At 66.5% G+C, this 56934-nt stretch carries 51 protein-coding genes, 1 tRNA gene, 1 pseudogene and 1 riboswitch (1 of these 54 only partly in view); of the genes and pseudogenes, 26 read left to right on the top strand and 27 right to left on the bottom strand.

The annotated features are described in order from the left end of the window. The 4 genes from tldD to ACQR1E_RS27670 all read left to right on the top strand — a co-directional run. Positions 1-763, top strand: the 3' portion of a protein-coding gene (tldD, locus tag ACQR1E_RS27685; RefSeq protein WP_315717927.1) for a metalloprotease TldD. Its footprint begins 662 nt before the window's first position; only the last 763 of its 1425 coding nucleotides appear in the window; its start codon lies beyond the left edge, outside the window; the stop codon is at positions 761-763. Between the two features lie 11 nt (positions 764-774). Next, a complete protein-coding gene (gene lepB / locus ACQR1E_RS27680; RefSeq protein ID WP_316204550.1) occupies positions 775-1563 on the top strand; it encodes a signal peptidase I in 789 nt (262 codons plus the stop codon). Positions 1564-1573: 10 nt separating this feature from the next. Beyond that, positions 1574-1912 carry an MmcQ/YjbR family DNA-binding protein gene (locus ACQR1E_RS27675; RefSeq protein WP_315717929.1) on the top strand — a complete coding sequence of 113 codons (339 nt, stop codon included), beginning with the start codon at positions 1574-1576 and terminating at the stop codon, positions 1910-1912. A 76-nt stretch (positions 1913-1988) separates the two neighbouring features. After that, entirely contained in the window at positions 1989-2558 is a 570-nt protein-coding gene (locus tag ACQR1E_RS27670; protein ID WP_434845074.1) for a nucleotidyltransferase family protein, read from the top strand. A gap of 269 nt (positions 2559-2827) precedes the next feature. Here ACQR1E_RS27670 and ACQR1E_RS27665 read toward each other — a convergent pair whose 3' ends face one another. The 3 genes from ACQR1E_RS27665 to ACQR1E_RS27655 all read right to left on the bottom strand — a co-directional run bounded on the left by ACQR1E_RS27665 (position 2828) and on the right by ACQR1E_RS27655 (position 5668). Then, positions 2828-3478 (bottom strand): PAN domain-containing protein, encoded by a 651-nt coding sequence (locus tag ACQR1E_RS27665; protein ID WP_315828023.1) that lies wholly within the window; start codon positions 3476-3478, stop codon positions 2828-2830. Between the two features lie 234 nt (positions 3479-3712). Further along, positions 3713-5083, bottom strand: a complete 1371-nt coding sequence (locus ACQR1E_RS27660; RefSeq protein WP_315717930.1) for a glutamate--cysteine ligase — start codon at positions 5081-5083, stop codon at positions 3713-3715. A 96-nt stretch (positions 5084-5179) separates the two neighbouring features. Beyond that, the gene (locus ACQR1E_RS27655) at positions 5180-5668 is read right to left on the bottom strand and encodes a MarR family winged helix-turn-helix transcriptional regulator (RefSeq protein ID WP_315717931.1); all 489 of its coding nucleotides are present in this window, start codon (positions 5666-5668) and stop codon (positions 5180-5182) included. A 146-nt stretch (positions 5669-5814) separates the two neighbouring features. Here ACQR1E_RS27655 and gstA point away from each other — a divergent pair, with 146 nt between their 5' ends. After that, a complete protein-coding gene (gstA, locus tag ACQR1E_RS27650; RefSeq protein WP_316201992.1) occupies positions 5815-6429 on the top strand; it encodes a glutathione transferase GstA in 615 nt (204 codons plus the stop codon). Between the two features lie 188 nt (positions 6430-6617). Here the strand turns inward: gstA and ACQR1E_RS27645 are convergent, their stop codons facing one another. The 4 genes from ACQR1E_RS27645 to ACQR1E_RS27630 all read right to left on the bottom strand — a co-directional run bounded on the left by ACQR1E_RS27645 (position 6618) and on the right by ACQR1E_RS27630 (position 12610). After that, positions 6618-8831, bottom strand: coding sequence for a 3-hydroxyacyl-CoA dehydrogenase NAD-binding domain-containing protein (locus tag ACQR1E_RS27645; protein WP_434845076.1), 2214 nt, complete (start codon positions 8829-8831; stop codon positions 6618-6620). 168 nt (positions 8832-8999) lie between these two features. Next, entirely contained in the window at positions 9000-10208 is a 1209-nt protein-coding gene (locus ACQR1E_RS27640; RefSeq protein ID WP_315717934.1) for an acetyl-CoA C-acetyltransferase, read from the bottom strand. Between the two features lie 83 nt (positions 10209-10291). Beyond that, positions 10292-12082 (bottom strand): acyl-CoA dehydrogenase C-terminal domain-containing protein, encoded by a 1791-nt coding sequence (locus tag ACQR1E_RS27635; RefSeq protein ID WP_434897823.1) that lies wholly within the window; start codon positions 12080-12082, stop codon positions 10292-10294. A gap of 129 nt (positions 12083-12211) precedes the next feature. After that, a complete protein-coding gene (locus ACQR1E_RS27630; RefSeq protein WP_434897822.1) occupies positions 12212-12610 on the bottom strand; it encodes a nuclear transport factor 2 family protein in 399 nt (132 codons plus the stop codon). A gap of 137 nt (positions 12611-12747) precedes the next feature. Between ACQR1E_RS27630 and ACQR1E_RS27625 the strand changes: the two genes are divergently transcribed. From ACQR1E_RS27625 to ACQR1E_RS27605, 5 genes are all read left to right on the top strand, one after another. Continuing rightward, on the top strand, positions 12748-13335 hold the full coding sequence (locus ACQR1E_RS27625) for a PadR family transcriptional regulator (protein WP_315717938.1): 588 nt from the start codon (positions 12748-12750) through the stop codon (positions 13333-13335). Between the two features lie 188 nt (positions 13336-13523). Beyond that, positions 13524-17045, top strand: a complete 3522-nt coding sequence (locus ACQR1E_RS27620) for a hypothetical protein (RefSeq protein WP_434897821.1) — start codon at positions 13524-13526, stop codon at positions 17043-17045. A 156-nt stretch (positions 17046-17201) separates the two neighbouring features. Beyond that, a complete protein-coding gene (locus ACQR1E_RS27615; protein ID WP_315717940.1) occupies positions 17202-18035 on the top strand; it encodes a hypothetical protein in 834 nt (277 codons plus the stop codon). Between the two features lie 159 nt (positions 18036-18194). Beyond that, positions 18195-19121, top strand: a complete 927-nt coding sequence (locus tag ACQR1E_RS27610) for a sulfite exporter TauE/SafE family protein (protein ID WP_315717941.1) — start codon at positions 18195-18197, stop codon at positions 19119-19121. Then, positions 19118-19897: a TIGR02186 family protein gene (locus tag ACQR1E_RS27605; protein WP_316201988.1), complete on the top strand. Its 780-nt coding sequence runs from the start codon at positions 19118-19120 to the stop codon at positions 19895-19897. The genes ACQR1E_RS27610 and ACQR1E_RS27605 overlap by 4 nt, the downstream gene beginning before the upstream one ends. Before the next feature lie 11 nt (positions 19898-19908). Here ACQR1E_RS27605 and ACQR1E_RS27600 read toward each other — a convergent pair whose 3' ends face one another. Both ACQR1E_RS27600 and ACQR1E_RS27595 read right to left on the bottom strand, forming a co-directional pair. Then, entirely contained in the window at positions 19909-20688 is a 780-nt protein-coding gene (locus tag ACQR1E_RS27600; RefSeq protein WP_316201987.1) for an MBL fold metallo-hydrolase, read from the bottom strand. Beyond that, on the bottom strand, positions 20685-21605 hold the full coding sequence (locus tag ACQR1E_RS27595) for a DMT family transporter (RefSeq protein ID WP_316201986.1): 921 nt from the start codon (positions 21603-21605) through the stop codon (positions 20685-20687). The genes ACQR1E_RS27600 and ACQR1E_RS27595 overlap by 4 nt, the downstream gene beginning before the upstream one ends. Positions 21606-21702: 97 nt before the next feature. On the opposite strand from ACQR1E_RS27595, the gene ACQR1E_RS27590 reads away from it, so the two are divergent. Beyond that, on the top strand, positions 21703-22569 hold the full coding sequence (locus ACQR1E_RS27590) for a LysR family transcriptional regulator (RefSeq protein WP_434897820.1): 867 nt from the start codon (positions 21703-21705) through the stop codon (positions 22567-22569). 247 nt (positions 22570-22816) lie between these two features. Here the strand turns inward: ACQR1E_RS27590 and pdeM are convergent, their stop codons facing one another. From pdeM to ACQR1E_RS27570, 4 genes are all read right to left on the bottom strand, one after another. Beyond that, positions 22817-23470, bottom strand: coding sequence for a ligase-associated DNA damage response endonuclease PdeM (gene pdeM / locus ACQR1E_RS27585; RefSeq protein WP_434897870.1), 654 nt, complete (start codon positions 23468-23470; stop codon positions 22817-22819). A gap of 49 nt (positions 23471-23519) precedes the next feature. Then, positions 23520-26225: a ligase-associated DNA damage response DEXH box helicase gene (locus ACQR1E_RS27580; RefSeq protein ID WP_434897869.1), complete on the bottom strand. Its 2706-nt coding sequence runs from the start codon at positions 26223-26225 to the stop codon at positions 23520-23522. 292 nt (positions 26226-26517) lie between these two features. After that, the gene (locus ACQR1E_RS27575; protein WP_316165587.1) at positions 26518-27747 is read right to left on the bottom strand and encodes an ABC transporter substrate-binding protein; all 1230 of its coding nucleotides are present in this window, start codon (positions 27745-27747) and stop codon (positions 26518-26520) included. Positions 27748-27855: 108 nt separating this feature from the next. Continuing rightward, positions 27856-28782, bottom strand: a complete 927-nt coding sequence (locus ACQR1E_RS27570) for a class I SAM-dependent DNA methyltransferase (RefSeq protein ID WP_315827973.1) — start codon at positions 28780-28782, stop codon at positions 27856-27858. Positions 28783-28897: 115 nt separating this feature from the next. On the opposite strand from ACQR1E_RS27570, the gene ACQR1E_RS27565 reads away from it, so the two are divergent. From ACQR1E_RS27565 to ACQR1E_RS27545, 5 genes are all read left to right on the top strand, one after another. Beyond that, positions 28898-29944 carry a ligase-associated DNA damage response exonuclease gene (locus ACQR1E_RS27565; RefSeq protein WP_434897868.1) on the top strand — a complete coding sequence of 349 codons (1047 nt, stop codon included), beginning with the start codon at positions 28898-28900 and terminating at the stop codon, positions 29942-29944. After that, positions 29941-31815, top strand: coding sequence for an ATP-dependent DNA ligase (locus tag ACQR1E_RS27560; protein ID WP_315751266.1), 1875 nt, complete (start codon positions 29941-29943; stop codon positions 31813-31815). The genes ACQR1E_RS27565 and ACQR1E_RS27560 overlap by 4 nt, the downstream gene beginning before the upstream one ends. Before the next feature lie 121 nt (positions 31816-31936). Next, complete coding sequence (locus ACQR1E_RS27555) at positions 31937-32245, top strand: DUF6460 domain-containing protein (protein ID WP_315717950.1); 309 nt, start codon at positions 31937-31939, stop codon at positions 32243-32245. Between the two features lie 13 nt (positions 32246-32258). Beyond that, the gene (locus ACQR1E_RS27550; RefSeq protein WP_315751264.1) at positions 32259-32993 is read left to right on the top strand and encodes an MBL fold metallo-hydrolase; all 735 of its coding nucleotides are present in this window, start codon (positions 32259-32261) and stop codon (positions 32991-32993) included. A 107-nt stretch (positions 32994-33100) separates the two neighbouring features. After that, the gene (locus ACQR1E_RS27545) at positions 33101-34396 is read left to right on the top strand and encodes an MATE family efflux transporter (RefSeq protein ID WP_434841904.1); all 1296 of its coding nucleotides are present in this window, start codon (positions 33101-33103) and stop codon (positions 34394-34396) included. A gap of 71 nt (positions 34397-34467) precedes the next feature. On the opposite strand, the gene ACQR1E_RS27540 is transcribed toward ACQR1E_RS27545, so the two are convergent. Both ACQR1E_RS27540 and ACQR1E_RS27535 read right to left on the bottom strand, forming a co-directional pair. Then, positions 34468-35562: a quinone-dependent dihydroorotate dehydrogenase gene (locus ACQR1E_RS27540; RefSeq protein WP_315717952.1), complete on the bottom strand. Its 1095-nt coding sequence runs from the start codon at positions 35560-35562 to the stop codon at positions 34468-34470. Continuing rightward, positions 35559-35903: a DUF952 domain-containing protein gene (locus ACQR1E_RS27535; RefSeq protein WP_315717953.1), complete on the bottom strand. Its 345-nt coding sequence runs from the start codon at positions 35901-35903 to the stop codon at positions 35559-35561. Before ACQR1E_RS27535 ends, ACQR1E_RS27540 begins: the two co-directional genes overlap by 4 nt. A 253-nt stretch (positions 35904-36156) precedes the next feature. Between ACQR1E_RS27535 and ACQR1E_RS27530 the strand changes: the two genes are divergently transcribed. Beyond that, entirely contained in the window at positions 36157-36918 is a 762-nt protein-coding gene (locus ACQR1E_RS27530; protein WP_315751261.1) for a carbonic anhydrase, read from the top strand. Positions 36919-37116: 198 nt separating this feature from the next. On the opposite strand, the gene ACQR1E_RS27525 is transcribed toward ACQR1E_RS27530, so the two are convergent. The 6 genes from ACQR1E_RS27525 to ACQR1E_RS27500 form a co-directional block, all read right to left on the bottom strand. After that, positions 37117-38763 (bottom strand): lysine--tRNA ligase, encoded by a 1647-nt coding sequence (locus ACQR1E_RS27525; protein WP_434897819.1) that lies wholly within the window; start codon positions 38761-38763, stop codon positions 37117-37119. A 141-nt stretch (positions 38764-38904) separates the two neighbouring features. Continuing rightward, positions 38905-39813 carry a transporter substrate-binding domain-containing protein gene (locus ACQR1E_RS27520; protein ID WP_315751259.1) on the bottom strand — a complete coding sequence of 303 codons (909 nt, stop codon included), beginning with the start codon at positions 39811-39813 and terminating at the stop codon, positions 38905-38907. Positions 39814-39911: 98 nt separating this feature from the next. After that, the gene (locus tag ACQR1E_RS27515; protein WP_315717162.1) at positions 39912-40505 is read right to left on the bottom strand and encodes an SCO family protein; all 594 of its coding nucleotides are present in this window, start codon (positions 40503-40505) and stop codon (positions 39912-39914) included. 21 nt (positions 40506-40526) lie between these two features. Then, positions 40527-40715 carry a hypothetical protein gene (locus ACQR1E_RS27510; RefSeq protein WP_315751257.1) on the bottom strand — a complete coding sequence of 63 codons (189 nt, stop codon included), beginning with the start codon at positions 40713-40715 and terminating at the stop codon, positions 40527-40529. A gap of 130 nt (positions 40716-40845) precedes the next feature. Next, positions 40846-41370, bottom strand: coding sequence for a hypothetical protein (locus ACQR1E_RS27505; RefSeq protein ID WP_315751255.1), 525 nt, complete (start codon positions 41368-41370; stop codon positions 40846-40848). A 713-nt stretch (positions 41371-42083) separates the two neighbouring features. Beyond that, on the bottom strand, positions 42084-42443 hold the full coding sequence (locus ACQR1E_RS27500; protein ID WP_315717159.1) for a hypothetical protein: 360 nt from the start codon (positions 42441-42443) through the stop codon (positions 42084-42086). Between the two features lie 165 nt (positions 42444-42608). Here ACQR1E_RS27500 and ACQR1E_RS27495 point away from each other — a divergent pair. Beyond that, positions 42609-42973 (top strand): annotated as a pseudogene (locus tag ACQR1E_RS27495) (nuclear transport factor 2 family protein). Between the two features lie 176 nt (positions 42974-43149). Next, positions 43150-45015, top strand: a complete 1866-nt coding sequence (locus tag ACQR1E_RS27490) for an AMP-dependent synthetase/ligase (protein ID WP_316195061.1) — start codon at positions 43150-43152, stop codon at positions 45013-45015. A 34-nt stretch (positions 45016-45049) separates the two neighbouring features. Here ACQR1E_RS27490 and ACQR1E_RS27485 read toward each other — a convergent pair. Further along, positions 45050-45123 (bottom strand) — tRNA-Gly (locus tag ACQR1E_RS27485). Positions 45124-45353: 230 nt separating this feature from the next. On the opposite strand from ACQR1E_RS27485, the gene ACQR1E_RS27480 reads away from it, so the two are divergent. The 5 genes from ACQR1E_RS27480 (at position 45354) to ACQR1E_RS27460 (ending at position 48310) form a co-directional block, all read left to right on the top strand. Continuing rightward, positions 45354-45773, top strand: a complete 420-nt coding sequence (locus ACQR1E_RS27480; RefSeq protein ID WP_315827966.1) for an SPW repeat protein — start codon at positions 45354-45356, stop codon at positions 45771-45773. Between the two features lie 223 nt (positions 45774-45996). Next, on the top strand, positions 45997-46569 hold the full coding sequence (locus tag ACQR1E_RS27475) for a methylated-DNA--[protein]-cysteine S-methyltransferase (protein ID WP_316195063.1): 573 nt from the start codon (positions 45997-45999) through the stop codon (positions 46567-46569). A gap of 77 nt (positions 46570-46646) precedes the next feature. Then, the gene (locus ACQR1E_RS27470; protein ID WP_315751249.1) at positions 46647-47486 is read left to right on the top strand and encodes a helix-turn-helix transcriptional regulator; all 840 of its coding nucleotides are present in this window, start codon (positions 46647-46649) and stop codon (positions 47484-47486) included. 52 nt (positions 47487-47538) lie between these two features. After that, the gene (locus ACQR1E_RS27465; protein ID WP_315751247.1) at positions 47539-47898 is read left to right on the top strand and encodes a VOC family protein; all 360 of its coding nucleotides are present in this window, start codon (positions 47539-47541) and stop codon (positions 47896-47898) included. Positions 47899-47908: 10 nt separating this feature from the next. Next, positions 47909-48310 carry an SRPBCC family protein gene (locus ACQR1E_RS27460; RefSeq protein ID WP_316170710.1) on the top strand — a complete coding sequence of 134 codons (402 nt, stop codon included), beginning with the start codon at positions 47909-47911 and terminating at the stop codon, positions 48308-48310. 4 nt (positions 48311-48314) lie between these two features. Here ACQR1E_RS27460 and ACQR1E_RS27455 read toward each other — a convergent pair whose 3' ends face one another. Both ACQR1E_RS27455 and ACQR1E_RS27450 read right to left on the bottom strand, forming a co-directional pair. Then, a complete protein-coding gene (locus tag ACQR1E_RS27455) occupies positions 48315-49793 on the bottom strand; it encodes an MATE family efflux transporter (RefSeq protein WP_316170709.1) in 1479 nt (492 codons plus the stop codon). 130 nt (positions 49794-49923) lie between these two features. Continuing rightward, positions 49924-51030: a 2'-deoxycytidine 5'-triphosphate deaminase gene (locus ACQR1E_RS27450; RefSeq protein ID WP_434897818.1), complete on the bottom strand. Its 1107-nt coding sequence runs from the start codon at positions 51028-51030 to the stop codon at positions 49924-49926. 112 nt (positions 51031-51142) lie between these two features. Then, positions 51143-51222: riboswitch (SAM riboswitch) on the top strand. Between the two features lie 76 nt (positions 51223-51298). Between ACQR1E_RS27450 and ACQR1E_RS27445 the strand changes: the two genes are divergently transcribed. Next, the gene (locus ACQR1E_RS27445; protein ID WP_315751242.1) at positions 51299-52507 is read left to right on the top strand and encodes an O-succinylhomoserine sulfhydrylase; all 1209 of its coding nucleotides are present in this window, start codon (positions 51299-51301) and stop codon (positions 52505-52507) included. A 77-nt stretch (positions 52508-52584) separates the two neighbouring features. On the opposite strand, the gene ACQR1E_RS27440 is transcribed toward ACQR1E_RS27445, so the two are convergent. The 3 genes from ACQR1E_RS27440 to ACQR1E_RS27430 are packed head-to-tail and all read right to left on the bottom strand — an operon-like array spanning position 52585 to position 55893. After that, a complete protein-coding gene (locus tag ACQR1E_RS27440) occupies positions 52585-53745 on the bottom strand; it encodes a GDSL-type esterase/lipase family protein (RefSeq protein WP_434897817.1) in 1161 nt (386 codons plus the stop codon). 13 nt (positions 53746-53758) lie between these two features. Beyond that, positions 53759-54517 carry an SGNH/GDSL hydrolase family protein gene (locus tag ACQR1E_RS27435; RefSeq protein WP_316195067.1) on the bottom strand — a complete coding sequence of 253 codons (759 nt, stop codon included), beginning with the start codon at positions 54515-54517 and terminating at the stop codon, positions 53759-53761. Then, the gene (locus tag ACQR1E_RS27430; protein WP_316195068.1) at positions 54517-55893 is read right to left on the bottom strand and encodes an OpgC domain-containing protein; all 1377 of its coding nucleotides are present in this window, start codon (positions 55891-55893) and stop codon (positions 54517-54519) included. Before ACQR1E_RS27430 ends, ACQR1E_RS27435 begins: the two co-directional genes overlap by 1 nt. A 324-nt stretch (positions 55894-56217) precedes the next feature. Here ACQR1E_RS27430 and apaG point away from each other — a divergent pair, with 324 nt between their 5' ends. After that, the gene (gene apaG / locus ACQR1E_RS27425; RefSeq protein WP_315717145.1) at positions 56218-56610 is read left to right on the top strand and encodes a Co2+/Mg2+ efflux protein ApaG; all 393 of its coding nucleotides are present in this window, start codon (positions 56218-56220) and stop codon (positions 56608-56610) included. The last annotated feature ends 324 nt before the right edge of the window (positions 56611-56934 follow it).

The raw sequence follows: 56934 nt of genomic DNA, 5'->3' as shown, positions 1-56934 counted from the left end.
CGCGCTGCGCGAGGCCCTGGTCAATCTCGAATCCGTCCCCGCTCCCGCCGGCGAGATGGACGTCGTGCTCGGCGCCGGCTGGCCCGGCGTGATGCTGCACGAGGCCGTCGGTCACGGCCTCGAGGGTGACTTCAACCGCAAGAAGACCTCGGCCTTCGCCGGGCTGATGGGCAAGCCGGTCGCCGCCAAAGGCGTCACCGTGGTGGATGACGGCACCATGGCCTCGCGCCGCGGCTCGCTATCGATCGACGACGAGGGCACGCCGACCAGCCGGACCGTGCTGATCGAGGACGGCATCCTGGTCGGCTACATGCAGGACCGCCAGAACGCGCGGCTGATGAACATGGCGCCGACCGGCAACGGCCGCCGTCAGGGCTACGCGCACGTGCCGATGCCGCGCATGACCAACACCTACATGCTGGCCGGCGAGCGCGACCCGGCCGAGATCATCGCCTCGGTCAAGAACGGCATCTACGCCGTCAATTTCGGCGGCGGCCAGGTCGACATCACCTCGGGCAAATACGTCTTCCAGTGCACCGAGGCCTACAGGATCGAGAACGGCAAGGTCGGTGCGCCGGTGAAGGGCGCGATGCTGATCGGCAACGGCCCGACGGATTTGAACCGCATCAGCATGATCGGCAACGATCTGTCGCTCGATACCGGCATCGGCACCTGCGGCAAGAACGGCCAGGGCGTGCCGGTCGGCGTCGGTCAGCCGACGCTTCGCATGGATCGCATTACGGTGGGAGGCACGGGCCGATGAGCCTTGAGAAGATGTCCACGGACAAGACCACCAAGGCGACGCGCACGGGCAGCGTCCGCAAGGAAAGCACCTGGGGCGGCCAGCTCGCGCAGCTCGTCGCGGTCGTCATGGTGGTGTTCGTCGCCAAGGGCGCCATCGCCGAGCCGTTCTACGTGCCGTCGGGCTCGATGGAGCCGACCCTGATGATCGGCGACGCCCTGCTGGCGTCGAAATTCCCCTATGGCTACGGCACCTCGTCGCTGCCGATGCAGATCACGCTGCCGGAGACGGGACGCCTGTTCGGCGAGACGCCGAAGCGCGGCGACGTCGTCGTGTTCCGCTGGCCGGGCGACAACTCGCAGGCCTGGGTCAAGCGCGTCGTCGGCCTGCCCGGCGACCGCATCCAGATGCGCCAGGGCCAGCTCTACATCAATGGCCAGGCCGCGGCGCTCAAGCCCGACGGCATCGGCGATGCCGAGGACGACACTGGCCGCAACGAGCCGGCCTATCGCTACGTCGAGACGCTGCCGAATGGCGTGTCGCACCTGATCTTCAAGATGCGCGACAACGGCCGGCTCGACAACACGCCGGAGGTGACGGTGCCGCCCGGCAAGCTGTTCGTGCTCGGCGATAACAGAGACAACTCCGCCGACAGCCGCGTGGCCTTGCGCGACGGCGGCGTCGGCCTGCTGCCGATCGACAACCTCGTCGGCCGCGCCGATGCCGTGGTCGGCTCCTGGGACCTCGGCTTCAAGAACCAGCCGGTTTGGGCCTGGCTGTCCGGCTTCCGGCTCGATCGCTTCTTCACCGCGGTGCGCTGAGCGAACGCCGATGACCTTCGACGATGTCAGGGCGCTTGCGCTGGCATGGCCGGAGGTCGAGGCCGGCACGTCCTATGGGACACCCGCGCTGAAGGTGCGCAAGAAGATGCTGGCGCGCCTGAAGGAGGACGGGGACAGTCTCGTCCTTCCGGGCGTGCCGCCGGACGAGCGCGCGATGCTGGTGGAAAGCCGGCCGAAGCTGTTCTACGTCACCGATCACTACCGCGACTATCCGATCGTGCTGCTGCGCCTGTCGAAGGCGAGGCGCGCCGACGCAGAGCCGCTGTTGCGCCGGCAGTGGCGGGCATTGGCCTCGAAGAAGGCGCTCGCCGTGTTCGATCGCAGCTGAAACGGGCTGCACGCCGTCCTCCATCTCGTGTATTGAACGTGTCGACGGCACCCATGTTCTGATGCCTTCGACCATCATGACCAAAGACGATTTCATCGCAGCCGCGCTGCGCAACCCCGTCAACACCGCGATCATGCGCGTGCTGCGTGAAACGGCCGTGCCCGATGCCTGGGTCGTCGCCGGCTGCCTGACTCAGAGCGTCTGGAACGTGCGGACCGGCCGTCCGATCGATCACGGCATCAACGACTACGACATCTTCTATTTCGATCCGGATACGTCGTGGGATGCTGAGGACGCCGTCATCCGGCGCATCGCATCCTACCTCCATGACATCGAAGCCAAGGTGGAGGTGCGCAACCAGGCCCGCGTCCATCTCTGGTATCCCGCCAAGCACGGTCGTCCCTACCCCGCCGTGTCGCGATCAACCGATGGAATCGACCGGTTTCTCACCGTCAACACGCAGGTCGGGCTCCGCCCCGTTACCGATGGATATGAGCTCTATGCGCCCAGGGGCCTCGCTGACATCGCGCAGATGATCGTGCGGCCAAACTATACAGCCAACTTTTCGGCGACGAACTATGCGGCCAAGGCGACGCGCTGGAAGACGCTATGGCCGGAGATCACAGTGATAGCCGCGGCGGATTGAGCGCGACCAGACAGGATCGGGAGCCCCCTCTCTCATCCGTCATTCCGGGGCGCGCGCAGCGCGAGCCCGGAATCCATAACCACCATCGTGATTATGGATTCCGGGCCCGTGCCGCTGCGCGTCACGTCCCGGAATGACGACTGAGTTTGGCGCGCCACCGGTGCACGGTGCTTCTTCGACATCGCATCTTCAGTTGGCATCATTGCGAGAGCTCGCAATAACGGTGGCTCTGACGATCGACAAGAAGGAGCGAGACTCATCGTCGCGCACTATCGCACGACGCCCGACGTAAAGCCCGCCCGCCGGCGCGGCGGCTTGATTTCCTTCTTCAGAAAGCAATGCGCTTCCTTGCCGGCATAGCCGGGCCGCGCAAAGGTCCAGGCGCGGCATTTGTTGTCGCCGGTGCATGCGGCCTTGCAGATGTCCTCGGCGTCGGCGGCCTTCTCTTCCTTCTTGTCCGCCGCCTTGTCGCTGCCCTTGTCAGCGGCCTTCTCGGCCTTCTCGCCGCCCTTCAGATCGGTGGTCTTGATGTCGAAGCTGCGGTAGTCGCCGCCGGGACGGTCGATCGACGTCTCGACCGCATCGTTGCGGATTTCGACGACGCCCGCACCGCGCACGCCGGAAACGCAGCAATTGTCCGGCACGCGCGCCGGCACGCTGTTCTTCAGCCAGCACACCGCGCCCGCTTCCATCACGGTCGGATAGTTGAAGCTCCAGGCGCGGCAGCGCCGGTCGTGCTCGCACAGCAGCGCGCAATCGGCCGGGTCGCCGGAGGCGATCGGCGCGCTCATGTAGTCGCCGCCGGGACGATCGGAATAGGTCTGGGCTGAAGCCGGCGTCAGGCACGCAGCCGCGAACAGGCACGCCAGTACCCTCAGCCATGCCCCGATGAAGCGCCCCACGCGCCGCCGCTGAACCATCCGACCCATTGTTAATGTTCGAGTTTTCTTACGAGTTTTTAGGCAGTCATTTGATCGCCACGAACCTGTATGGCGGATGAACGGCCCGGACCGGTGGGAGCTGCGGAAGGCAAAGCAGCGGCGCCCAGGCGCTGAATCGAACCTGGGACACAAATAGCAACAAAAAACAGCGGACCCGTGCCGCCTCAACGCGGAACAGGCGACGCAGCGAACCTGCAGGCTCGGCCGTTCCGATCAGAACGCATATTCGTCGTAGGCCGGCTCCACCGAGCCGCCCCACGGGCCGTCGAACTTCTCCAGCATCTCCTCGGCCGGCGAGCGGCCGCAATCGATGATCTGATCGAGCGGCTCGAGAAAGCGGCTCTCGTCGCGGCCGAGATGGTCGATGCGACTGCGCCGGCGGAGGCCGAGATGCGCCAGGGTCAGGCATTCCTTGGCGATCTCGAACACGTAGCGGTTGCGAACACGCGCCTTAAAGCCGAGGCGCGGCACGTCGTCGCGCAGGTTCTGGCGCTCGAACGCGGTCCAGGTCTTGACCAGGTCCCACGCCGCGTCGAGGCTGACGTCGTCGTAGAGCAGGCCGACCCAGAACGCCGGCAGCGCCGGCAGCCGGCCCCATGGCACACCGTCGGCACCGCGCATTTCCAGGTAGCGCTTCAAGCGCACCTCCGGGAAGATCGTCGAGAGGTGATTGGCCCAGTCCGACAGCGTCGGACGCTCGCCCGGCATCGCCGGGTTCTTGCCTGCGAAGAAGTCGCGGAACGAGGTTCCGGAGACGTCGATATAGGTCTCCTCGCGTTTCACGAAATACATGGGAACATCGAGCGCGTAGTCCACCCAGCGCTCGAAACCCATGCCATCCTCGAACGCCCACGGGATCATGCCCGAGCGCTGATTGTCCGTGTCGCGCCAGATCTCGGATCGGAACGACAGGAAGCCGTTCGGCTTGCCTTCGGTGAACGGCGAATTGGCGAACAGTGCGGTCGCGATCGGCTGCAGCGCCACCGAGACCCTGAGCTTCTTGACCATGTCGGCTTCGGAAGAGAAGTCGAGATTGGTCTGCACGGTGCAGGTCCGGTACATCATGTCGAGGCCGTAGCGGCCGACCTTCGGCATGTAGCTGGTCATGATCTTGTAGCGGCCCTTGGGCATCACGGGAATTTCGGCGCGCGACCAGGACGGCGTCATGCCCAGGCCGAGAAAGCCGATGCCGAGCGGAGTCGCGATCTCGCGGACCTGCGCCAGATGCGCCATCAGTTCCGCATGCGTCTGGTGCACGGTCTCGACCGGCGCGCCGGACAGCTCGAACTGCCCGCCCGGCTCCAGCGAGATGGCGCCGCCGCCGGTCACGTCATAGAGCCCGATGATGTTGCCGCGCTCCATGATCGGCTCCCAGCCGAGCAGGAGCTTCATGCCTTCGAGCAGCGCGCCGATGCCGCGCGCGCCCTCGTAGGGCACGGGGCGGTGACCGTCGAGCGTGAACGGCGTCTTCTCGTGCTCGGTCCCGATGCGGAAGGCGGACGGCGGCTTCACGCCGGCCGCAATCCACGCCACCAGCTCGTCGCGCGACTGCAGCGGGGTCATATCGATCTGGTCACGCGCCATGGGAGTCTCGGTTCAGAAGCGCTTCGAGGGTCGCGCGGGGTGACAGGAAGGGCCGCGGACCCCAGGGGGCCGCGGATGTGAATGGGAACGGATGCTTCATCGGGTCGCCGCGCCCTCTCCGGCCGCCAACGGAGCGGCCTGACCACAGGAGCAGCCAAGGCGATCCAGCAGCATGCAAAGCTTGGCAGCGTCGGTATCCGACAGCTTGGAGCCGACATGCTTCTCGATCGCGGCCGAATAGGCCGACCACATTCGCTTCTGCAGCTCGCGTCCGGCCTCGGTGATCTCGACGAACTGGCCGCGCTTGTCCATCTTGCATTCGCGCCGGACGACCAGACCTTCGTCGACCAGCCGGTCGATCAGCCGGGAGGTGGAATATTGCGGGATCAGCATCTGCCGCTCCAGCTCGACCGGGCGCAGCTCGCCCGCGGGCGCCCGGGACAGCTCCAACAGCGCATCATACCAGGCGAGCGGCGGAAACCCGGCCTTCTTCAGCTCCTGCTCGACGCAGTCCAGCACCCGGCTCTGGACCCGCATCAGGCGGATCCAGGCGGCGGTCGCCTCGGTCGATGGTTTGCGTTTCATGGGCCGGCTCGTATCCTCGGATGCGCAGTCTAGCGCATTCGATGCAGCTGCATCAATCTTGACTATTCCATGCACCTGCATGTAAGGGCGGGTGTGACCGCTCGATAGGTTCCAAGGACAAAACGGTCTCACGGAGGGAATACAAGATGAAGCTTTATTATTCACCCGGCGCCTGCTCGCTCTCGCCCCATATCGCCCTGCTCGAGGCCGGCCTGCCCTACGACCTGGTCAAGGTCGATCTGCGCGCCAAGACCCTGGAAAATGGTGACGATTACCTGAAGGTCAATCCGAAGGGCCAGGTGCCGGCGCTGGGGTTGCCGAGCGGGGAGATCGTGACCGAAGGCCCGGTGATCGTCCAGATGATCGCCGACCAGGCGGCGACCAAGAACCTCGCCCCGGCGCGCGACAGCGGCGAGCGCTACAAGCTGCTGGAGTGGCTGAACTTCATCACCTCCGAGCTGCACAAGAATTTCGGCCCGATGTTCTCACCGGTGCTCGCCGACGACGCCAAGGCGTTCTTCAAGGACCGCGTGATGGGCAAGTTCAAATACATCGACAGCCAGCTCGCCGGCCGCGACTACCTGATGGGCCAGCAATTCACGGTGGCCGACGGCTATTTGTTCACCATCCTGACCTGGGCGGACCGGATGAAGTTCGACCTGTCGGCGATGCCGAATCTCGTGGCCTACAAGAACCGCGTCGCCGCACGGCCGAAGGTGCAGGAGGCGCTGACCAAGGAAGGGCTGATGAAGGCGGGATGAGCGAGATCTTGAAAGGACTCGCTGTTGCTTCTCGGGCAGTCTGTTCTCTCCCCCCTTGTGGGGGAGAGATAGAGAGGGGGGTAGCCACAAGCGCTGGTGCCTGTGGCTACCCCCCTCCCTAATCCTCCCCCACAAGGGGGGAGGGAATGGACAGCAAGCGCGGCTCGCTTCCATCCATCATTCCGGTCTCAAGCCGCCGCCTTCTTCGGCGGGAAGCGGCCGTAGAAGGTCTCGCCCTTGGCTGCCATCTCCTCCAGGAGCTTCGGCGGGGCGAAGCGCGAGCCGTACTTTGCCGTGAACTTGTGGCACAGCTCGACGAACTTCTTCGTCCCCATGAAGTCGATGTAGGACAGCGTGCCGCCGGTGAACGGCGCGAAGCCGAACCCTAAGATCGAGCCGACATCGGCCTCGCGCACGTCGGTGATGACGTGGTCCTCGACGGTGCGCGCGGCTTCCACCGCCTGCACCACCAGGAAGCGCTGCTTCAGCTCCTCGACATCGAGCGTGTCGGGATCGAGATGCTTCGGCTGCAACGACGGCAGCTCCGGCCACAGGCTCTTCTGGCCCTTGCCCTTCTCGGGATAGTCGTAGAAGCCCTTGGCGTTCTTGCGGCCGAAGCGGCCCTGCTTCTCGACCAGCTCGACCATCAGCTTCTTGTGGTCCTGGTTGATCGCGTTGGGGCCGAGATCATGCTCGGTCGCCTTCATGATCTTGAGGCCGAGATCGAGCGCGACTTCGTCCGACAGCGACAGCGGGCCGACCGGCATGCCGGCCATCTTGGCGGCGTTCTCGATCATCGCCGGCGGCACGCCTTCGAGGAACATCTCGTTGCCTTCCGCGATGTAGCGCATCACGCAGCGATTGGCGAAGAAGCCGCGGGAGTCGTTGACCACGATCGGCGTCTTGCCGATGGCGCGGACGTAGTCGAGCGCGGTCGCCAGCGCGACGTCGCCGGTGTTCTTGCCCATGATGATCTCGACCAGCATCATCTTCTCGACCGGCGAGAAGAAGTGGATGCCGATGAAGCGGCCCTGGTCCTTGAACTCTTCGGCCAGCGAGGTGATCGGCAGGGTCGAGGTGTTCGACGCGAAGATCGCGCCGTCCTTCAGATAGGCCTGCGCCTTGGCGTAGGTCTCGGCCTTGACCTTGCGGTCCTCGAACACGGCCTCGATGACGAGATCGCATTCCTTCAGCGCCGCGTAGTCCGCGGTCGCAGTGATGCGGCCCATGATCGCCTCGGCCTCGCCCGGCTTGGCGCGGCCCTTCTTGACCAGGCCGTCGATCACGCTCTGCGCATGCGCCTTGCCCTTGTCGGCGCTCTCCTGATCGCGGTCGATCAGCACGACCTCGAGGCCGCCGCGGGCCGAGACGTAGCCGACGCTGGCGCCCATGAAGCCGGCGCCGATCACGGCGATCTTCTTCAGCTTGGTCGCCGGCACGTTCGCGGGGCGACGCGCGCCCTTGTTCAATTCCTGCATCGACAGGAACAGGCTGCGGATCATCGCCGCCGCTTCCTTCGAGCGCAGGATCTTGGTGAAGTAGCGCGATTCGACGCGCAGCGCGGCATCGATCGGCAGCTGCAGGCCTTCATAGACGCAGCTCATGATCGCGCGCGCGGCCGGGTAGTTGTCGTAGGTCTCGCGGCGATAGATGGCGTTGCCGGCCGGGAACATCATCATGCCGTTCTTGGAGAACACCGGGCCGCCGGGCAGCTTGAAGCCCTTCTCGTCCCACGGTGCGACGGCCTTGCCACCGCCCTTGATCCAATCCTTCGCGGCCTTGATGAGGTCGGCCGCCGGCACGATCGCATCGACCAGCTTCATGGCCTTGGCCTTGTCGAGCGTCAGCGCCTCGCCCTTCAACAGCAGGTTCATCGCGTCCTGCGGCTGCACGATGCGCGGCACGCGCTGGGTGCCGCCGGCGCCCGGGAACAGGCCGACCTTGATCTCGGGCAGGCCGAGCCGGGTCTTCGGGTTCTCGGCCGCGACACGATGGTGGCAGGCCAGGGTCAGCTCGAAGCCGCCGCCGAGCGCGAGGCCATTGATCGCGGCGACCCACGGCTTGCCCGACGTTTCCATCGCCCGGTAGATCTGCGAGAAGCGCCGGCTGTTGTCGAACAGCATCTGGTTGGCGGCTTCCTCGCCCTTGCTCTTCAGCACGTCCAGATAGGTGCGGTTCATGCCTTCCAGCATGGACAGATCGGCGCCGGCGCAGAACGCCTCCTTGGCCGAGGTGATGACGACGCCCTTGATGGCAGCGTCGGCGGTCGTCTCCTTGACGATGGTCTCGAGCTCGATCGCCGAGGTCTCGTCGAGCACGTTCATCGAACGGCCCGGAATGTCCCAGGTGATCAGCGCAATGCCGTCGGCATCGGTTTCGAGTTTGAAGTTCTTGAAGGCCATGTGGTGCTCCCAGATTTGGCAGGGGCGCGTCTGTGCTGCGTCAGCCCCGATGTTTCGTCTCCCCTCCCCCTTGCGGGGAGGGGTCGGGGGTGGGGGTCCTCACGGGCAGTGGAGCGCGTGGCACCCCCCTCCCCGACCCTCCCCCGCAAGGGGGGAGGGAGCACACCGTCACACCCGCTCGATGATGGTCGCGGTGCCCATTCCGCCGCCGATGCACAGCGTCACCAGCGCGGTCGCCTTGCCGGTGCGCTCGAGCTCGTCGAGCACGGTGCCGAGGATCATCGCGCCGGTGGCGCCCAGCGGATGGCCGAGCGCGATCGCGCCGCCATTGACGTTGATCTTGTCCTTGTCGATCTCGAACGCCTGCATGTAGCGCAGCACGACCGAGGCGAACGCCTCGTTGAGCTCGAACAGATCGATGTCGGATTTCTTCATGCCCGAGCGCTCGAACAGCTTCTCGGTAACGTCAACCGGGCCCGTCAGCATCATCGCGGGCTCCGAGCCGATATTGGCGAAGGCGCGGATTTTCGCGCGCGGCTTCATGCCGTACTTCGCGCCTGCCTCCTTGCTGCCGAGCAGCACCGCACCGGCGCCGTCGACGATGCCCGAGGAGTTGCCGGCGTGATGCACGTAGTTGACGCGCTCGATCTCCGGATGCGACTGGATCGCCACCGCATCGAAGCCGCCCATCTGCGCCATCTGCACGAACGACGGCTGCAACTGCGCCAGCGACTGCATGGTCGTCGAGGGACGCATGTGCTCGTCCTTGGCGAGGATGGTCAGGCCGTTGATGTCCTTGACCGGCACCACCGACTTGTCGAAGCGGCCTTCCTCCCAGGACTTCGCCGCGCGCTGCTGGCTCTGCACCGCATAGGCGTCGACGTCGTCGCGGGAGAAGCCGTATTTGGTCGCGATCAGGTCCGCCGAGACGCCCTGCGGCATGAAGTAGGACGGCACCGCCATCGACGGATCCATCGGCCAGGCGCCGCCGGACGCACCGATGCCGACGCGGCTCATCGATTCCGCACCACCACCGATGACCAGCTCATGCTGGCCGCTCATGATCTGCGCCGCGGCGAAGTTCACGGCGTCGAGGCCGGAGGCGCAGAAGCGGCTGATCTGAATGCCCGGAACGGCATCGCCGAGACCCGCATTCAGCGCGGCGAAGCGCGCGATGTCGGAGCCGGCCTCGCCGACCGGATCGACCACGCCGAGCACGACGTCGTCGACCGCGTCCTCGGGGATGTTGTTGCGGTCCTTCAGCGCCTTCAAAGGCACGGTGGCGAGCGCGAGCGCGGTCACCTCATGCAGGCTGCCGTCGGCCTTGCCGCGGCCGCGGGGAGTCCGTACGTGGTCGTAGATAAAGGCCTCAGGCATCACGCCCTCCTCATCTGGTCAGATTTGTTGTTCGCATTGACGACGGAGCCGGCGCGCGGCGCGCACCGGCTCTCGTCTGATCCTCAGAAGGCTTCCGCCGGCAGTTCCATCACGGTCGCACAACCGGCCTGGAGGCGGGCGAGATGCGCCGCCGTTTCGGGCAGCACGCGCTCCATGAAGAAGCGGCCCGTCACCAGCTTGGTGGTGAGATAGGTCGAGCCGTCGCCGGCCGCAATCTTGTCCTGCGCCACCTTCGCCATCTTCGCCCACATGTAGCCGAAGGTGACCAGCGCAAAGAGATGCATGTAGTCGGTCGCGGCGGCGCCGGCATTGTCCGGCTTGGTCATCGCGTTCTGCATCAGCCACGTGGTGGCCTGCTGCAGATGGCCGAGCGCGGTCGACAACGGGGCTACGAACGGCTTCATCGCATCGTTGCCGCCCTGCTCCTTGGCGAACGAGCCGACCTCGTTGAAGAAGGCCATCACGGCGCGGCCGCCGTCGCGCGGCAGCTTGCGGCCGACGAGATCCAGCGCCTGGATGCCGTTGGCGCCTTCGTAGATCATGGCGATGCGGGCATCGCGCACGAACTGCTCCATGCCGTGCTCGGCGATGTAGCCGTGGCCGCCATACATCTGCTGCGCCTGGACGGCGTTGGCAAAGCCCATGTCGGTCATGTAGCCCTTCATGACCGGGGTCATCAGGCCCATGTGGTCGTCGGCGGCCTGGCGGTCCTTCGGGTCCTGCGAGCGGTGCGCGACGTCGCTCTTCAGCGAGGTCCACACCACCATCGCGCGCGCCGCCTCGTTGAAGGCGCGGATCGACAGCAGGGTGCGGCGCACGTCGGGATGCACGATGATTGGATCGGCGGCCTTGTCGGGCGCCTTGGGCCCAGTCAGCGAGCGGCCCTGGATGCGCTCGCGCGCATAGGCGACCGCGTTCTGATAGGCCACCTCGGACTGCGCGAGACCCTGCACGGCGACGCCGAGCCGAGCCTCGTTCATCATCACGAACATGCCCTGCATGCCCTTGTTCTCTTCGCCGATCAGCCAGCCGGTGGCGTTGTCGTAGTTCATCACACAGGTCGAATTGCCGTGGATGCCCATCTTGTGCTCGATCGAGCCACAGGTGACGCCGTTGCGCGCACCCACCGTGCCGTCGGGATTGACCATGAACTTGGGCACCACGAACAGCGACACGCCCTTGATGCCGGCCGGCGCGCCCTCGATGCGGGCGAGCACGAGATGGATGATGTTGGAGGCCAAGTCGTGCTCACCGGCGGAGATGAAGATCTTGGTGCCGGAGATTTTGAAGCTGCCGTCGGCCTGGCGCACCGCCTTGGTGCGGAGCAGGCCGAGGTCGGTGCCGCAATGCGGCTCGGTGAGGTTCATGGTGCCGGTCCACTCGCCGGCGACCATCTTCGGCACGTAGGTCTTCTTCTGCTCCTCGCTGCCATGCACGATCAGCGCGGCGGTGGCGCCCATGGTGAGGCCGCCATACATCGAGAACGCCATGTTGGCGGAGCACTGGAATTCGTTGACGGTCTGGCTGAGCGTCACCGGCAGGCCCTGCCCGCCATATTCGGTTGGCGCCGACAGGCCGAGCCAGCCGCCCTCGACGATCTGCTTGTAGGCGTCCTTGAAGCCTTTCGGCGTGGTCACGCTGCCGTCGTCATGGCGCTTGCAGCCTTCGAGATCACCCACGCGATTCAGCGGATGCAGCACCTCCTCGGCGAGCTTGGCGGCTTCGCCGAGGATCGCCTCGCGGACATCCGCCGAGGCATCGGAGAATCCCGGCAGATTGTCGTAGCGGTCGATCTGGAACACGTCGTTGAGCAGGAAGGTGACATCTTCCACGGGGGCTTTGTAGATCGGCATTGGCGTCTCCGGCAGGAAGGCTGAAGTTTCAGACGGGGAATTCCACGGACGCGGCAGGCAATGCAGGCCGCGGACTGTAGCGATTTCTCAAGGCTTGCGGCAGCCGTTAGTTTGCGACTGTCGGTCGCGTCACGACGGCTTGCTCATGGCGGCGAGCTGTTCGCCCATCAGGCGGTGCAGCAGATTGATCGCCTTGAGCGGGCGCACCATGACCTTGAAATGTGTGATCAGACCGGCGTCGTCGAAGCTGATGATATCGACGCCGTTGAGCTTGATCCCTTCGATTTCGTTCTCGAATTCGAGCACGGCGCCCGTGGCGTTACGCCACTCCCCGACATACTTGAATCCGGGACCGCCTAAGACTTTCTCAGCACTCGCGAGATATTTGAAGGTAATGTCGCGGCCGCGTTGCGGCGTGTGCACGACGGGACTTTCGAACACGGCGTTGGGATGCAGCAGCTCCCGCAAAGCGCCGAGATCGTGAGACCTCATGTAGCCGTACCATCCATCGAGGCCGGTCATTGTCATTGGGCGTCTCCTCGGGGCGGAACAGGCCAGCACCACAACCACCCCATATGCACATTGACGCATATGCGCTAGTGTGCATAATGTCAAGCGTGGAGCGGGGCAGAACACGATCAGAAAAACGGGAGCAGTTTCCGGCCATGGCCCTCGGCGACGCCATCCTCGCCTGCCTCACCGAACATCCGATGACGGGCTACGAGCTCGCCAAGACGTTCGACTCCTCGATCGGCTTCTTCTGGAAGACGGACCACCAGCAGATCTACCGCGAGCTGTCGCGGCTGCGCGACCGCGGCTACATCCAGGGTCGCGAGGTGGTGCAGACCGGCAAGCCCAACAAGCTGGTGTACACATTGACCGCGGAGGGCCGCGCGGCGTTTCGCAGCTGGGCGGCGCGGCCGAGCACGCCGGCCTCGACGAAGGACGATCTTCTCGTCCGGCTCTATGCACTGGGCGCCGCCGACATCGGGCCGATCCGAGCCGACCTGATGGCGCGGCTCGAGCATCATCGCGACCGCGCCGAGCGTTACGATCGCATCCTCAAGAAGCATTATGCGGACGGCAACGTGGCCCCGGCCGATATGGGCAAGCTCCTCAACCTGCGTCTCGGCCTGCGCCACGAACGCATGGTGGCGGAATGGTGCGAGGAAGCGATCACCGCGCTGTCGACGATATCCGGCGCGAGCAGCGTGCGGCCGCTCGACCCATCATCACGTGAAAATGCCGGCTGATACCCGCCGTTTGATAGGGCAAAACTTCTGGCCGCGCCGGCGGTAAACTTAACGCGTTATTTACCGTAAAAGTCAAAAGTCGGGACCTGGAGCAGACGATCTGCGCGGACCCGTTCATGTTCATGTCCGGGACGCGTGGGGAGGCTGGAGGCGCTTGGTGGAGCGCTGGAAGCGGAACCGGACGAGACATGAATTCGCGCGTACCGTGGAGTAATGAAGGCATCGACCCGTCCGTCCGTGAAAGGGCCGAGGCCGCGGCGCAACGCGCCGGCATGACGCTGAACGACTGGATCAACTCCACGCTCGGCGCATCGGCCCCGCCCGATTTCCGCGGCAGCCCCGCGCCACGCAGCACACCGACCGTCAGCCGCGATGCCCGCGAGGTGACCGACATCCATCAGCGGCTCGACTCCATCGCACGGCAGATCGAGCAAATGTCGCGGCCCGTCACGCGCAAGGATGGGCCACGCGACGAGCAGGGCGTCGCGCGTCAGCTGAACGACGCGATCTCGCGGCTCGACGCCCGCCTGTCACAGATCTCGACGCCGCTGCGCAAGCCGGACACCGAGGACCGCTATCGTGGTCCGGACGGCGTCGAGCGCGCCGCTGCGCAGCTCTACCGGCCCGCCCAGCCGCTCAGCGCGGGTTCGTTCGACGTGGCCGTGGCCGAGATCAGCGCCCGCCAGAGCGAGCTCGACAATGCGCGCCCGCTGCCGCCGCACCAGGCGCCGCCGACCGCGCCTGCCATGGCATCCGCAGCAGCGCCGCTGATGACACCGATCAGCGCGCCGCTGACGCCGCCGCAACCGGCAGCCCCCACTCCCGATTTCTCGCTGCTCGAACGCCATCTGCTGAAGATCACGAGCCAGATCGAGGCGCTGCATCGCCCCGACGACGGCATCGAGCAGTCGATCGCCGGCTTCCGCAACGAGCTCTCTGAAATTCGTCACGCCATCACCGAGGCGATGCCGCGGCGGGCGATCGAATCGATCGAGAACGAGATTCGCTCGCTGTCGCGCCGTATCGACGAGAACCGCAACACCGGCGTCGACGGCCACGCACTGGCCGGGATCGAGCGCGCGCTGACCGACATCCGCGAGGTCGTCGGCTCGCTGAAGCCTGCCGAGCAGCTCGCCGTCTATGACGAGGCGATCCGCAATCTCGGCGCCAAGCTCGACCTGATCCTGCGCGCCAATGACGACCCCGGCACCGTGCAGCAGCTCGAAAGCGCCATCGCGGCGCTGCGTGCGATCGTCGCCAATGTCGCCTCCAACGACGCGCTGGAACGGCTGTCGGACGATCTCCGCCAGCTGTCGTCGAAGGTCGACCAGGTCACGCAGGCGCGCGACAATCACGACTCGTTCCACGAGTCGTTTGCGGCGCTCGAACAGCGCATTGCCGCGCTGACCTCGACCCTGGAAAGCCGCGAGCCGCCGGCGGCCGCGCCCGACCACACTGCCCAGATCGAGGACGCGCTGCGCGGCCTGTCCGACCGCATCGACCGCCTGCAAGTCGGCAACGACGGCTCATCGGCGATCACCCATCTCGAACAGCGGATCAGCTATCTGCTGGAGCGGCTCGAGGCCGCCAACGACCCGCGCGGCGGCAACATGACCCGCGTCGAGGACGGCCTGCAGGACATCCTGCGCTATCTCGAACGGCAGCAGGCGACCTTCGCAGCGCTGGCGGAGAGCCGGTCGCAGCGCGAAACGTCGCAGGACGGCGGCCTGATCGACATGGTCAAGCGCGAGCTGTCCGACATCCGCTTCAGCCAGACCGAGACCGACCGCAACACCCAGGACTCGCTCGAGGCCGTCCACAACACGCTGGGGCACGTCGTCGACCGCCTCGCCATGATCGAAGGCGACCTGCGCAATGTGCGCGCCACCGCGAGCCCGCCGGCCGCGGTGCCGCCGCTGGCACCGCCAATCGAGTCGCCGATGCCGGCCGCACGCGCGCCGGCGCCCCAGGCCTCTGCCGAGCCGGCCAGGCCAGAGCCTGCCTACCGGCCGGAGCTGCCCAATCCGGCGGCCGAGCAGCCAGCGGGACAGATTGTCGCTCCGGCCGCGGGTCAACAGGCGTTCGCGGCCGCCTCGCGCGACTTCCACGCCGCGCAGGCGCCGGCGGCCGTCATGCCGCCGCCGATTCCGCCGAAGGCGATCGCCGACATCCTCGAGCCGCACGCGGCACAGGCGCCCCGCCCGGCCGTCATCGTCCCCGAGCTGCCGCCGGATCATCCGCTCGAACCGGGCACCCGTCCGCCTGGCCGGACCGCATCGCCCGCCGAGCGGATCGCCGCGTCCGAGGATGCGCTGAGCGAGCTTCCCGCCGGCAAGCGGGAGCCGGTGTCGACGTCGAGCTTCATCGCGGCTGCGCGACGCGCGGCGCAGGCCGCGGCGGCTGCACAGCCCGTGGACGCCAAGAAGGCGAAGAAGGACAAGCCGAAGGAGAAGGCCAAGGAACCGCCGAAAGACCTCCCCAAGGACGTCGCCAGCGACGCTGTCAAGCCCAAGGCCAAACCCAAGGACAAGCCGACGTTCGCTCTCACCGCCGAGGGTGACGAGGAAGTCTCGACCATTGGGTCGAAGATCCGCTCGCTCCTGGTCGGGGCCAGCGTCGTCGTGATCGTGCTCGGCACTTTCAAATTCGCGATGTCGCTGCTCGACAGCGGCAGCACGCCGCCACCGATCTCGCCAATGGAAACCCAGGGCGAGGCGCCGCGCGCGCAGATGCCGTCGGCCTCGCCGAGCCTGTCGCCGCGGCCGACGACGCCCGACCAGAGCGTGCCGTCGTTGACGTCGCCGACGCCGATCGACCGTCAGTCCTACAATCGGGCCATGCCGAGCGAAGCGGAGACGATCGCAATGCTCGCGATCCCGCAGGACGTCGAAAAGCCAGCCACATTACCTGCTGCCGTCCCCACTGATATCACCGGCACGATCCCAACCGCTGCCAACGGCCAGAAGCTCGGCTTGGTGCAGGTGCCCGCCTCCGAGAAGCTGCCCGATGCCATCGGCGGACTGGCGCTGCGCAATGCCGCCCTGAAGGGTGATCCGACCGCCGCCTACGAAGTCGGCGTGCGCTTTGCCGAGGGCAAGGGCGTCGCGGCGAACTATGAGGAAGCCGCGAAGTGGTATGACCGCGCCGCGCAGGCGGGGCTGATCCCGGCGGTCTTCCGTCTCGGCACCTTCTACGAGAAGGGTCTCGGCGTGAAGAAGGACGCCGACATCGCCCGCCGCTACTACGTGGTCGCCGCCGAGCGCGGCAACGCCAAGGCGATGCACAATCTCGCCGTGCTGGACGCCGACGGCGGCGGCAAGGGCGCGAACTACAAGAGCGCCTCGCAATGGTTCCGCAAGGCCGCCGAGCGCGGCGTCGCCGATAGCCAGTTCAACCTCGGCATCCTCTATGCCCGTGGCATCGGCGTCGAACAGAACCTCGCCGAATCCTACAAATGGTTCACCCTGGCCGCAGCGCAGGGTGACGTCGACGCGGGGCGCAAGCGCGACGATGTCGCCAAGCGGCTCGATGTCCAGTCGCTCGCCGCGGCCAAGCTCGCGATCCAGACCTTCACGGTCGAACCGCAGCCCGACGACGCCGTGAACGTGCCGGCGCCCGTCGGCGGCTGGGATGGCACGCAGGCGATCGCCAAGGCAGCCGCGGCCAAGGCGGCGCTGGCGAAGCGCGCGGCTGCGACGGCGCCGCGCTGACACGGGCATAGCGCCCCTCTTTCGACATGGACGAGCGTCCGCGCACAGCCTGAAAAATCCTCCCGGCTTGCGATCGCGCCGCCATAGTGTCGCGCGGTCGATCGATATAGGTTGTCGCGGCGGATCATCACGAGCGCCGCGAGGGAGCATCGACGGGTGTCAGCGGGGAACGACCAACAGGACGGCGCGCGCTTCCTGCAGTCGCCGACGGGCCCCCGCGTGCCGCCGCGGACTACGGCGAACGTCGCCGCTGCTCCGCCTCCTCGCCAACGAATGCAGCAAGTGACCGACGGCTATCCTGCGGCGTTCCGATGGCGCCGGCTGGCTTCCGTCATCTTCTTCGTTGCAATCGTGCTCGGCGGAGGCATTCGCGCCTACCGCGACCTGTCGCGACCCGACGCCTGGTCGTTCTGGAAGGATCAGTACATCTCGCCGAGTCTGTCGGCGGCGCTGGTCGCCGACCCCGCGCTTGCCGGGCTGGGCGGCAGGCGCACCGTGCTCGCCGTCAGCGGCCCCATCGGGCCAGCGGCGGCCGGCTGGCTGCGCGAGCGGATCAGCGAGGCCCGTCTCAAGCCGGGCGACGTGATCCTGCTGTCCTCGCCCGGCGGCAACCTCGACCAGGGGGTGCTGATGGGCGAGATCATCCGCGCCCATGGACTCGCTACCGCCGTCGGCGTGGCCGACAATGCCGGCCGCATCCGTCCGGGCTTCTGCGCCAGCGCCTGCGTGTTCGCCTTTGCCGGCGGGCAGACCCGCTACGGCCTCGATGGTTCGGCGCTCGGCGTGCACCGCTTCACGTCGGAGGCCCGTGGCGCCGACGCGGTCGCCGACACCCAGCGCGTCACCGGCGCCATCCTCGGCTACATGACGCGCATGGGCGTATCGTCGCAGGTCATCGAGGCGATGTCGCAGACCCGCGACATCCGCTGGCTCGATCCGGGCGATGCCGAGGCCATGAGGCTGGTGACCGCGCCGCTCAAGGCCCTTTGACGGAGCGCCCAGACCCCCACGTTCGGCGTCGGTGGATGTGACGTCGACTTCGGGCGGGAATGACTGATCCCTTCGCTGCCATTTTCGGTTATGCAGGAGCTTGGCATCCTGCGTCGCATGCGCGGGATGCTCGCTCGAAGGATCGCAGAGGCCGCGCGGATGCAGATTTATCTTCCGATCGCCGACATCCCGGTCAACATCTTCCTGTTGCTGGCGATGGGCGCGGCCGTCGGCTTCGTCTCCGGCATGTTCGGCATCGGCGGCGGGTTCCTGATGACGCCGCTCCTGATCTTCGTCGGCATCACCCCCGCGGTCGCGGTCGCCTCGGTCTCCAGCCACATCGCCGCCTCCTCGTTCTCCGGGGCGCTGTCCTATTGGCGACGGCGCGCCATCGATCCCTCGCTGGCCGCGGTGTTGATGATCGGCGGCGCGCTCGGCACCGGACTCGGCGTCGCCACCTTCACCCTGTTGCGGTCGCTCGGCCAGCTCGATCTGATGATCGCGCTGTCCTATGTCGTCCTGCTGACGAGCGTCGGCGGCACGATGTTCTGGGAGGGTCTGCGGGCGATGATGCGCGCGCGCCAGGGCGCGGTCGCGACCGTGCGGCGTCCGGGCAGCCATGTCTGGATCCATGGCCTGCCGCTGAAGATGCGCTTCAAGCGCTCGAAGATCTATGTCTCCGTCATTCCGGTGATCGCCATCGGCCTCATCATCGGCTTCCTCGGCGCCGTGATGGGCATCGGCGGCGGCTTCATTCTGGTGCCCCTGCTGATCTACCTGCTGCGCGTGCCGACCTCGACCGTCATCGGCACCTCGATGGTCCTGACGCTCGCGACCATGATGATCGCGACCATGCTGCACGCGATGAGCAATCATCTGGTCGACGCCGTGCTGGCGCTGATCCTGATGGTCGGCGGCGTCACCGGCGCGCAGTTCGGGGCCCGCGCCGGCCAGATGATCCGCGGCGAGCAGCTGCGGCTGCTGCTCGGCCTGCTGATCCTCGCCGTCGGCATCCGGTTCGCGATCGAGCTCGTGATCAAGCCCGACGACCTGTTCACGATCCGCGAGACCGAGATCAGCAGATGACGCCGCTCCGCCTCGCCAGCCTCACCTTCATGCTGCTGCTTGCCGGCGCCGCATCGGCGCGCGCCGAGCGGCTGATCGTCTCGGTCTCCAACCATCGCGTGACGGTGACGCCGAACTATTCCGGGGAGGAGCTGGTGCTGTTCGGCTCGGTCGAGAAGGACGTCCAGACCCCGCCGGGTCGCACCGCCTATGACCTCGTCGTCACCGTCCGGGGCCCGCGGGCCGACATGGTGACGCGGCGCAAGGAGCGCAAGTTCGGCATCTGGATCAACACCGACTCGCGCCAGTTCCTCAAGGTGCCCGGCTATCTGGCGCTGTTCGCCAACCGCCAGTTCGATGCGATGGCCGCGCCCGAGGTGCTGCGCCGGCAGCAGCTCGGACTCAACAACGTGCTGCTGACCCAGCGCGTCGGTCCCGACTATGCCGACGTGGTCCCGAACGACGCGTTCCGCAGCGCCTTCGTGCGGCTGCAATCGCAGCACGGTCTGTACCGCGAGGATACGTCCGCGGTGACCTTCCTCACGCCAACGCTGTTCCGCACCGGCATTCCGCTCCCCGCTGCGGTGCCGATCGGCACCTACGAGGTCGAGATCAAGCTGCTCGCCGACGGCGCGCTGGTCACCAAGACGGAGACCGCGTTCGAGATCGTCAAGGTCGGCTTCGAGCAGTTCGTCGCGAACTCGGCGCGGCAGAGCGGCTTCGTCTACGGCCTCGTCACCGCCGCGATGGCGCTGATGACGGGATGGATGGCGTCGATCGTGTTCCGCCGGGATTGATCTTTTTCGCGTCAGCGGGAGGAGCTGGGTGGCGAGGCGATCACCGTCCGCACACCGGGCTCCAGAAGCTTCAGCCGCGCACCGAACCCGAGCGCATCGAAGGTCTTGCGCAGGTCCTGTGCGCTCTGGCGGAAATGCGCCCAGCCATCCGTGTGAACCGGAACGATGGCGGCCTCGGCAAACACGCGCGCGGTCTCGATCGTGTCGTTGGTGTCCATGGTGAGGTGGAACGGCCCGCGTGTCTGCGCCGCTCCGGCAAAAGGCATCACGACGCCAGGCTTGAAACGCCGCGCCACCTCCGCCACGCCGTCATAGAACACCGTGTCGCCACTGACATAGACGGGCGCGCCGTGCTGCGGGATCAGGACGAAGCCGATCACATCGCCCGCGAGCGGCTCGATGCCGGCGGGACCATGGCGCGCCGGCGTCGCCGCGACCGTCAATGTCCTGCCGCCTTTGCTGAGCTGCGTCGTCTGCCACGGCGCCAATCCTTCCGCCAGCGCACCGAGCCTGCTTGCGCCGACTTCCGTCGTGAGCACGCGCGGTGCGCGCCTCAGGAAGGCGCGGCCGCCATGGTCGAGATTGTCGGAGTGCTGATCATGGCTCAGCAGCACCGCATCGACCTCCCCGATCGCCTCAGCGGTCATCGCTGGTCCAGTGAGCTTCTCCAGTACGACATGCGGCAATTCATAGCGGCCGGGAGCATCGAATGTGGGATCGGTCAGCAGGCGGAAGCCATCGATTTCGATAAGGGCGGTCGGGCCGCCGATCAGGGTGATCGCAACACTCATGACGATGCTCCAATGGTACGGGCCGGCGCCCGCGTGACCAGATAGATCCCGAGCGCGACGGGAACGACGCCGAGCAGGTCCTGCAGCGCCACGTGCTCGCCGAGCACCAGGAAGGCGAAGATCATCGCGAGCGGCGGCATCACGAAATGATAGGCGCTGGCCGCGGTCGCGCCGCATACTTTCAAGAGATGGAACCAGAGCACATAGGCCAGGATCGAGCCGCCGAGCACGAGGAAGGCGAACGCGCCGATCAGTTGCGCATTCGGCACGATCTCGCCCACGTGCGACACGCCGAGCGCGACCGGCCATAACACCAGCCCGGCTGAGAGGTTCTGGATGCCGTTGCCGACCCACAGGCTGCCCTGCGGGGCGAGCTGCTTGAACAGGATGGTGCCGGTGACGATCGAGGCCAGCGCCGCCAGCGTATAGAGAATGCCTTCGAGCTGGTCGGTGCCGACGGACATACGGTGCCAGACGATCATGGCGACGCCGATGGTGCCGAGCGCGAGGCCTGAGATTTTGCGCAGGGTCAGCGGCTCGCCCAGCAGCAGCGCTGCGAACACCGCGGTGAACACCGGATTGGCCGAGACGATCAGGCCGCCGAGCCCCGCCGACACGGTCTGCAGCCCGGTGTAGCCGAGACCGAGATACAGCGCGTTGTTGGCGATGCCGATGATCGCGAACACGGCCGCATCGCGCCAGCTCATGCGCAGCTCGCCCCGGACCGCCGGCACCACAAGAATGAGGACACCGGCGAGCGAGAAGCGCGCCGCGAGCAGCAGCAGCGGCGGACAATAGGTCACCCCGATCTTGCCGGCAACGAAGGCAAAGCTCCACAACAGGCAGAACAGGCCGATTTCGAGCGGCAGCAGGTTGGACTTCACGGCGCTCACGGCAACGGAGGATACGGACGACATCGGAGGTCTCCTTCGCCGCCGGTGTAGGGCTGTTCTTTCCCATTTGGAAATTAAATGATAGACTGACACTCAGTGGTTTTCCGAATGGAGGTCCCGCGTGCTCGATCTGGACCTGTTGCGCAGCTTCGTCTCGGTGGTCGAGGCCGGCGGCTTCACCCGCGCGGGCGAGCGCGTCCACCGCACGCAGTCGACGATCAGCCAGCAGATTCGGCGGCTGGAGGACGACCTCGGCCAGACGCTGCTCAACCGCGACGGCCGCGAGGTCACGCCGACCGAGGCCGGCGAACGGCTGTTGTCCTATGCCCGCCGCCTGCTCGCGCTCGCCGAGGAGGCCCGCGACGTCGTGGCGCGGCCCGGACCCGACGGCGCGGTGAAGCTCGGCATCCCCGAGGATTTCGCGGCCTACCGGCTCGCCAAGCTGCTCGCCGCGTTCTCGCGCGCCCACCCCGATCTGCGGCTCGACGTGCGCGCCGACCAGAGCCTCAACCTCAAGCGCGACATCGAGCGCGGCGATCTCGATCTGGCGCTGCTCAAGCGCGGTGCCGACGACGCACACGCAGCGATCGCGGCATGGCCGGAGCAGGTCTATTGGGTGACCAGCAAGAGCCATCCGGTCAACCTCGAGGCCCGCTCGCTGCCGCTGATCGGCTTCCCGCTCGGCTGCATCTATCGCACCCGCGCGATCCATGCGCTGGAGAGCGAGGGACGCGCCTGGCACATGGCCTACACCTCGTCGAGCCTCGCCGGCATCCAGGCCGCGGTCGCCGCCGGCATGGGGCTGAGCATTCTGTCCGACATGTCCGTGCAGTCGGAGCACCGCGTGCTGACGGCCCGCGAAGGTTTTGCGCCGATCGAGCGCACCGAGGTCGCGCTGGTCGCCTCGCCCGACGCCAGCCCGGCGACGCTGCGCCTGGCCGACCGGCTGGCCGAGTTCTGCGAGAAGGTGCAGGCGAAGGCGGCCTGACGGGCATTCGTCCGCGGCTCCGGCGACCATGACGCCACGAGGACGCTGCGTTCCCTCTCCCGCTTGCGGGGGAGGGCTAGGGAGGGGCCGTTCCGACGGCGGTGCGCTTGGCGCCCCCCTCTCCAACTCTCCCCCGCAAGCGGGGGAGAGGGCACAGCGGTGCGCGCGGCGGGCATGATCAGTCCAACTTCGAATGATCCGTTCGACCTCTGATCACTCATCCAACTAATGAATTTCCATCATCCAACTAATAGCACCGCGCCGCGGCGATGCTGTGCAGGCGCCTATCTCCCAGCACATGCGCGATGAAGGCGCGCTTCGGAAACAGCTTGGCGAAGGCCGCGTCGCGCACGCTCAGGCCCCCGGCATAGGCGCCGAACGCCGGCATCACGGCGCGCTCGCCATCGCAAACGAAGCAGCGCCGCTCCAGCGTGCGCGCTCGTGTCGCGACGCGCGCCTTCGGATGCAGATGGCCGGCGATCTCGCCGCGCGCGCCGGAGGGCTCGTGACGGAACGTCACCGCGCCGAGCGTGACCGCGTCGGCCAGTTCGCCGCCGATGCCGCGCGGGGCCGGATCGTGGTTGCCCGTGATCCAGACCCAGTCGCGGCCGACCTGCAGGTTGGCGATGCGGGCGCGGTCGTCGCCGGTGAGACGCGTATGCGCATCGCGATCGTGAAAGCTGTCGCCAAGCGCGATCACGATGCGCGGATTGTAGTGGGCGATCACGGCTGTGAGGCGATTGAGAGTCGCCACGGTATCGAACGGCGGCAGCAGGGTGCCGCGCGACGCGTAGCTCGAGCCCTTTTCCAGATGCAGATCGGAGACGACGAGCAGGCGCAGCTCGTCCCACACCAGCGCGCCGGAGAGATCGACGCGCAGCGCGGTGCCGGCGACGTCCATCATGCCCGATGCGCAGAAAGTCCCCCGCAAGTCCGCCTCGCTTCTCGATCTACCCCATCGCTTCCTTCACGAGTTCCTCGGCAGCCTCGGCCAGGAGCTCGTCGGCGGCCTCGCCATAGACGGATTCGCGGCCGATTTCCAGCATCACCGGCACCGCCAGCGGCGAGACGCGATCGAGTTCCCGATGGGTGATTCGCCCCTCGATGCGCTGGAGCATATCACCGAGCCGCTTCAGATCGAGCAGGCCGGTGGCGGCATCGGCGCGCGCCGCGCGCAACAGCATGTGATCGGGCTGATGCCGGCGCAGGACGTCATAGACCAGATCGGTCGAGAACAGCACCTGGCGGCGCGTCTTCTCCTCGGTCGTCGACCGCCGCGCGATCAGGCCGGAGATGATGGCGCACGAGCGGAACGTGCGCTTCATCAGCGCGGATTCGGCGAGCCACGCCTCGAGATCGTCGCCAAGCATATCCGGGTCGAACAACGCGGCGAGATCGAGCCGCCCCTGTTTGACCATCAGCGACATGTCGCCGAGCCCCCACACCGCAAGCGCATATTCGTTGGCGACGAAGCCGAGCGGCCGGGCGCGCGCCCGCTCGAGCCGGCGCGTCAGCAGCATGCCGAGCGTCTGATGCGCGAGCCGGCCCTCGAACGGATAGCAGACGATGTAGTGCTTGTTGGAGCGCGGGAAGGTCTCGACCAAAAGCTCGCGCCGGGCCGGGATGCGCGACACGTCCTTCTGCAAGGACAGCCAGTCGCGCACCTGCTCCGGCAACGCGCTCCAGGCGGTGCGGTCGTCGAGCAGGCCGCGCACGCGCTCGGCGAGATAGGTCGAGAGCGGAAACTTGCCGCCCATGTAGGACGGCACCTTCGGATCGGAATCATTGGCGCGCGACACATAGACCTGGTCCTCGGCCAGCGCCTCGTAGCGCACGATCTCGCCGCTGAACACGAACGTATCGCCGAGGGTGAGGCCTTCGATGAACGCCTCCTCGATCTCGCCGAGCAGCCGTCCGCCGCGCGCGATCGCGCCGGTCGTGCCCTTGGCCCCGCCGCGCGAGCGCACCAGCCGCACCTTCAGCATCGCCTCCTCGACAATGGTGCCGACGTTCAGGCGATAGCTCTGCCGCACCTTGGGATTGGCGACGCGCCAGCGTCCCCTCGCACCCTGCTTGATGCGGGCGAACCGCTCATAGGTCTTCAGCGCATAGCCGCCGGTGGCGACGAAGTCGACGACATCGTCGAAATCAGCGCGCGACAGCGACGCATAGGGGGCCGCCGTGATGACCTCCACATAGAGCTCGTCGCTGAGAAACGGCTCGGCGCAGGCGCAGCCGAGCACGTGCTGCGCCAGCACGTCGAGCGCGCCGGTACGCAAAGGCGGCGTGTCCTGCGCATTGTCGGCGATGGCATCGATCGCGACCGAGCATTCCAGCACCTCGAAGCGGTTGGCCGGCACCAGCACCGCCCGCGAAGCCTCGTCGAGCCGGTGATTGGCACGGCCGATGCGCTGCATCAGCCGCGAGCAGCCCTTGGGCGCGCCGACATTGATCACGAGATCGACGTCGCCCCAATCGACGCCGAGATCGAGCGAGGAGGTGCAGACGACGCCGCGCAGCCTGCCGGCCGACATCGCATCCTCGACCTTGCGGCGCTGCGCGACGTCGAGCGAGCCGTGATGCAGGGCGATGGCGAGATTGTCGTCGTTGATGCGCCAGAACTCCTGGAACAGCATCTCGGCCTGGCTGCGGGTGTTGACGAACACGAGCGTGGTCTTGTTTCGCTTGATCAGCTCGTACATCTCGGCCAGCGCATGGCGCGCGCTGTGGCCGGCCCACGGCAGCCGCTCCTGCGTATCGAGCATCTCGACCACCGGCGGCGCGGCGCCGCCGGCGACCACGACGTCGGCCGCGGATATGCCGCCGCACGGCTGCGGCACCAGGAAGCGCGCGAGCTGCTCCGGCTCGGCGACGGTCGCCGACAGGCCGATCATGCGCATGTCCGGCGCAAGCCGCCACAGCCGCGCCAGCGCGAGCGACAAGAGATCGCCGCGCTTGGAGGTGACCAGCGCATGCAGCTCGTCGAGCACGACGCGCTTCAGCGAGGAAAACAGGAACGGCGCATCGTCGGACGACAGCAACAGCGCCATCTGCTCGGGCGTGGTCAGCAAAATGTCCGGCGGATAGCGGCGCTGCCGCTGCCGCCGCGACACCGGCGTATCGCCGGTGCGAGTCTCGACCTTAATCGGCAGGCCCATCTCGGAGATCGGCGCCTCGAGATTGCGCGCGATGTCGACCGCGAGCGCCTTGAGCGGGGAGATGTAGAGCGTGTGCAGGCCGGCGGGTCGCGGGATGCGGTTCGCCGTCTGCTTGCTCTTTTCCGTGTTCGCGAGCTCGGCCAGTGCATTCGGCTTAGTGCCGGGTGCCACCATCGACACCGCCGCCGGAGGCCCCCCTCCCCGCCGCTCCCCCACAAGGGGGAAGGGAGTGGAGAGAGCGGATGTCTTGGCAAGAACAGAACGATGCTTCGGCGCGACGGCGGAGCCGAGCTCCACCAGGGTCGGCAGGAACCCGGCGAGCGTCTTGCCGGCGCCGGTCGGGGCGATCAGCAGCGCCGAGCGTTGCGCGCGAGCCTTCTCCAGCAGTGCCAGCTGATGCGCGCGCGGCGCCCAGCCGCGCGCCGCGAACCATTCGGTGAAATGGTCGGGCAGCGCGGCGCTGTCGTCGGGTGGGACTGGTGAGACGCGGGGCGGCACCGGGGGAAGGTAGGCAGTCACGCGCGGTTCGTCGAGGGTCGGGCGATAACACTCGACTGCCTCGACCACCTCCGCCGTCGGCCCAGCCCATGTTGGAGCGCACCGGCGCCTCAGCAAACTCCGTTGTCGTCCCTGCGAACGCAGGGACCCATAGCCACCGGCTTTTGTGGGACGATGACTTGCAGTGACGCCTCACCGATAGATTCCGCGGTATGGTTCCCTGCGTTCGCAGGGACGACACCGGAGAGTGCGGCCACAGCTCCGGTGTCATCATCCGATGGAGGGAAAATCCCTACTCCGTCATCGGCTTCTCGGAGATGCTCCAGTCCTTGCCGTCGAAGATCGAGATGTAGAGCGTCTTCATCGGCGTATAGTCGTCCGGCGTGTAGGCGTAATTGACGCCATCGAGGAAGAAGGGCGAGTGGAAGCCGGCGAGTGTCGTGGCGTGCTTGAGCACGTTCTCGCGGGTCAGCGTGTCGCCGCAGCGGCGCAGGATCTCACCCATCGACACCGCCTGGCCGTAGCCGGCATAGGCGATGGTGTTGTCGGGATCGATGTTGGGCAGGTACTTGGCGCGCAGCGCCTCGAAGCCCTTGACGTCGGGATCGTCCTTCCATTGCGGCACGCCGGCGTCCTTGGAATAGCGGATCGCGACGATGTCCTTGGCATTCTCGAGGCCGGCGGCAGACAGGATCGAACGGCCGGTCGAGCCCGCCGACAGCAGCTGCAGCGGCTTCCAGCCGAGCTCGGCCACCTTGCGGATCGACTGCGACGAGGCCTTGCCCGTGCTGATGTTGTAGAACACGTCGGCGCCCGACTTCGACAGGTTGATCAGCTGCGAGTCCACCGTCGGCTCGGTGAGATCGTAGGTCTGCTCCATGATCACCTGCGCCTTGCCGCCGGCGTCGGCCAGCACCTTCTTGAACGGCCCCAGGAAGTCACGGCCGAAATCGTCGTTCTGATAGAGGATGCCGATCTTGGCTTCCGGCTTCACGCTCAGCACATGCTTGGCGAGAATGCGCGCCTCCGTCGGATACAGCGGCAGGCCGGCCATGGTCCATTTGTAGTTCTTGGGGTCGTTCCACTTCGAGGCGCCGGTGTTGAGCAGGAGCTGCGGCACGCCCTTGGAGTTGAGGTATTTGTGCACGGCGGTCTGTGGCGCGGTGCCGAGCGAGCCGTACAGCGCCAGCACCTCGTCCTGCTCGACCAGCCGCCGCGTCGCCTCGACGCATTTCGGCGCGCTATAGGCATCGTCCATCGTCAGGAACTTGACCTTGCGCCCGTTGATGCCGCCCTGCTCGTTGAGCATCTGGAAATAGGCCTCGCCGACACGGCCGAGCACGCCATACAGCGAACCGGGGCCGGAATGCGGAATGGTCTGGCCGATCTTGATCTCGGTATCGCTGGCGCCGGCATCATATTTCTTCTCGGCGGCCCAGACATGGGGCGAAGCGATCGTCGAGGCGCCGATGGTCGCAAGCGCGGTGGCGCAGAAATCGCGCCGGGTCAGATGTTTTTTCACTTTTGTCTCTCCCTAGACTGCCGACATTTTTTGGCATCGGGAGAGCTGCGGCAAGAGCGAAGTTGCCGCATTGGACGCCGCGTGCAGCGCATTCAATAGCGTCTAGACTCAAGTCCTGGCCGCGACCACGGCCAGCCCGCGCACCGGCAACTGCTCCTCGGTCCGCGGCGACGCCGGCGCGAGATGGGCCAGCTTCAATCCCGCGGCTGCGATCACGCCACGGACATATTCCGCGCCATGGGCATAGCGCAGCCCCTTGCCCATGATGACACCGTCGCCGTCATGGGTCTCGACGGTCAAGGCCAGCAGTCCGCCCGGACTGAGCACACGTTGCGCCTCGCGCAACACCGGGCCAAGGTCGCCGACATAGACCATCGCATCGGCAGCAAGAATGAGATCCGCAGACGCATCGTCCTGGCGCTGCAGCCCTGCGGTCATGTCGTCGACCTCGAGCCCGGCATAGAGCCCGGTGGCGCGCGCTTCCGCGATCATGCCGGCCGACAGGTCGATGCCGATGATGCTGTCGACGTTCTTGGCGAACGCCGCCGCGCCCAGCCCGGTGCCGCAGCCGAGATCGATCGCGCGCTTGAAGTAGGCCGGCTTGCGCTCGGCCGCGCGCACCGCGAGCACCGCCTTGAACAGGATCGCCGGCGCGCGGTAGTTGAGCCGCTCGGTCAGCTCGGCCTCGAAGCGCGGCGCATACTGATCGAACAGCGACTGCACATAGGCCTTGGGCATGTCCGACAGCGGCGCGGCGCCGAGCTGCATCAGATGCACGGCGGCGCCGTGACGATCATCCGGATCGGCGGCACAGGCGTTCTGGAAGGCCGAGATCGCCTTGTCGGTTTCGCCCAGACCGAGACGGATCTTGCCGAGCTCGAACCAGGCCGAGGCGAAGTTGGGGGCGACCTCGATGGCCTGCTCCATCACCTCGGCGGCCGCGACCAGGTCGCCCTTCAATTGCAGGTCGCGGGCGAACTCGTAGCGGCGGTCGGCGATCAGATCGCCGGAGGACAGGAACAGGCGGTGGGGCATGGGAACCATCGTCGTCAATGCGAACTTCTCATCGAGGAGATGGATGCGCGGGTCAAGCCCGCGCATGACGACATGGAAACGGGCACGGCCTGAAAACGCGTCTTGCATGACCTATATGACCCACATGCGTCCGCAAGACATTCTGCTGCCCGTTCCGTCCGGCCTCTGCTGCAAGGCCGGCGGCTTTCACATCGATCCCGTGCGCCCGGTCGAGCGGGCGCTGATCACCCATGGCCATTCCGACCACGCCCGCGCTGGCCACGGCGCGGTGCTGGCGACCCAGGAAACGCTCGACATCATGCGGCTGCGCTATGGCGACAACTTTGCAGGCTCCACGCAGGCGATCGGCTATGGCGAACGGATCAGGCTGGGTGACGTCACCGTCAGTTTCCACCCTGCGGGCCATGTGCTGGGCTCGGCGCAGATCAAGGTGTCCTGCGGCGGCACCTGCATCGTCGCCTCCGGCGACTACAAGGATGCGCGCGATCCGACCTGCGCACCGTTCGAGCTGGTGCAATGCGACGTCTTCATCACCGAGGCAACGTTCGGCCTGCCCGTGTTCCGTCACGGCGACGCGGCGCTGGAGGTGAACAAGCTGCTGGCCTCGGTGGTGCTGTTTCCCGAGCGCGCGCACCTGGTCGGCGCGTACTCGCTCGGCAAGGCGCAGCGTGTCATCGCGCTGATCCGCGAGGCCGGCTATGATCGGCCGATCTACCTGCACGGCGCGATGGACAAGATCACGCGCTACTATCAAGACAAGGGAATCGCGCTCGGCGAGCTCCGGCCCGTGAAGGGCGTCAAGAAGGCCGAGCTTGCCGGCACCATCACCCTGGCGCCGCCGAGTGCGACCTCCGATCTGTGGACCCGCCGCTTTCCCGATCCCGTCACCGCCTTCGCCTCGGGCTGGATGCGGGTGCGCGCCCGGGCCCGGCAGCGCGGCATCGAGCTGCCGCTGGTGATCTCGGATCATGCCGACTGGGACGGGCTCACCACCACCATCGCCGCGACCGGCGCAGGCGAGGTGTGGGTCACCCATGGGCAGGAGGACGCGCTGGTGCATTGGTGCCAAGCCAAGGGACCCGCGGCCCGGCCGCTCGATCTGGTCGGCTACGGCGACGAGGAGGAAAGCGAGGTGGTGGCCACGGAGGACGCCGAGGCATGAACCGCTTCGCCGAGTTGCTCGACCGCCTCGCCTATGAGCCCGGCCGCAACAACAAGCTGCGGCTGCTGACGTCGTACTTCCGCGAGGTCGAGGATCCCGATCGCGGCTACGCGCTTGGTGCGCTCACCGGCGCGCTGTCGTTCAAGCACGCCAAGCCGGCGCTGATCCGCGACCTGATCGCCGCGCGCACCGATCCGGTGCTGTTCGCGCTGTCGTATGATTATGTGGGGGATCTCTCGGAGACCGTCGCGCTGATGTGGCCGAAGGACAGGGCGCATCATCAGCAGCTCGTTCCTGGGTACCCCCCTCCCCACCCCTCCCCCACAAGGGGGGAGGGAGCGCTGACGCGTTCGGAGTTGCTGTCTCGGTCTGCATCGAGCATCGCTCCCCCTTCACGTCTCTCGTCCCCCACAGCCGCTCTCTCCGTTCCCTCCCCCCTTGTGGGGGAGGGGCAGGGAGGGGGGCACCCCACGGGCGGTCTCACGAGGGACCCCACACCCGGCCACAACGACCCGCCACCGCCGACGCTGACCGAGGTTGTCACCACCTTGCGCACCCTCGGCAAGACCGAGATGCCGCGGCAACTCGCGCAATGGCTGGATGAGCTCGACGAGACCGGGCGCTGGGCACTGCTGAAGCTGGTCACCGGCGCTTTGCGCATCGGCATCTCCGCGCGCCTGGCCAAGACCGCAGCGGCCGCGCTCGGCGACAAGGACCCGCACGAGGTCGAGCTGATATGGCCGGGGCTGTCGCCGCCCTATCTCGACCTGTTCGCCTGGCTGGAAGGCCGCGGCGACAAGCCGGTCAATCGCGATCCCGCGCCGTTCCGGCCGGTGATGCTGGCGCATGCCGTCGAGGACGACGACTTCGCCGGCATGAACGCGGCCGACTACATCGCGGAATGGAAGTGGGACGGCATCCGCGTGCAGGCGGTGAGCGGCCGCGAGACCGATGGCCGCATCGTCACGCGGCTGTATTCGCGCAGCGGCGAGGACATCACCGCTGGTTTTCCCGACCTTTTGCCGTCGCTGCACCTGCCCGGCGCGCTCGACGGCGAGCTGCTGGTGGTGCGCGATCACCGCGTGCAGAGCTTCAACGTGCTGCAGCAGCGGCTGAACCGCAAGACGGTGTCACCGAAGCTGATGAAGGAGTACCCGATCCACCTGCGCGCCTACGACCTGCTCGGCGACGAGGAGAACGATCTGCGTGAGCTGCCGTTCGCCGAGCGGCGTGAACGGCTCGAGGCTTTCATCAAGCGACTCGACGAACCGCGTGTCGACTTGTCGCCGACCATCGCGTTTTCCACCTGGGACGAGCTGAAGGCCGCGCGCGCCAATCCCGCATCTGCCGGCGCAGGAGACGATGCCGACGCGGTGGAAGGCGTGATGCTGAAGCGGCGCGACGCGCTGTATCTGCCCGGCCGGCCCAAGGGACAATGGTGGAAGTGGAAGCACGATCCGCACATCATCGATGCCGTGCTGATGTATGCTCAGCGCGGCCACGGCAAGCGTTCCTCCTATTACTCCGACTACACGTTCGGTGTCTGGACGGCGGGAGACGGCGGAGATCAGCTCGTGCCGGTCGGCAAAGCCTATTTCGGCTTCACCGACGAGGAGCTCTTGCAGATCGACCGCTTCGTCCGCCGCAACACCACCGAGAAGTTCGGTCCCGTTCGGCATGTCGTGCACGAGCCCGAGCAGGGGCTCGTGCTCGAAGTGGCGTTCGAGGGCCTGCAGCGCTCGCCGCGGCACAAATCCGGCATCGCGATGCGCTTTCCGCGCATCAGCCGGCTGCGCTGGGACAAGCCGCCGCGCGAGGCCGACCGGCTGGAGACCCTGGAGCGGATGTTGAAGAGCGAGGCGCCGGCGTGACAGCGCCGGGAACATTAATTGCCGGTAACAGGCTTGCGGCGCTGAGCCGGGTTCCCCACCTGCCCTGCCGTGCCTTATAATCGGGATCGCGAATCCGACGAACCCGCCTGGAGACGATGCCATGTCGAACGACGTCAGGGACTATCCGGCCCGCGCCCGCAGCTCGGATGGCCTGTACCGTTTTCTCGGCGGCTCGCCGCTGTCGGTGGCGTTCCGGCTGGTACTGCTGTCGATCCTGGTCGGCGTCGTGCTGTCGGCGATCGGCTTCGATCCGCTGAACATCCTGCACAGCATCCGGCTGCTGTTCATCCGGCTCTACGAGCTCGGCTTCGACGCCTTCAACTGGCTGTGGCGCTACTTCCTGCTCGGCGCGGTGATCGTGATCCCGGTCTGGCTCCTGTCGCGGCTGTTCGCCCCGCGCGGCCGATAGAGAGCCACAGCCGATGCAGCTCCGCTTCGTCGGCTGCGGTGACGCGTTCGGCTCGGGCGGCAACTCCAACACCTGCTTCCATCTGACCGGCGCGCAGACGAACCTTCTGATCGACTGCGGCGCCTCGTCGCTGCCGGCGCTGAAGCGGCTCGGCATCGCCAGCAACGCCATCGAACTGATCCTGATCACGCATTTCCATGGCGATCATTTCGCCGGGCTTCCCTTCCTGCTGCTCGACGCGCAGTTTTCGAAGCGGACGCTGCCGCTGGTGATCGCCGGCCCCGCCGGCATCACGGCGCGGCTGACGCAGGTGATGGAAGCGCTGTTCGAGCATTCGTCGCGCACGCCGCGGAAATTCGAGCTGTCCGTGATCGAGCTTGAACCGGAGCAGACGACGCGCTTCGGCGAGGTCTGCGTGACGCCGTTTCCAGTCGTCCACGGCAGTTCGGGCGGGCCGTTTCTCGGCTACCGGATCGAGGCGGAGGGCAAGGTCGTCGCCTACACCGCGGACACCGAATGGACGGAGAGCCTGATCCCGCTCGGCCGCAACGCCGACCTGTTGATCGCCGAGGCCTACACCTACGACAAGGCGGTGAAGAACCACCTCAGCCTCGCGGTGCTGGAGGCGCATCTCGATGCTATCCGGCCGAAGCGGCTGGTGCTCACCCATATGAGCGACGACATGCTGGGCCGGCTGGACCGCATCGGCCATGTGGCCGCGCATGACGGCATGAGCATCGACCTCTAGCCGGGAGGCGCGAAAGGCCGCTAAGAACGGCAGGAACGCGCGTGCCGCGCGCTCCGCCAATCAACGGGCCATTCTTGACCGCTTCAGCCAAAGTCACGACCGCGCAGGTGTTCGACATCGCGGGTCCCGCGATGATCGCCAACCTGACGACGCCGCTGATCGGCATCGTCTCGACCACGGCGATCGGCCGGCTCGGCGAAGCGGCCATGCTCGGCGGCGTCGCCATGGCCTCGGTGATCTTCGACTGCCTGTTCTGGCTGTTCGCATTCCTGCGCGCCAGCACGCTCGCCTTCACCGCGCAATCGCTCGGCGCCGGCGAGACCGACGAGATCCTGATGGTCCTGATCCGCGGCCTGGCGCTGGCCGCGCTGATCGGCGTCAGCCTGATCGCGCTGCAACTGCCGCTGGGGGCAATCATCTTCGACCTCATGGGCGGCAGCGACGCCGTGCTCGGCGCGGCCCGCACCTACTTCATGGTCCGGATCTGGTCGGCGCCGCTGGCGCTCGCCAACTACGTGCTGCTCGGCTGGCTCGTCGGATTGGCGCGCGCACGGCTGGCGCTGGCCATTCAGGTCGCGATCAACCTGATCAACATGGCCGCGACCATCCTGTTCGTCCAGGTGCTGCAGGCCGGCATCGCCGGCGCGGCGATTGCCGCCGTCATCGCGGAGACGGTCGGTGTCGCGATCGGCCTCGTGCTGGCGCGCCGATTGGTCAAGGCCGACGCCCGGATGTCGCGCGCGGCGCTGCTCGACCGCGCCAAGCTAATGCACATGATGGCCGTCAACCGCGACATCATGATCCGCACTGCGGCGATGATCGTCGCCTTCCTGTTCTTCACCTCACAGGGCGCGCGCGCCGGCGACACGACGCTGGCCGCCAACGCGGTGCTGAACAATTTCCTGCTGGTGGCCGCGTTCTTCCTCGACGGCCTCGCCAACGCCGCCGAGCAGCTCTGCGGCTATGCGTTCGGCGCGCGCAACCGCGGCGCCTTTTCCGGCGCCACAAGGCTGGTGCTTGCCTGGGGCTTCGGCTTCGCGCTCGCGGTGGCCGCGATCTTCGCGCTGTTCGGGCCGGTGCTGATCGACGTGATGACGGCAAGCGATGCGGTGCGCCGCGCGGCGCGCGACTATCTGCCGTTCGTGGTGGCGTCGCCGCTGCTGTCGGTATTCGCCTTCGCATTCGACGGCGTCTATATCGGCGCCACCTGGGCGCGCGACATGCGCAACCTCATGGTGGCGGCGCTGGTCGTCTTCCTCGGCACCTGGCTGGCGCTGCGCGGCTTCGGCAATACGGGCCTGTGGATCGCGATGCTCAGCTTCTACGCGGCGCGCGGCGGCTTCCAGGCCGCACGCTATCCGGCGCTGCTGCGGGCGTCGTTCGGCAACAAAGAGAGTTTGTAGGGGGCGCTGTATCGCGCAGCGCGCTTTGCGACCCCGCTCGCCCTACACTCTTCGCCGAAGATCAAGCGCATCTAAACCGGCCAGTCCTCGGCGGTGATCGTCGCGGCGTCCGCACCAACGATCTCCGACAGCGAATCGCGTCCCGTGCGCAGCAGGGTCGAGGTCAGGTCGGCCTTGATGCTCTCGACCAGGCCGAGGCCCTTGTAGACCAGCGAGGAATACAGCTGGATCAGGCTGGCGCCGGCGCGGATCTTGGTGAGCGCGGCGCCGCCGGTGTCGATGCCGCCGACGCCGATCAGCGGGAACGCACCTTCGACGCGCACGAAGGTCTCGGCCACCATGCGGGTCGATAGCCGGAACAGCGGCCGCCCGGACAGGCCGCCCTGCTCCTTGGCGCGCAACTGCTCGCGCAGCGAGCTGGGCCGGGCGAGTGTCGTGTTCGACACGATCATGCCGTCGACTCCGCGCGAGCGGGCGACATGGACGACGTCGTCGAGCTCGGCGAGGCTGAGATCGGGTGCGATCTTGAGTAGGACCGGCGTATCGCCGGCTTTCCGCCGCACGCGGTCGCGCGCCTCGAGCACCTTGGACAGCAGCTCGTCGAGCTGAGACGCCTGCTGCAGGTTGCGCAGGCCCGGCGTGTTGGGCGAGGAGATGTTGACGGTGAAATAGCTCGCCACCGGCGCGAAGGTCTCGATCAGCCGGACGTAGTCGGCGACACGGTCGACCGAATCCTTGTTGGCCCCGACATTGACGCCGACGATGCCGCCCTGGTGGGCGCGCCCGGCCAGGCGCCGCAGCACGATCTCGGCGCCGTCATTGTTGAAACCCATGCGGTTGATGACCGCCTCGTCGCGCTCCAGCCGGAACAGCCGCGGGCGCGGATTGCCGCTCTGCGGCCGCGGGGTCACCGAACCGATCTCGACGAAGCCAAAGCCGAGCCGCAGCAGCGCGTCCGGCACCTCGGCGTTCTTGTCGAAGCCGGCGGCCATGCCGACCGGATTCGGGAAGTTCAGGCCGAAGGCGCGCACCGCGAGCTTGGCATCATCCGGTCGCGGCTTGATCGCCGGCAGCAGCTTCAGGCCCTGGATGGCAAGCCGGTGCGCATCCTCGGCGTCGAGCCAGCGGAGCAGCGGCAGCGAAAGCTGGTCGAAGGCGCGAATCACGGCTTGAGGTCCGGAATGTCGTGGCCGCCATCGGCACGGCTGTGCATCTGGTGAACGCCGGTCACGGCGCCGAGATCGAGCTCGCCATACAGATGCGGGAACAGCTCGTCATTGCGCGAACGCTCCCAACGCAGCGCATGGCCGAGCGCGTCCGCCTCGACCTCGACCAGGAACAGCGCGCTCTGTCCCGAAAAGTGCTTCCGCGCCGTCTCCGGCACCTGGGAGGCGGTCGAAAAATGGATGAACCCGTCGCGCAGATCGTCCGCGCTGCCACGGTAGACGCCCAGCCGCTCCGCCTCGCGCCAGGCCGAAGCTGAGCAGATTTTGTAGATTTTGGGCACCTTTGCGCGGTCCTGGCTTGAGCTTGAGTTTGCTGATGTTTTCGGGAGCGGCCGACCGTATCGGCAGGGGGCAGCGAACTCAAGCATCGTTTGCCCAGGACAGTCCGGCGGCCGACCCGCTCAGGTTGTATCCGAGTGATGCGAGGTCGCGGGGATGCAACCGGTTCCTCAGCAAGAGTTAACCTGATTCGGCTTTCCTGTTGCGCGCGATTCGCAACCGATCATGCCCACGCTTGAACCTTTGGAGATTGTCATGGACCGCCGCCACGTCTTGAAGGCCCTTGCGGGGCTCGCTCTCTGCCCCGTCTGCGCTACCCCGGGCTTTGCCGCCGAAGGCGCCCCGCATTGGAGCTATGAGGGCGCGACCGGGCCGGCCAAATGGGGCGATCTCGACGCGGCCAACAAGGTCTGCGGCGTCGGCACCCAGCAATCGCCCATCGACATCGAGCACTCGACCCGGGCCCAGCTGCCCGACTTCAGGCTGAACTGGGCCAGGACCGCCGACACCATCGTCAACAACGGCCACACCATCCAGCTCAACTTCGCCGATGGCAGCAGCACCATGAAGCTCGAGGGCACCACCTACAAGCTGCTGCAGGTGCATTTCCATCGTCCGAGCGAGCACCAGATCGGCGGCAAGAACTATCCGATGGAGGCGCATTTCGTGCACCGCGCCGCCTCCGGCGGCCTCGCCGTCGTCGGTGTGCTCATGACCACCGGGCGTCCCAACCCCGCCTTCGCGCAGATCGTCGCGACGATGCCGGACAAGGAGGGTCCCGCGGTCAAGGCCGATCCGCGCATCAACCCCAACATGATGCTGCCGGCACGCCGCTCCTATTATCGCTATGCCGGCTCGCTGACGACGCCGCCCTGCTCAGAGGTGGTCGAATGGCTGCTGTTGAGCGAGCCGGTCTCGGTCGCGGAAGCGGACGTGGCGAAATTCGCCAAGCTGTATCCGATGAACGCCCGCCCGGTGCAGAAGCTCGACCGCCGCTTCGTGCTGCAGGGGGTGTAGTTCATTCGGCTCCGGCGGCTTCGAGCTGAAGCGGCCGCCACAAACTCCGCTGTCGTCCCCGCGAAGGCGGGGACCCATACCGCGGAAGCTGGATTGTTTTGGAAGGTGGCGGAGACCCTCCGCCAAATTGTGTCCGGTGGCTATGGGTCCCGGCGCAAGGCCGGGACGACACCTTTGGTGGCGCGATGAGCTTGGCAATCACGCGCTGCGTGCCAATGCCCCGTCGATCATCGCCGCCGCATTGTTGACGCCGTAGACCGCGACGAAGGACCCAAAGCGCGGGCCCTTCTCCTGGCCGAGCAGCACCTGGTAGAGCATGTTGAACCAGTCGAGCGAGACACCGGGGCGGCCGTCCTTGCCCTTCTTGGCGTGGTCGAGGAACGGCTCGCGGCGGCCGATCTCGTAGACCACGTTCTGAATGTCCTCGGCCGTCGCGTCAGCCGGCAGGTTCGACAGCGCATCGCGCAGGTCCTGCAGCGCCACGCGCTCACCCTCGGTCGGCTCGCGGAAGGTCTTGGTCGGCGCCACGAAGTCGCGATAGTAGTTGATGGCGTAGCCGACCATCGCGTCGAGCTTGGGATGGGTCTGCGGCGTCACGCCCGGCCGGTAGCGGCCGATGAACCCCCACAGCGTCTCGGCATTCTCCGCGTTCGACGACGACACCAGGGTCAGCAGCAGCTGGAAGGTGACGGGCATGTCGGCCTTCGGCGGCTTGCCGGAATGGATGTGCCAGACCGGGTTGCCGAGCTGCTGCTTGGCGTCCTGCTTCGGAAAGCCTTCCAAGAACTGCTGGTAATCGTCGACGTTGCGGGGGATGACGTCGAAATACAGCCGCTTCGCCGCCTTGGGCTCGCGATACATGAACAGCGACAGCGATTCCGGCGAAGCGTAGCGCAGCCATTCGTCGATGGTCAGGCCGTTGCCCTTCGACTTCGATATCTTCTGGCCCTTCTCGTCCAGGAACAGCTCGTAGTTGAAGCCCTCCGGCGGCGTGCCACCGAGCGCCGCGCAGATCTTGCCCGACAGCTTCACCGAGTCGATCAGGTCCTTGCCGGCCATTTCATAGTCGACGCCCAGCGCATGCCAGCGCATCGCCCAGTCCGGCTTCCATTGCAGCTTGCAATGGCCGCCGGTGACCGGAACGGTCATGCGCTCCCTGGTTTCGGGATCGTCATAGGAGATGGTGCCGGCCTTGGCGTCGTGCTCGACGATCGGCACGTACAGCACGAGGCCGGTGCGCGGGCAGATCGGCAGGAACGGCGAGTAGCTCGCCGCGCGCTCCTCGCGCAAGGACGGCAGCATGATCGCCATCACCTTCTCGAGCCGCTCCAGCATCCGCAGCAGCGCCGCGTCGAACTTGCCGGAGGTGTAGTACTCGGTCGACGAGGCAAACTCGTAGTCGAAGCCGAACCTGTCGAGGAAGGCGCGCAGCCGCGCATTGTTGTGCGCGGCGAACGAGGGATATTCGTTGGAGAACGGGTCGGGGATTCGCGACAGCGGCTTGCCGAGGTGGGTGGCCAGCATCTCCTTGTTCGGCACATTGTCCGGCACCTTGCGCAGGCCGTCCATGTCGTCGGAGAAGGCGATCAGGCGGGTCTTGATCTTGTCCTCGGTCAGCACGCGGAAGGCGTGGCGCACCATGGTGGTGCGCGCGACCTCGCCGAAGGTGCCGATATGCGGCAGGCCGGACGGACCGTAGCCGGTCTCGAACAGCACCTCATCCTTCGGATTCTTCTTCAGCCGGTTGACGATCGCCTTCGCCTGCTCGAACGGCCAGGCGTTGGAGTTTTCGGCGAGCGCGCGCAGGTCGCTCGGGCTGGTTGGGACGAGATCGATCGTGGACATCGTGAAAAAGACTTCTCCGAAGACGTCAGTGCAAAACAGCGGTCATGATACCTGTCATTCCGGGGCGATGCGAAGCATCGAACCCGGAATCTCGAGGTTCCGGGTTCGCGTCTTCGACGCGCCCCGGAACGACGGCAAGCGCTAGAACGGGCTGATCGAGAAGTAGCGCAGCCACAGGTCGGTGTAGCGGCCTTTTTCCCAGACCCGGAACAGCGCCCAGTTCAGCGCCTGGCGCAAGAGGTCGTTGCCCTTGCGCACGGCGATGCCGACGCCCTCGCCGAAATAGCGGCTTTCGACGAAAGGTCCACCGGAAAAGGCGCAGCAATCGCCGGAATCGGTGCCATTGACCCAGAACGCCAGCGAAATGCCGTCGCCGAAGATCAGGTCGACCTCGGCCCGGCGCAGCGCCTGCCGCAGCGCCTCGTCGTTCGGATAGCTCTTGATCTCGGCGTCGGTAAACATCGCCTTGAGGTAAGCCTCGTGCGCGGTGCCGGCGACGGCGCCGATCTTCTTGCCCTCGAGAAATTCGGGGCGGATCTCGGTCATGACGGCGTCGCGGCGGGACACGAAACGCGCGGGCGCCCGGTAATACGGATCGGAGAAATCGGCCCGCGCCCGCATCTGCGGCGTCACCGCGATCGAGGCGATGATCGCATCGCCGCGGTTGGAGGACAGCGCGTCGAGCAGGGTTTCGAACCGGCGCATCTGGACGGTGCAGGTCACCTTGATCTCGTCGCAGATCGCCCTGGCAAGATCGACGTTGAAGCCGGCCGGATTGCCGTCCGGACCGGTGAAGTTGAACGGAGGATAGTCGGTCTCGGTCAGGAACCGAATCACCGTGAGGCGCGACAGATCGGGCCGCTCCGGCCGGCGTCGCGGGTCCCAGAACCCAGGGACGGCCTGCGGCGCCGCCTCGACGGCGGGCCTCACCGGCGCCTGGGCGCGCGCCTCCGAGCCGGCTGCCGCGAGGCCGAAGCACAGCAGCGCGCCGGCAATGGCGGCGCGGGCCGCAGGCGCGGATTTCACGGGCTTTGACAAGACGGTCGGCATCAGCGGTCCCGATGGTCAGCGCCTTATAGACCATCCATGCGCAAATTCGAGGCTGGATTCGGCCCGGAGGCGGCCGCCCGGCTGGAGCGTTAACGCGCTCAGAGGTATTTCTTGAGATCCGCCGCCGCTTCCTCGGGCGTCCGCTTCAGGTTGAACGGCGCGACGAACCGGCCGTTGCGGTCCATCAGATACACCAAAGCGGTGTGGTCCATGGTGTAATCGCCGTCCTTCAGCGGGACCTTCTTGGCATAGACCCGGTACTCGGTGAGAACCTTCGCCAGCACCTCGGGATCGCCGGTCAGGCCCTTGAGATGCGGGTCGAAGCTGGAGAGGTAGTCCTTCATCGCGGCCGGATTGTCGCGCTCGGGGTCGACCGAGACGAAATAGGCGTTGACGCTGTCGGCATCCTTGCCCATCGCCCGCAACACCTCGGAGATCTCGAACAGCGAGGTCGGACAGACGTCCGGGCAATGGGTAAAGCCGAAGAAGATCAGCGTCGGCCGCCCTTCCAGGCTCTTCTCGGTGACGACGGCACCGCTCTGGTCGGTCAACTGAAACGGGCCGCCGATCGCGGCCGGCGCCGCGATGTTGCGGCCGCCGCCCATGACAAGGAACATCAGCGACAACCCGACCACCAGGCTGGCGGCGAAGGCTCCGACGATCACCAGCGGACGGGTGACATTGGACGGCATTGCGCGCTCCTTCACTGTCTCTCAGAAGCAGGCCTGCCAGCCGGCCGCGATGGTCTCGAAGAACACCGCGGTCCCGTACTGCACCCACATCGTCACGGCGCCGACGACGAGCCCGATCGCCGCGATCCCCGCCGCGAGGGCCGGAGCAGAGGCCGGACGCCGGGCTCGCGATGCGGACGGTATCTCTTGGGGCGCTGAAAGAGGCTGCATGATGGCGTACTCATCGGCCGGAGCCGGCCAAGCGGCCCACCCCTCTCGCTCCAGATAAGCCCCGCAGCCGGTCCAGGCAAGCGCCGCAGTCGGGCCGCGATCACCCGAAGCGACTAGTGCCTCAGTGTGATCAATGGGAGGCAGAGGCCTTGGCGGCAGCCGGCGAGATGGTCGGTGCATTGGGCACGACGTGCGAGGAGGCCGGAGAGGACGCCTGGGCATCCATATAGCAGGGCTTGTACATTGCCTGCAGCTCCCTGCCCTTCAGGAAGATCATCCGGGGCGTCAGGCCGCCGCGCTGGGTGATCCAGCGGCGGATCGGCGAAGGGTACATCGAGTACAGCATCTGGGTCGCCTCGGGATTGGTGACGGCGCGGCCGTTGGCGCCGAAATCCCAGGCGGCGTGGAAGCCGAGATTGGCATGCGAGGTGACACAGATCTTCTCGTGCGGGATCGCCCCAAGCACGATGGTGCAGGCCGATGCGCAGAGCCCGTCGATGATCACATACTCACCGGAGGATCGCAGGCCCTGGTACTTGTCGACATAGGTTCCGATCCGGCCACCGCGGTCATCGGCGATCCGGACCACGGCCTGGCTGGCGCCGACCCCCGACAGCAACAGAACGACCGCAAGCAATCCCGTCCAGAATTTCATGTCGAGCCCCAGTGCAACCCGGCGAAAACCGATCTGACCGACTTTGGCACGCTTCGTGTGATGCGCTTCTTGTGATGCTTGGACTGCGGTGGACCTTGCAATCACGACCCCATCCGCAGAACCGGAACGCGAAAGCCAAATCCAAATCGCAAATGCAGCGTGTTTCGAGATCGTGTTTTTGTCCAGGAGAGCGCAGCTGCGAAAGCCAAATTCACCGCGAGTGTTGCAAGCCCGCTGCACCAATGAGTCGCTACCACCGAAAATGGACCAACGCTGGTTCCGGACATGGCGGTGGCGCCACGAGCAAGGCAGAGGCCCGGCATGATTCGCCCATCGGCGCGGCAGCGGCGTCACGGCGGCACAAACGACACTCCGGAGAAACCCGGGGCCGAGCTTCCGCGCGACACGCGCCCCGCTGCCCAGTGACGGCGGGACGCTCGCCCGCTCATCGCCGGCCCAGGGGTGCTCGTGCGATCACGATCGCGGGTGCGGGCTTCCGCCAGCCCCGACGGCATGGCCGAAATCCGGAGATGCGACGGATGCAATCACAAGGTTGGACCGTTCGGCCGAGCCCTCGCGCCGCAAGCGGGCGCGGCAGGGTCTCTCCTCGCACCGCGCCGTCTGGATCGGGAGATGGAGCGAGGTCGGGCCGATATCGCGCTGGCAGCCGGGGAGACGATCTGCCTCCCGATGCTTTCGCCGTCTGGACCGAACTAATTATCGGGCAGCCGAATCCGTGCACCAAAGGTGACGAGCGGCGCATCGGCGGCGCCGAGCTGGATCTGCCGCTCCGGCACCTCCTGATAGCTGCCGTCTTCAATCTTTCTTAATTCATATTGCCAGACCGTTAACGTCTCGCCGCGCGCGAGCGCATCGCGGATGCGGCTGGCGCCGCGTCCCGGCAGCTTGACGAGGTCGTCGCGCATCATGCCGATCATCGTCGGGCTCTCGCCGCGATGCAGCTCGAAGAACACCATGCGATTGGGCTTGTCCTGCGGCTTGAGCACGGTATCCGCCGTGAACAGCACAAGACAGATTGCGACGGCAATCCACTTCCAAGTGTCGGACATCATGAGACGCATTCCCCGCACCGCCTCTGCGCGTGGCGTAGCCCTCGCGCAAACGGGCGGCAACTTACAGTTCTGTCATTCCGGATGAGATGACGTTCGACGTAATCGATTCGCTGCGCGCCGGGCGCGATGATGGGCTCCTCATCGTTCACAACATGGAGAGCACCAATGACCAACCCGACCGAGATCGCCGAGAGCTACATCGCGCTGTGGAACGAACGCGATGCCGCGCAGCGCGGCGCATTGCTCGCACGTCACTGGACCGCGGATGCGTCTATGTCGACCCGCTGATGCGCGGCGAAGGACGCGATGCCGTGGACGGCCTGGTCGCGGGCGTGCAGCAGCGCTTTCCCGACTTCCGCTTTCGCCTGATCGGCTCCGCGGACGGCCACGGTCATCATCTCCGCTTTTCCTGGGAGCTCGGCCCCGAGAATGCGGAAGCCCCGATCCTGGGCACGGATTTCGTCGAGCTGGCCGACGGCCGCATCCGGCGCGTCACCGGGTTTCTCGACAAGGTCCCGCAGGGCGCCTGACGGACGCCCCGATCCGCCCGACCTCCCACAGCAGGGTCGGCCTGCCGCGATTGCCGGGCTCCCATGCGCAGACGCACGATCTGTCTCGTGGTGATTGCGCTACGTCAACGTCGGACCCGGTCCGCCGCTGCAGAGCTTCTGCTTCGCGACGGAGTTCAGGATCGCCGGAGACGGGCGTGCAACACTCAAATCCCATCGATGATCACGCCATGGCGGCCGACACGCTGGCCGGTATCACCACCTTGCCCGAACTCTGGCGCTGGCGCGTCGAACGGAGCCCGGACAAGCAGGCCTACCGACATTTCGACGCAGGAAGCGGCCGATGGGCGAGCTTCTGCTGGCGCGAGATCGATCTCGTCGTCGAGCGATGGCGGCGAGCGCTCGCGGCCGAGGGCTTCGCCCAGGGGGAGCGTGTCGCCATCCTGATGCCGAACGGGATCGCGCATCTCGCCATTGACCAGGCCGCGCTCTCGCTCGGCCTGGTGCCGGTGCCGATGCATGCCGTCGATAATGCCGACAGCATCGCCTACATCCTCGCCGATTCCGGTGCCCGGCTGCTGCTGGTCGATTCGGACACACGCTGGGATGAGATCGCAGCGGTCGGCGAGGCCCTGCCCGACCTGGGACGGATCGTCTGCGCCGACCGGCAAACGACCCCGCCGACCGGCGATCCGCGCCTCGTCGATCTGGAGGCGTGGTTGAAGGCGCCCGGCGATGCCACGCCTCCCGGCACCCGGATCGCCATCGCGCCGCACGACCTCGCCGCCATCGTCTACACCTCGGGCACGACGGGCCGGCCCAAGGGTGTGATGCTGTCGCACGACAACGTCGTTTCCAACCTCAAGGCCATTCATCAGCGGCTGGCGGCCGATACCGACGACGTATTCCTGTCGTTCCTGCCGCTGTCACACACGTTCGAGCGCACCGCGGGCTACTACTACCCGATCGCCATCGGCGCCTGCGTCGCCTATGCGCGCTCGGTGAAGCAGCTGTCCGAAGATCTGGTGGAGGTCCGTCCGACCATCCTGATCTCCGTGCCGCGCATCTATGAGCGCATCTATTCGGTCATCATGCATCACCGCGCGATCGCAAACCCGCTGGAACGGGTGCTGCTCGACCTGACCATCGCGATCGGCGGCCGTCGCTTCGATGCGCAGCATGGGCGCGGGACGAGACTCTCGGCGTTCGACCGTATCGCGTGGCCGCTGCTGCAACGCCTGGTCGCCGCCAAGGTACTGGCTCGATTCGGCGGACGGCTGCACGTCGCCGTCAGCGGCGGCGCCCCGATCGCCGAGCCGGTGGTGCGGCTGTTCCTGGCGCTCGGGCTCGAGGTGCTGCAGGGCTACGGCATGACCGAGACATCGCCCGTCGTCAGCGTCAACACGCCTGACGACAACGACCCGCGCACCGTCGGCCGCGCCCTGCCGGGCATCGAGGTGCGCATCGGCGACAATGACGAGTTGATGGTGCGCGGCCCAAACGTGATGCTCGGCTATTGGCGCCGGCCGGACGAGACCGCGCGCACCAGGGAAGCCGACGGCTGGCTGCACACCGGCGACCAGGCCCGCATCGACAGCGGACGCATCACCATCACCGGTCGGATCAAGGACATCCTCGTCACCTCGACCGGCGAGAAGATTGCGCCCGCCGATCTGGAAACCGCGATCCTGACCGATCCGCTGTTCGAGCAGGCCATCGTGATCGGCGAGAACCGGCCGTTCCTGACCGCGATCGTCGTGCTCAACGCCAACGGCTGGGCTGAGCAGCAGGCGAGGCTCGCGGCGCACGGCCAGCGCGGCACCGAGGCCGAAGCGGCCTCTCTGCTGCGCCACATTGCGCGAGCCGCGAAGGCCTATCCGTCCTACGCGACGCCGAAGGCGGTGCATTGGACCTTGGAGCCGTGGACCGTGCAGGAAGGCCTGATCACGCCGACGTTGAAGAACAAGCGTCCGGCGATCGAGCGGAGCTTTGCGAAGGAAATCGAGGCGATCTATGCAAAACGCCCGTCAGCTTCGCGGCCGTCGGCTATCGTACAAAGCTGATCTTGCAGGGCACCGCAGCAGGACATTGCGGCATTGGAGCGGGCGAAGGGAATCGAACCCTCGTATGCAGCTTGGGAAGCTGCCGTTCTACCATTGAACTACGCCCGCGCTCGCCAATGCTTAGCCGAGACCATGCGTTTCGCCAAGCGGCTTGTTGCCGCGAGACCGCCAAGGCCCCGGAGGGCAGACGCAAGAGTTCTACCACCGGCCTGATCTCCCGATCGTGATCGGCCGCAACCGCAGGCTCCGGAACGGATCGGGCCGATCGCGCTTTTGCCCGTTGGAAGCGGCGCCTCTCCCTGTTTCGCCACGCCGTGAAGGTCCTGGGAGCTCACATCATGCAAAGCCACAGCCCCGCGTCTCAGACCGCCCCCTCGAAAGCCCTCGCCGTGATGTCGGGTCCGTCGGCGCTCGACCTTTACACCCTCGGCTGCGGTCTGTTCCTAGCCGTCGCGCCCTGGCTGTTCGGCTTCGTCGGCAGCGTCGGCCGCATCAACGCTGAGTTGGCGGGGGCTGCCGTCATCGTGCTCTCGCTCGGCGGCCTTCTTGCGTTTGCCGATTGGGAGGAGTGGCTGAAGGTCGCGCTTGGCGTGTGGCTGATAGCAGCGCCCTGGCTGCTCGGGTTCGTGCATACGTCGGCGATGCATGTCAGCATCGCCATCGGGATCGCCGTGACCTTCCTGAGCCTGCTCGAACTGTGGCTCGCGCATGATCCTGATTTTGCTGGCGATGGCCCTGCATTGGTGAGCCGGCCGTAGCGGCTTGGCCGATCGCGCGTCGCCCGCGCGCAGCGCCTCCTCCCGCGATCGCGTTGCGATGACAGAGATCGCAGACGCGGGATCGCAACGCAACGCTTGACAACCATGACCCAAATCAGGGCAAACCCGCCCCGGTCACGCCGCGCTGTTAACACTTTGTAAACAAAGTTGATGCGGGCGATCGTGACGATGATATGATGTGGCGTGGGGTTGGGGTGGCGTCATGGGGCGTGGGTATACGATCTTTGATACGGCCCTCGGCCGTTGCGGCATTGCGTGGAGCGATGTCGGAATCACCGGCGTACAATTGCCGGAAGCACGGGAAATCGAGACGCGGCGGCGCCTGTTTCGCCAGTTTCCCGACGCACGGGAGCAGCGCCCGTGTTCGAATACTGAACTCGCCATCGAAGGCATCGCGGCCATGCTGCGCGGGCAGGACGTCGACTTCTCCGACGTTGCGCTCGACCTCGACGGCGTCACGCCCTTCAACCAGCGCGTCTATGATTGCATTCGCGCCATTCCGCGCGGCGAGACGCGCACCGCCGACGCGATCGCAGACCAACTGCACGTTCCCAAGGCGCTGAATTCGATCGCGCAGGCGCTGAGTAGGAATGCGCTCGTGCTGATCGTTCCCTGTCACCGCGTGCGTGACATCGGCAACGGACTCGACAAGCCGTCGCCCAACAGCGGCATCGTCTCCAAGCGTCGGCTGCTGTCGCTCGAAGGCGCAAAGCCTCATGCGGGCCTGACGTTGTTCGACGCGTTTCTCGCCATCGACAGGCCGCGCGCATTGTAAGCCCGCCTTCGCGCGTCGCGCGATATTATCTCGCACGACGCCCTCCTCTTTCCGCCGCAATGCGCTAGATTTACAGGATGACCACCACCATCCTGTTCGAAAGCCGCGACGTCACCGTGTCCGAGTTCCGCTGTGCAGCGGTCCCTGGCGAGCGTCCCTATGTCGAGCAGTATGCCGGCTACTCGCTGTCCTATGTGCGCAAGGGCAGCTTCGGCTGCCGGCACCGCGGCCGCTTCTTCGAGCTGGTCACCGGCTCGCTGCTGGTGGGCCATCCCGGCGATGAGTTCATGTGCACGCACGATCACGTCTGCGGCGACGAATGCCTGTCATTCTTCTTCGATGATGCGCTCATCGACGAGATCGGCTGCGACAGCCAGGCCTGGCGGGCTGGCGCGATGCCGCCGCTGCCGGAGCTCATGGTCCTCGGTGAGCTCGCGCAGGCCGTCGCCGCGCGCGAGCAGGACCTCGGTCTGGACGAGGTTGGACAGATCATCGCCAGCCGCTTCGTCGCGACCGCCACGGGCCGGCAGGAACGGGCGGCGACGCCGAGCCTGCGCGATCGCCGGCGCGCGGTGGAGAGCGCATTGTGGATCGACGACAATGCGGAGCGCGACATCGACCTGGCGGCTGCGGCGCACGAAGCCGGCGTCAGCCCGTTCCATTTCCTGCGGCTGTTCGCGGCGACGATCGGCGTGACGCCGCATCAATATCTGATCCGCTCCCGCTTGCGGCGCGCCGCGCGGCGTCTCAGCGAGGAGGACACGCCGGTCACCACCATCGCCTATGATTCGGGCTTTGCCGATCTGTCGAATTTCACCCGCACCTTCGCGCGCGCTGCCGGCGTGTCGCCGGCGAAGTTTCGCAAGGTCTCCCGCGGCGAGCGCAAGATTCTCCAAGACCATCTGAGCCGCCATTGATTGGATGATCCCAGCGCGTGCGGCAGCCGCATGCGAAGCATGGAGATCATCGATGTACGATCATATCGGCCTCAAGGTCGGCAATCTGGACGCCAGCGTCCGCTTCTACACATCGGCGCTGGCGCCGCTCGGCCACATCCTCTGCTCCAAGGACGAGGCGTCGGCGGGCATCGGCCCGAAGGGGGAGCCGGCGCTGTGGCTGTATGTCGACAAGGGCGCCAGCAAGGGCGCCGCCCATATCGCGTTCCGCGCCCAGGACCACGCGGCCGTCGCCAGATTCCACAGCGAGGGGCTGAAGGCCGGCGGCAGCGACAATGGCGGCGCCGGGCCGCGCGCGGACTACAGTCCGACCTACTACGCCGCCTTCCTGATCGATCCCGACGGCAACAACATCGAAGCCGTGTGTCCGTGAGGTCAAGCCCATGGCATCCATCCAGAAGGACATTCCGATCGCAGCCCCGGCGGGTGCAGTGTGGGACGCAGTGCGGGATTTCGGCGCTGTTCATACCAGGGTGGCGCCCGGCTTCGTCACCGGCACCACGCTCGACGGCGACGTCCGCATTGTCAGCTTCGCCAACGGCAGCGTGGTGCGCGAGCAGCTGGTCGACTGCGACGATCAACGCCGGCGCCTCGTCTATGCCATCAAGAACGAACGCATCAGCCAGCACAGTGCGTCGTTTCAGATCATCCCGGAAGGCGACGAGCGCTGCCGGGTGATCTGGACCACCGACGTGCTGCCGCACGAGATCGCACCCTATATCGATCAGCAGATGGAGCTCGGCGCGCGCGCGATGCAGGACACGTTGGGCGGGCTGCGCGGATAGCGGCTCAGCCGATACGCGCCGGCGGCGGCCCGCGCGAGTCAAGGCCGCGTCCGGCCGTCAGCACGGCCGGGCGCAGCTCCAGCGCTGCGGCCGGCTTCGGGCCCCAGCGGGTGAGCATGACGCTGGCGAGCGTCAGCACCCCGAGCAGGACCATCGAGGACGCCGCCAGCATGAAGAAGTCGCCCTCGGTCGCGGCACGGCTCAACAGATAGCTGCCACCCGCAGCGATGAAGACGAGCCGCACCGTCTGCGCCAGCACCGGACCGAGCACCCTGGCGGCACCCTGCGAGGAGAAATACATCGAGATCGCCAGGCCGATGAAGGCATACATCGGCGCCGCGACCTGGAGATAGTGCCGGCCCGCGCTGCGCGCGCTCTCGTCCTGGGTGAAGATGTCGACCCACAATTGCGGGACGATCGCGATCAGCGTCGACAGCGCGCCCACCGACGCGAACGACACCAGTCCCGCCGTCCAGGCGATGCGGCGGGCGCGCGCGATTCTCTCCGCACCGATCGCCATGCCGACCATCGGCACCGAGGCCATGCCGACGGAGAATGCGACCGTGGTCATCATGAACTCGAGCCGCGCGCCGATGCCGTAGCCGGCGAGCACGGCGGTGCCGAACGACGCCAGCATATGCGTGAAGATCGCGATCGACAGCACGGATTGCAGCGGCGAGAAGCAGGCGACGGCGCCGACCTTGAGAATGTCGGCGAACATCGCGCCGCTGATCTTCAGGCCCCGCAGCTTCGGCCGCACGCGCGCGCGGCCGGAGAACAGGTACCAGCCCATCACCGAGATGCTGACGCAGAACGCCAGCAGCGCGCCGGCGGCGACGCCGCGCATGCCGAGCCCGAGGACCAGGCTGAGCGTGCCGCCCAATACGATCTGCAGCAGCGCCGAGCTGAGGATCATGAACGACGGCAGCTTCATGTTGCCGGTGCCGCGCAGGATGCCAGCCATCGAGTTCATCAGCCAGGGCAGGATCGCGCCGCCGAAGAAGATCTGCAGATAGGCCGTGGCATGGCTCAGCACCGCGCCGCGGCCGCCGAGCACCTCCAGCAAGGCAGGGCCGAACGCCAGCATGCCGATCATGAAGGTCGCGCCGAACAATAGCGCGATCAGCAGCGCGTGCGTGGCGAGCGTCGAGGCCCGCTCGGCGTCGCCGGCGCCGAGCGCGCGCGCGATCGCCGAGGCCACGCCGCCGCCCATCGCGCCGCCGGACATCGTCATGGTCAGGATCACCAGCGGAAACACCAGCGCCATCGCCGCCAGCGCCTCGATACCGAGCCGGCCGATATAGGAGGTCTCGGCGATGACGACGCAGGTGCCGGCCGTGTTCGCGATGATGTTGGGCCAGGCCAGCGACAGCAGGGTGCGCAGGATGGGTCCGTCGACGAGCTTGTTCCGGATCGGCTTCTCGGGGGGCGGCAATTCACGCCCCTCGCCGACCGGATTGTCGGCCAGGCCGATCTCGGACATTTCAGCTCCCCGCTCGGCCGCGCAGGCCGCGGCCGTCTTATCGTTCGATTGCTCTCGCTTTCCTAGCACGGCGCTGGCGCGCGCCCTGTGCGGCAGGCGCATTGGGGGTGCGCGGCAGACGCAGCCGCGCTCAGAGACGGAAATGCTTGGAGAGCTTCAGGCCCTGGGCCTGGTAGTTGGAGCCGATGCGGCTGCCATACATCGCATTCGGCCGCGCCAGCATCTTCTCGTAGACGAGACGGCCGACGATCTGGCCGTGCTCGAGGATGAACGGCACCTCGCGCGAGCGCACCTCGAGCACCGCGCGCGAGCCCTGCCCGCCGGCGCCGGCATAGCCGAAGCCGGGATCGAAGAAGCCGGCATAGTGGACGCGGAATTCGCCGACCAGCGGATCGAACGGCACCATCTCCGCGGCGTAGTCCGGCGGCACCTGCACGGCCTCCTTGGAGGCCAGGATGTAGAACTCGCCGGGATCGAGAATGAGGCTGCCGTCGGGACGTGCCTTGATCGGCTCCCAGAACTCCTCGACCGGATAGCCGGCGCGGCGGTCGACGTCGACGACGCCGGTGTGGCGCTTGGCGCGATAGCCCACATATCCGTTCGCATTGCTGCCGGACAGGTCGACGGAAAGCGCGACGCCGCCGGTGAGATCGGCATCGTCGCGATCCACCAGTCGCTCGGCCTGGTGCAGCGCGATCAGTTCGTCCTCCGACAGGACCGCGTCGCGATAGCGGAAGCGAACCTGGGACAGGCGCGAGCCCTCGCGCAGCAGGACCGGGAACGTCTTCGGGCTGATCTCGGCATAGAGCGGGCCGTGATAGCCCGCGCCGATCATGTCGAAGCGTCGCGTGCCGTCGGCGATCACGCGGGTGAACACGTCGAGCCGCCCGGTCGAGCTTTTCGGATTGGCGGCCGCGACGATGTCCTTGGGCAGCGCCAGGCTCTCCAACAGCGGCACGATGTAGACGCAGTTGGTCTCCAGCACCGCGCCGTCGGCAAGTGCGAATTCGTGCAGCTTGAGCTCGTCGATGCGCTCGGCGACCGTCGCGCCCGGCCCGGGCAGGAAGCTCGCACGCACGCGATAGGCGATGTCGCCGAGCCGCAGATCGAGGCTCGCCGGCTGGATCTGGCTCTCGACGAAATCATATTCGGGGATGATCAGGCCAGCCTCCGTCATCGCCACGATCATGCGATCGGGGAGGATGCCGTGGGCGTCGGGGCTGAGCGAAAACGGCAAGACCTGATCCTTTGCAGGCGCCGGAACGGCGGCTTATTGAGCCAATATAGGGTCTTTTGACCGGTTATCCGATGGCTGGCTTGACGGAAAGGCCGGTTACGACTATGAGCACGACTTATCCCGTGGTGATTTGAGCCGGCCGGCTTGCAGCCACGTTAAATAAGTCGCTAAACAGGCCGGGGACGATTGTGATCCCGGCCGTGAGGAGTTTTCCCAGGCCGGTTTTTTTGTGCCCATCGCCCGAGGCGGTGGCCACGATGGAGGTCACATGTCGAAGTCCCCCGCGAAGGCGCCGGCGTCGTTCGCCCACTATCGTCCCGAAACGAGGCTGGTGCATTCCGGCACCTTGCGCTCCGAATTCGGCGAGACCGCCGAGGCGCTCTATCTCACCCAAGGGTTCGTCTACGCCACCGCCGAGGAATGCGAGGCGCGCTTCAAGGGCGAGGATCCCGGCTTCATCTATTCGCGCTTCTCCAATCCCACCACGGCGATGTTCGAGCGCCGCATGATCGAGCTCGAGGGCGCCGAGGCCTGCCGCTCGGCCGCAACCGGAATGGCCGCGGTCACCACGGCAATCCTGGCTCCCCTCCGTGCCGGCGACCACGTCGTCGCGGCCAAGGCGCTGTTCGGCTCGTGCCGCTACGTGGTCGAGGATCTCTTGCCGCGCTACGGCATCGAGTCGACCCTGGTCGATGGGCTCGACCTCGCCCAGTGGCAGAAGGCGGTCAGACCCAACACCAAGTCGTTCTTCCTGGAGAGCCCGACCAATCCGACGCTCGACGTGATGGACATCCCCGCCATCGCCGAGATCGCGCACGCCCATGGCGCGCGGCTGATCGTCGACAACGTGTTCGCCACCCCGATCTGGCAGAGCCCGCTCGCGCTCGGCGCTGACGTCGTGGTGTATTCCGCGACCAAGCACATCGACGGCCAAGGCCGCTGCCTCGGCGGTGTGATCCTGTCGTCGGAGGCGTTCATCGCCGAGCACATCCACAATTTCATGCGCCAGACCGGCCCGTCGATCTCGCCGTTCAACGCCTGGGTTCTGCTCAAGGGCCTGGAGACCCTGGCGGTGCGCGTGCGCGCGCAGACCGAGACGGCGGCGAAAGTGGCTGACTTCCTCGCCGCGCATCGGAAGATCTCGCGGCTGATCTATCCGGGCCGCGAGGACCATCCGCAGGCGGCAACCGTCCGCAAGCAGATGCGCGCCGGCTCGACCCTGGTCGGCTTCGAGGTCAAGGGCGGCAAGGCGGCTGCGTTCCGTACGCTCAACGGCCTGAAGCTCGCGCGCATCTCCAACAATCTCGGCGACGCCAAGACGCTGGTCACGCACCCGGCGACGACGACGCATCAGCGGCTGACGCCGGAGGCGCGCGCCGAGCTCGGCATCAGCGAGGGCTTCATCCGCTTCTCCGCCGGACTCGAGCATGCCGACGATCTGATCGAGGATCTCGACGCCGCCCTCAGCGCGGCGTAGCGAATGGCGAATAGAGAGTAGCGAGTAGTAGGATCTCTTTCCCTATTCGCTACTCGCTGTTTCCCACTCGCGCTCGATCACATCGGCCGATAGGTCGGCACCTCGGCCGGTGCGTTGATGCCGAGCTTGACCTGGCCGACCGAGCGGATGATGTCGTCGCCGAGCAACTGAGCGAAGCAGGCATAGCCCCAATCGCTCATGTGCAGGCCGTCCGAGATCACGAACTCGTTGATCGGGATCGCCTGGCGCTCGTGCCAGTCGCGCATCACCTCGAAGCGCGGGAAGATGCCGGCGTGATGCAGCTCGGCAATACGCCCGAGCAGCCTGTTCATGCGGCTGGCGTTCTCCGAGCGCTCGTTGACGCGCGGCGAATATTGCAGGTCGACCAGCACGACATCGGAGGCCGCCGCCTGGATCTTGGCGACGCCGTCCTCGACCAGCCTGGCGGTCTCGGCCGGATCGAGATCGCGCAGCACGGCATTGGTGCCGACCTGCCAGATCACGAGATCCGGACGCCGGTCGATCACCGACGTCTCCAGTCGCTTCATCATCTCCGGCGCATCCTCGCCGCCGACGCCGGCATTGATGACGCTGATGTCGACCATGGGATATTGCCGGCGCAACTGCGCGGCGAGCCGGTTCGGATAGGTGTAGTCCGGCGCGCTCGCGCCAAAGCCCTGCGTCGACGATGAGCCGAAGGCGACGATCACGACCGGCAGGCCGGAGGCGAGCTTGTTGGCGACGTGCGGCAGCGAAATGAAGTTCTTCTTGGCGACACCCTTCGGCGGCAGGCACGGCACGCGGTTGAAGATGTCGGTGGCCGATTTGGCGACCTGCTTGACCTTGTCGATCGCCCGCTCGGTGATGCTGCGCGATTGCGGCGGCGTGGCCGCGACGGCCTGCCCGGCTGCAGCCGGCGGCTGTGCATCGGTCATGGCCGGCGCGGTCGTCGCCGCGGGCGGCGAGGTCGTGGCCGCCGGGCGCACCGCGGCGATCGGCCCGCGCATCTGATCGTTCGCCTGCGCCAATGTGATGTGACCGATGCTCGGTCGCAGCTCGCTGATCAACGGAGGCCTCGGACCGGAGCTCTTCACATCGGAAAGCGCGGCGGGTGCAGCCGGCGCTGCGCTCTGCGCCCGTACCTTCTGCGGGCTCAGCGCGAGGGCGATGGCAATGACCGCAACGGCCGAAAGCTTCTCCCATGTCCCGGATACGCGGTGACACTCATTCGACGTCATGAACGACATAATCCTAGTTCTGCTGCGCCGGCCCGATATGCGCCGCGTCGATGATGAACTTCGACAGCGCCCGGCCGATGCAGTCATGAACCTGCCTGGCCAGCTCGACCCCGTGCGTCGGATTGAACAGGTCGAAATCGCCCTGCTCGTTCCACTGCCGCATGATGGCAAACCGATCGAACAGCGGGATGTCGCGCTGCTGCGCCACCACACGCATGTTGTCGACATAGGGCGGCACGGAGATCAATGTTTCCGTCCGCGGACTGTATTGCAGGTTCATCAAGACGACGTCAGCTCCCGCCTTCTGCAGCGTCGCCACACCGTCGTCGACCGCCTGCCGGAACTCATCAGGATCGATCGACCGCATGGCGTCGACCGTGCCGGTCTGCCAGATGACCAAATTAGGCCGTTTTCCTTCCACCAGTTTAACGAGATTGCCCGCGACCTCCTCGGCCGTCTTCTTGGGCTGCAGCTCGACGCTGAGATTGACGGTGACGGCCGGCAGCTTGTCCTTCAGCGCCGCCTGCAGACGGGCGGGGTAGGCATTTGCGTCGGAGGTGCTGACAATGGAGGATGAGCGGCTTCCGACGACGAGAATATCCAGCGTGCGGCCATTCTTGGCGGCGTCTGCAACCTTCGGGAGCGGGCTCTCGGTTGTCAGCAGGTAGGCCGGCACCTCGCAGTTCTGCGGCGCGTCTTCCGCGCGCGCGGAGGCCGCCAGCGAAACAGCCAGCGCTGCGATACCCAACCTTAACCACGAGACGGACTTCATCAGCCCCCTCCCGCCAGATCGGCGTTGCTGCGCGCACCTTTTCGCGCGGCCCCCTTATCGGCCTCACGCTTGTACCACGAAATCAACGACGCCACCCCCCACATGATGAGGATGCCGCAAAGGCTGATCACCGCGTGCATCATGGCGCCGCCGGACACTTCGGCAAGGACGAAGTGGCCCGCAAACGCCAGAAACACGCCAAGACAGAAGATCTCGAGCGAGTGTTGCCCACAAACAATCAGCGGACGCAGCCACGGCGACTTCAAGAGCGGCCAATCCTTGCGCAAATAGTGCACGGTGAGTGCTGCGAGTGCGAGAAAATGCGCGAAACGCAACACGTCAAGGTCGGTCTTGTCGATCGGATACATCCACTGCTCGATTCGGCGCGGCATCAGATGGCCGAGCTGCGGAATGTACCAGGTCAGGGTCACGCAGAAGGCCGCGACCAGATAGGCGACGCAGAGCCCGAGCGTGATCGGTGAGTTGATGATGCGCGACATGCGCTGGGCGCCCCCGAGCGCGCACCAGGCCCCGAACACGAACAGGAGCTGCCAGGCGAACGGGTTGAACGCCCAGAAGCCGTTCGGATAGGCCGTCAGATAGAGATCGAGCTCCCAGGTGAGTGCGTAGAGAACGACCGAGAGCCCGAGCGTGACGTCAGGACGCCAGCGCATCAGCCACAGGATCAGCGGCAGGAACAGCATCAGCACGATGTAGAGCGGCAGCACGTCCATGTTGACGGGGCGGAAGCGCAGGATCAGCGCCTGCACGATCGTCACGTCCGGCTGCTTGAGAAAGTCCATGATCCCCATCTCTTCGGTGTAGAGCGGGTTCTCGAAGCTGGTCGCGACGTAGGAGATCTCGGCAAGGAAGATCGTGAACAGGAAGACGTGGGCGACGTAGATCTGCCAGACGCGGCGCAGGATGCGCGCGGTGGCGACGATGAAGCCGGCATCCTGCATCGCCCGGCCATAGACGAATGCCGCCGTGTAGCCGGAGATGAAGATGAAGATCTCGGTGGCGTCGGAGAAGCCGTAGTTGCGGATCGTGAACCAGGTCAGCAGGTTCGGCGGCAGATGGTCGATGAAGATCAGCCATAGCGCCAGCCCGCGAAACAGGTCGAGCCGCAGCTCGCGCTCGCCGACCGCCGGGAAGGTGATCGCAGGCGCAGCGGTGGTGGCGGGTGCAGCGGTGACGGCCGGCGCGGCCGCGACGGCAGATGCAGATGCAGATGCAGATGCAGATGCAGATGCAGATGCAGATGCAGATGCAGATGCAGCCGCGCTCGCCGCGGCGGCAGTCTCCGCAGCCGGCGCGGGTGCGGCGCTGGCGGCGGGGGCGGACGGTCCGGCAGGGCGATCGACAATCGACGTCATCAGGCACCGCGTCAAGGCTGCCAGCCTTCGAGGCCCGGCAGGGGAAATGTAGGGCTGCGCAGTTTTTACGCAAGCGATGAAGGACTTATCAGCTGGGCCGTGCCCAGTTTTTCGACCTTGGCGGACGGCTGGTGGGCGATCGCACGGCGCAGGACAGGTCGATCGCCGCCAGGGTGCTGCCTGCCGCGCCCGATCCGAGTCCAAGGAACGGATCGCGCGTACGGCCGACAAAGTCCGCGATTCTTGTGCCATAATGCGGAACTGTGTTGAAAGCACGATGGCGTCGCGATTGGTTCCGGCGCGGGTTTCCGCTACAATGCCACCATGTATCGCGCCGTGACTCGCCACATCGAAGTGACCGTCGAACCGAACTTCCTGCCTGAGAAGTCGTCGGTGGCCGATGGCCGCTGGTTCTGGTCCTATACCGTCGTCATCACCAACAGCGGGGAGGAGACGGTGCGGCTGCGCAGCCGGCACTGGATCATCACCGATGGGATCGGCCGGCAGCAGGAGGTCCGCGGCGAGGGCGTGGTCGGCGAGCAGCCGGTGCTCGCGCCGGGCGAGCGCTTCGAATACACCTCCGGTGTCCCGCTCACCACCGCGTCCGGCTTCATGGCCGGCTCGTATCAAATGGAGAGCGAGAGCGGCGAGCACTTCGACATCGCCGTGCCGGCCTTCTCGCTCGACAGCCCCGAGGGCAAGCGGGTGTTGAACTAGCTGAGAAGGCATGCAGTCCGACTTGCCCCAAGTCTCGTCTGCTCGCTGTCTCTTGTGCTGCAATACGACAGATCCTGCACCCGCGCCGCACGAAATCGTTCTCGCGACGCATCCCGCGCCCGAGCCTTGTCCATTCACCCGCCCTCTGCAAATAGAGGGCGCAGGGAAGGCCGGGCCTCGGCTGAGGCCTGCGGCCCGCCTGCAGAAAAAAATGCAGGCGGCAGGTACCACAGGTCCAGCCGGAACGACCGGCGGATTCAATTGGTCGTCGCAACACTCGATGAGGAGGTTGCGATGGGCATTCGAAAGAAACGGTCAACGCGG

Origin of the sequence: Bradyrhizobium sp. HKCCYLRH1030 (assembly GCF_051168395.1) — a bacterium.
Lineage (GTDB): Bacteria > Pseudomonadota > Alphaproteobacteria > Rhizobiales > Xanthobacteraceae > Bradyrhizobium.
The sequence above is the reverse complement of the archived record's forward strand: the minus strand, read 5'-3'. Positions and strand labels throughout refer to the sequence as shown.

Coding starts and splice junctions, on each gene's coding strand:
- lepB (WP_316204550.1), top strand. CDS start 775: ATGTCCACGGACAAGACCACCAAGGCGACGCGCACGGGCAGCGTCCGC.
- ACQR1E_RS27675 (WP_315717929.1), top strand. CDS start 1,574: ATGACCTTCGACGATGTCAGGGCGCTTGCGCTGGCATGGCCGGAGGTC.
- ACQR1E_RS27670 (WP_434845074.1), top strand. CDS start 1,989: ATGACCAAAGACGATTTCATCGCAGCCGCGCTGCGCAACCCCGTCAAC.
- ACQR1E_RS27665 (WP_315828023.1), bottom strand. CDS start 3,478: ATGGTTCAGCGGCGGCGCGTGGGGCGCTTCATCGGGGCATGGCTGAGG.
- ACQR1E_RS27660 (WP_315717930.1), bottom strand. CDS start 5,083: ATGGCGCGTGACCAGATCGATATGACCCCGCTGCAGTCGCGCGACGAG.
- ACQR1E_RS27655 (WP_315717931.1), bottom strand. CDS start 5,668: ATGAAACGCAAACCATCGACCGAGGCGACCGCCGCCTGGATCCGCCTG.
- gstA (WP_316201992.1), top strand. CDS start 5,815: ATGAAGCTTTATTATTCACCCGGCGCCTGCTCGCTCTCGCCCCATATC.
- ACQR1E_RS27645 (WP_434845076.1), bottom strand. CDS start 8,831: ATGGCCTTCAAGAACTTCAAACTCGAAACCGATGCCGACGGCATTGCG.
- ACQR1E_RS27640 (WP_315717934.1), bottom strand. CDS start 10,208: ATGCCTGAGGCCTTTATCTACGACCACGTACGGACTCCCCGCGGCCGC.
- ACQR1E_RS27635 (WP_434897823.1), bottom strand. CDS start 12,082: ATGCCGATCTACAAAGCCCCCGTGGAAGATGTCACCTTCCTGCTCAAC.
- ACQR1E_RS27630 (WP_434897822.1), bottom strand. CDS start 12,610: ATGACAATGACCGGCCTCGATGGATGGTACGGCTACATGAGGTCTCAC.
- ACQR1E_RS27625 (WP_315717938.1), top strand. CDS start 12,748: ATGGCCCTCGGCGACGCCATCCTCGCCTGCCTCACCGAACATCCGATG.
- ACQR1E_RS27620 (WP_434897821.1), top strand. CDS start 13,524: ATGAATTCGCGCGTACCGTGGAGTAATGAAGGCATCGACCCGTCCGTC.
- ACQR1E_RS27610 (WP_315717941.1), top strand. CDS start 18,195: ATGCAGATTTATCTTCCGATCGCCGACATCCCGGTCAACATCTTCCTG.
- ACQR1E_RS27605 (WP_316201988.1), top strand. CDS start 19,118: ATGACGCCGCTCCGCCTCGCCAGCCTCACCTTCATGCTGCTGCTTGCC.
- ACQR1E_RS27600 (WP_316201987.1), bottom strand. CDS start 20,688: ATGAGTGTTGCGATCACCCTGATCGGCGGCCCGACCGCCCTTATCGAA.
- ACQR1E_RS27595 (WP_316201986.1), bottom strand. CDS start 21,605: ATGTCGTCCGTATCCTCCGTTGCCGTGAGCGCCGTGAAGTCCAACCTG.
- pdeM (WP_434897870.1), bottom strand. CDS start 23,470: ATGGACGTCGCCGGCACCGCGCTGCGCGTCGATCTCTCCGGCGCGCTG.
- ACQR1E_RS27570 (WP_315827973.1), bottom strand. CDS start 28,782: ATGCCCCACCGCCTGTTCCTGTCCTCCGGCGATCTGATCGCCGACCGC.
- ACQR1E_RS27565 (WP_434897868.1), top strand. CDS start 28,898: ATGACCCACATGCGTCCGCAAGACATTCTGCTGCCCGTTCCGTCCGGC.
- ACQR1E_RS27560 (WP_315751266.1), top strand. CDS start 29,941: ATGAACCGCTTCGCCGAGTTGCTCGACCGCCTCGCCTATGAGCCCGGC.
- ACQR1E_RS27555 (WP_315717950.1), top strand. CDS start 31,937: ATGTCGAACGACGTCAGGGACTATCCGGCCCGCGCCCGCAGCTCGGAT.
- ACQR1E_RS27550 (WP_315751264.1), top strand. CDS start 32,259: ATGCAGCTCCGCTTCGTCGGCTGCGGTGACGCGTTCGGCTCGGGCGGC.
- ACQR1E_RS27530 (WP_315751261.1), top strand. CDS start 36,157: ATGGACCGCCGCCACGTCTTGAAGGCCCTTGCGGGGCTCGCTCTCTGC.
- ACQR1E_RS27525 (WP_434897819.1), bottom strand. CDS start 38,763: ATGTCCACGATCGATCTCGTCCCAACCAGCCCGAGCGACCTGCGCGCG.
- ACQR1E_RS27520 (WP_315751259.1), bottom strand. CDS start 39,813: ATGCCGACCGTCTTGTCAAAGCCCGTGAAATCCGCGCCTGCGGCCCGC.
- ACQR1E_RS27515 (WP_315717162.1), bottom strand. CDS start 40,505: ATGCCGTCCAATGTCACCCGTCCGCTGGTGATCGTCGGAGCCTTCGCC.
- ACQR1E_RS27510 (WP_315751257.1), bottom strand. CDS start 40,715: ATGCAGCCTCTTTCAGCGCCCCAAGAGATACCGTCCGCATCGCGAGCC.
- ACQR1E_RS27505 (WP_315751255.1), bottom strand. CDS start 41,370: ATGAAATTCTGGACGGGATTGCTTGCGGTCGTTCTGTTGCTGTCGGGG.
- ACQR1E_RS27500 (WP_315717159.1), bottom strand. CDS start 42,443: ATGATGTCCGACACTTGGAAGTGGATTGCCGTCGCAATCTGTCTTGTG.
- ACQR1E_RS27480 (WP_315827966.1), top strand. CDS start 45,354: ATGCAAAGCCACAGCCCCGCGTCTCAGACCGCCCCCTCGAAAGCCCTC.
- ACQR1E_RS27475 (WP_316195063.1), top strand. CDS start 45,997: ATGGGGCGTGGGTATACGATCTTTGATACGGCCCTCGGCCGTTGCGGC.
- ACQR1E_RS27470 (WP_315751249.1), top strand. CDS start 46,647: ATGACCACCACCATCCTGTTCGAAAGCCGCGACGTCACCGTGTCCGAG.
- ACQR1E_RS27465 (WP_315751247.1), top strand. CDS start 47,539: ATGTACGATCATATCGGCCTCAAGGTCGGCAATCTGGACGCCAGCGTC.
- ACQR1E_RS27460 (WP_316170710.1), top strand. CDS start 47,909: ATGGCATCCATCCAGAAGGACATTCCGATCGCAGCCCCGGCGGGTGCA.
- ACQR1E_RS27455 (WP_316170709.1), bottom strand. CDS start 49,793: ATGTCCGAGATCGGCCTGGCCGACAATCCGGTCGGCGAGGGGCGTGAA.
- ACQR1E_RS27445 (WP_315751242.1), top strand. CDS start 51,299: ATGTCGAAGTCCCCCGCGAAGGCGCCGGCGTCGTTCGCCCACTATCGT.
- ACQR1E_RS27440 (WP_434897817.1), bottom strand. CDS start 53,745: ATGACGTCGAATGAGTGTCACCGCGTATCCGGGACATGGGAGAAGCTT.
- ACQR1E_RS27435 (WP_316195067.1), bottom strand. CDS start 54,517: ATGAAGTCCGTCTCGTGGTTAAGGTTGGGTATCGCAGCGCTGGCTGTT.
- ACQR1E_RS27430 (WP_316195068.1), bottom strand. CDS start 55,893: ATGACGTCGATTGTCGATCGCCCTGCCGGACCGTCCGCCCCCGCCGCC.
- apaG (WP_315717145.1), top strand. CDS start 56,218: ATGTATCGCGCCGTGACTCGCCACATCGAAGTGACCGTCGAACCGAAC.